This window comes from Halolamina rubra (assembly GCF_000739555.1).
GTDB classification, from domain to species: Archaea; Halobacteriota; Halobacteria; order Halobacteriales; family Haloferacaceae; genus Halolamina; species Halolamina rubra.
On the sequence record NZ_BBJN01000017.1, the window covers coordinates 1 to 46,989 of the forward strand.

Consider the following 46,989-nt stretch of genomic DNA (forward strand, 5'->3'; position numbering starts at 1 on the left):
CTTCATGTCCAGGCCGCGATAAATAAGCACATCAATATACTACCGATGATATGAGCTGTCGAATTTTATCAAAATCAACCCATCCATTCATATACTGTATTCTATCTCCAGATTTTGGCAGATTTCTTTGACTTTTTACTGAATTCCTCAGTTTGCGACTCCCCAACTAGTAAGAAATGGCTACATGGGTACCCAGAGTATGATGTTGCTCGTTCGGCAAACAGGTCTGATCCTTTGCGATACACAATTTGCCCAAGCTGAAGAACAACTACCCTATCTTCAGGTATATTTTGAAAAATGCCATTCAGAGTGCCGTCTTTATCATCTTCGATATTTGGATCGAATTTAGAATAGTCTACCCCTGTTGGTATAGATTCCATTTCTGAATTTACACTATACATTTTTTCAATATGTCTTTGTTGGTACTCTGACTTAGTAATGATAAAATCTGCATTACGAAGACTAAAACTGTTCAAAAATATAAGTATATTTTTTCCCACTTTATCTCTAACACCATCAAAATCGCCTTTAGAATTGGAAAATTGACCTATTGGCAATCCTCTAACGGATGCGACCCTCGGTGTAAAGGTCAGCAACGATAATATTCTTGCAGCAATTGCACTAAACGGATAATCAATCGAGTGAATAATGTCCACTCTGTGATTTTTAACTCTATATTTGAGATACACAAAAACCGCCATGAATATCCAAATGGGATACAAAAGAACCCGAGCGCGAGGTTGTAGTACAGGTTTTCTCTTTGGTGGTATATTGAGGACCTCTACATTCTCAGGGGGACATGGTTCATTACTAGCTATTGCATTTCGTGGTTTTATTAGAACTACTTCATCAACTTTGGTCGCAATCGCTTCTAGCCTTTCATTGAACGCATCAGGCCATCCGTTTAGCTTGATCCAACAAACCCGCAAGGTAATAGTGTATGTGACTTGCACATCTTAAAAGTGTATCGGTACCTCCTATCCTTACTTTAACTTTCGCATACAATGACTCTACAAATATTCATTGTTTCACTGCTTGCTGAAACGATATTCCTATTATGTTCCAATTATATACTTTACCCACAATGATGACTCAACACCTCCGAGATATATGCTCGAAATCAGACCGTGTCTTAGATCTTGGTAGCAAAGATGGTAAAGATGTTGACAGACTAGAGGCCGAGACTGTTGCAATCGATATTGATTTCCAGTCTTCTTTAGCTAACACAAATTATATTCTTGGAGATGGTAGGCGAATGCCATTTAGCTCGCACACTTTCGATTATGTTTTGTGTAATCAAGTATTCGAACATATCCCTGATATTTCAGAGTTTGTTGCGGAAATGGCGCGAGTACTTAAGCCTGGAGGTAAGGCCCTTATTACATTTCCAAACCGTGTGGCGCCTATTAAGCCACACATGACACCTTGGTGGTCTTCCTATTTACCTCGGCCAATTGGAAAAAGATTACTTCCATATTTATCTGATTCTAACATTGTGGATTATTATATAAATCATGAATTTATGTTAACTCCGTTAAAAGCCCGATATTTCCTCCACAAATATTTCAAAAAGATAGATTATGTCTCTTTTAGACTATTAGATGAGTATTCTGATCAGCGGCTGAAGAGGCTTGATGATCCGAGAGACCCAGGTTTGATACGAAAGGTTACCTATGGGAGTGCGCCATATATTGCGAAGTTAGAGAACTTTCCGATCCTTGGCTGGGGAATCGAGCTTTCATATCCAGGTGTGAGTTATATCGCCACTAAATAATTGTACTATAGGTTGAAATGATGGCTGGAGGGGAATCGAAGAGACTATATTCTATTGCGATAGTTAAATATCTATGTCAGGAAGAAATAGTATATGTTTTGTAGCATATAATCTTTATTCTTATTTTGCACCTGATTCTAGCCAATCAGCTGGGGGGTCTGAAAGACAACAGCATATTATAGCAACTGAGTTAGCTGATGGTGACTATGATGTGTCAGCTATTGTCGGTGATTTTGGCCAAGATCTGGAGGAATCGTTTGGCGATATATCTGTCTATCGGGCGTACAAGTCTGTAGGTCCTAAGGGATTTCAGTCTATGCGAGGGTCTATGAGAGTACCCATACAGCTATTTAAGTTCTTCAGAGCCATGGAAATATCTAATTCAGATATATATTACACTCGGTGTTCTCTTTACTATCCACTACTGTCTATGTATTCTCGTTTTAGAGATATTTCCTATATCTGTGGAATCTCACATGACCGGGACGTTGATCCTGAATTTATCAAATCACATAACAAATTAGTTAGTAGTGTATATATCTCTTCTTTAAAAAATGCTGATCTAGTCATCTCTCAGACGGATTATCAAAAAAGGGAGCTTAACAAACATTTTGATGTCGATTCTATTGTCATACCTAATTGCTATCGAATCCGAGACTCTTACAATTTAGGTGGGGAGTATTTCCTTTGGGTTGGTAGAGCAGATAAATCCTCTAAATCTCCAGAACAATATCTTCAGCTTGCAACTAATATATCTGATGAGAAGTTCCTAATGATTGTAGCACCTGGTGATAACAGATCTTATTATAATATATTAAAGAAAAAGGCGAAGAAAATCTCTAATGTTGAGTTCTTAGGGTATGTACCTCCAAATAGAATAGATAATTACTACCTGGATGCAAAGGCGTTAGTGAATACATCGAAATCTGAAGGTTTCCCTAATACTTACCTAGAATCTTGGAGTGCCGGCACGCCAGTAGTTGCGACAAATTGTGGATTAAATGGACTGGTCCAGGAGGGTGGTATGGGTCTGGTTTGCGGTAATGTTAATGGACTAGTTCGCGGTTGTAGATCAATCGCCGAAAATCCTGTCATTAGTAGAAAATTCGGAGAGAATGGGAGAAAATACGTAGAAAAAAATCATTCAGTGGATAATGTATTAAATAAATTTGAGAGAAAAGTTTTCTAACTACTTAAATATATCCGAGTTCACTCAATCTTTCTTCCACGGTAGTATCAGTAGTTGGTTGAGAATCAATTGATTTCTTTTCTGGACTTATTTTGGTTTCTTCTATTTCTGCCCAAGGAACGATACGAACATATGGATGTTCAAATCCATGACCATACATGTTGTATTCTCCAAGTGCCTCTCCATGATCTCCAATTATTACGGTACGGTCGAAATTAGTATTGTTAATTAAAATAGCTGCGGATTCCATAACCCGACGAAGATTTGAATCGTACAGTTCTAGTAATTCTTCTCTCGTTAGATCTCCAAATTTCGCCTTTTGCCAGATATGTGACGCTATTGCCCCTCCCTTTATATCTTCATCTATTTCTCCACTATAGGTATCCTTCTTTTTTCCAATATAGGGAGCATGAGGTTGGAAATAATGGACAACCATGTTCTTCTGCCGATTTTTCTCGTGAATATCTATCGCTTTATTTGTAACTGGTTCTGGGGGACAGACACCTAAATCCTCGTCCCAATCTGTGCGCCAGACTTCAACTATATTTTGTATATGCTCTTTTGGAACATACCCCCCATATTTTTCTTCTAATCGTTTTCCAGACGCGGCAACACCTCGTGTATTTGCTATATTATCGGTGTTAAAATCTAGATTGGTATTTGTTATCGGAGCTGCTGCTGTAATATATGGCATCTCGTAGTGGTCGGGCCAAATCTCTCCGACGTAGCGAAAAGTATCAACTGCTGCCGATTTATTTGGTTCTATATCTCCTCTGAAGAATTCCTCGAAGTACTGACTAAATCGGTCAAATCTACATGAGTCTAAAACGATTAATAACCAATTACCATCTGCTTCTCTTAAACACCTGATGTTTTCCTTTTGGTTTTTATATCTTTTACTAGTGGTTTTCGAATGAAGCTCAGCTATCGGGCGTGAGATCTTTGATTTGATATAAAAGGTTGATTTTTTAGGCTCCTTTAAGGCTCGTTTTGATAGAGTTATAATACTACGATTAGTCATAGATATTCTGAAATTGGGAAAGTAGTTGTGATAGGAGCACTTTGTCTTCCTCCTCAATGCCAAATAGGTATAGGAGAGTTAAAAATACTCCCATTCCCGTCATAGAACCGACTACTAACAAAACTGTGTGCGAAAGCACCGATTTTACTAAACCCATTATAATCGCAGAGATCAGACCACTGATTATCGGTTTACTCAATCTATGACTATATGGGGTTATCCCGATAAAGTGATATACTTGCAAGAGTCGGATACCATTTATAAGGGCGAGAGTGGTTGCAGTCGCAATCGCAGCTCCTATAACTCCGAACTCTAATATCAGTACAATATTCAATAATACATTCAAGATCCCTGACGATACCTGATTCACAAATGTTATATATTGGTGGTCTGCCATCATTAATAAATATCCACTAGGGCCGACAATACAATTCACTAGTTGCGAAGCTGAAAAAAGTATCAAGATCATCGATCCTTGTGTAAACTCTTCCCCGAATATATGCAGTACCTCCTGGGAGTACAATATTAGTATGATTGCAGGCACTATTGATATAGTCAATACCAATCTAGTTATTCTTTGATATAATACTGAAAGTTCTTCAATATTCTTATTATGATACAAACGCGATGCAATAGGTGGGAATAATTGATTAAATGCTGTTAATGGGAGAATCAATAGTCCCGCAACTGTTACTGCTATATTATATACTCCAATATCTTCTGCAGATAAAAACCAAGCGATCATGAATATATCTACGCGATTGTATAGAAAATTACCAACTTCATTAAATGTCATTGGAATTGAATAGTTATAGTATTTTTTCACCTCTCTTTTTTCTGGGACTTCGAAGTAAAGTATATCTGTCTTCACACGGAGAAGCCAAATCCCTATTATGAATACAATGATACTAGCAACGACTAGGCCGGCTGTAGCCCCAACTACCGAGAATCCAAGAATTACTGCACTTCCAACGAAAACCAGTCTAAATACTGGATCGAGTACACTAGATATTAAAATATTATATTCCATTCTTCCTATGCTCTGGAATATAGAAATCGTTATATTTGACAAAGTATAAGATGGGATAACAATCGCGATTATGCGTAACGTGTTGATAAAGATCTGGCTCTGTATTGTGTATGAGGCTATCATTGGCGATAATATATATATCAAGAGCGAAAATATTATACTTATAACTAAAGAAGTTCCATAAGCTAGGGTTATAATAGTTCCAGTATCCCGACCTTCGTCCCTGTATTCGGGTAAAAATCGTAATACAGACTGCTTAGACCCTAACTTACAAAATACCCTAACAACTGACAATAGTACCTTTAGATATGCATATACTCCATATAATGTTGCCCCGAGTATATTTGTGATGATGACGTTCGTACAAAGACTGACGGATTGCTTAATGACATGACCGCCTAAAAACCACCCAGCTCCTTCGGAAACGGATAAGATCTCATCATCATCATTATCCATGGACTGATTGATGTGTTATAGCGATTTAGTATTGTTCATACCTTCCTCTTTCGAATTCTCATGGTAAAAGGAGCCATACTCTCAAGATCACAATAGTTATTAGGTTTACCGATCTAGAACCCTCGATGACAATTGCGGCAGGTGTACCTGTATTCCAACGAACTAAGGCTCTTAAGAGATTTCTAGACAGTGTCCCTGCTAACATTGTAGATGAAGTAATCGTGGCTGACAATGGAAATATAGATGAACGATCTCAGTTGTATGAGAGAGGGTTTGATTACGATCTTCAAATACTAAATCTTGATTACGATGTCGGAATTGGCGCCAGTAGAAATGCGATTGCGAACGCGTGTGATCATGACTATCTTCTAGTGGCAGACAATGATATGGAGGTCCCCTGTAATATAGATATATTGGTAGAGATTATGAATAAATCAGATTTAGGTGGCATTAGTGGTATATTGTCTGAGCAGGGTTGTGTTAGATCTGGATGTAGAAACATATTCTTTGATGATTTATTATTCGATAATAAAGTCCTTACAATCGACATTAGGGCAGAACCGGACTCCAGATCTATTGCAGGTCACACTGTGAATATCTTTGACTATATTACAAACGCTTCTATTATACGAAAAGAGTGTTTTGAAGATTACGGTTGGGACGCTGAATTAGTCGACAATGAGCACCTTGATTTTTATACTGGACATTACGTCCATACTGATTGGGATTTTGCAGTTTGCTCAGAAGTCGTTTTTCCGCATCACAAATTCACGTCCACCAATTACCGGAGGTCCCACCGGAAGGATACTGATAAACAAAAGAACGCAAACGAAAAATTCAAAAGAAAGTGGCAGATTGATGAGATTATATGGGGGGCAAGACAAGAGTGGATTGACACACGAGCAGTCCCAGATCATTATATACGTTCAAAACTACGCACTATCAGTCCTACTAGCTTAGTATACCTCTACAATAATTATATTTAATATGGATCAATACCGCATTTTCTCCAAACTTTCGATTGTTATATCTCTTACTGCTATGTCTATTGGGATATATTTTATGAAGGCAGATATGAATCTTTATCCTGCGGTTTCCGCTTCTATTGCAGTAATATCAATAGTTATGCTGAGTTTATCCGTATATTACCAAATACGAAAGTTGTTAGTTTTCGTTTCAGGGATTAGTGTAGGCTGGACTTATCTAATGTTCCAATTCCCAGCCTCTTTGATCGGTATTGACCCTGATTGGTTTGCTTGGCAAATACTCAGAGTGGGTGAATCTGGAGGTATCGACGTAATTCAATCGGAGTTCTACAGCTCTGCCCCACTCTTTATTATCAAAGGAACAGTTTACTACCTTATTTCTGGTCTTGAAGTAGCACCTGGAATGATGATCTATCCGATTACACTTGGAATTACGATCCCGATTCTTACGTATGTGGTTGCTATGAGAGTATGGAGAGATAAACGGGTTTCACTTATTGCAGCAATTCTAATGATATCAGAGCCAACAACAATTAACTGGGCAATATACCCAATCGCCCAGAGTCTAGCGCTTATTTTTGTTATCCTCGCAATATTGTTTGTAGTGATATATGAGACAACAGGTGATCGAAGGATGTTCTTATTACTTTTACTGACTGTAGTCGCTATGGTATTCACACATAAATTACCGCTAGTTTATATTGTTACATTTTGCGGGTTGGCATTATTAATTTTGAACTCTAAAAGAGTATCTTACAAAAAAATGGTATCAAACTTACGTCCGGTTCGGCCTACTCGAGTTCTACTCGTTTTTTTCGCTGCTTTCGGTGATGTTGGCTTCTCAATACACCTTTCTCACAAATTATCTTTCCTTCATTATAGCAATTGATCCGGCTATTGTCGGATCTCCTGATGTTAGCTCTTGGGTATCTACTCAAACACCTAACCCTTCCAACTTTTTAGAATTCATATGGCATCTAAAATATGAGTATCTCTTCTATCCACTGGCATTTGTCGCTGGGCTATCGCCGTTTGTTAAATTTTATTTGAATCGTAGATACCCCCGACGATTAATACTCTTTATTGTAGCTTCTGGTAGTACAATGATTTTCTTCAGTATGAAGTTCATCCTACCCGGGTTATTACCAGGGGGCCACTCTCGCTGGGCTTTATTCGCAGCTCCATTCTGTGTTATCCTCATCGCTAGCCTTTACATTCAATATCCAAAGCAATCTTCCAGAGGGGTGCTCACATTGTTGCTATTCATTATGATAGCTGCACAAATATTTAGTCCGGTCGCCTTGGTAGACGGACCTACAAGACAAACTTATTATTTAGACTCCAGTGAGGTTCAGGGGAAGGAATTTACTACAATGTATGTTGAAGACCCAGTTTATACCGACTCTTTCCTAGCACAGGAAGCAGTCCCTAGCCAGATTCGGTTTGGTGAAAGCAATTATTATCCTTCTTATAATAAAAACTTGTTCAATAATAAAATCAATTCCAATACGTTCAAGTATTTATTATACCGGGTTGATCAACAGTATTATCGATCTGGATTTGGATCGGTACAGCTATCGTACGACCCAACACAAAAACTTAAAAGCAATACACAAACAAATTTGATATATTCTAATTCTGGAACGGAACTATACTACGTAAAACAGAACTAATTCAAAAAATACTAGCGTCTTTGTCTCTTGAATATCAAGACATGCTAGGATCACTAAAAGCAGTCAGTAAAAACCCTATCTTCTTGCCTCTGGCTATACATCACCGCTATCGTCGACTCTTCTCCACTGATGTTTGTGTGAAAGTTATGGAAGAGGATTGGGATAACTTAATTGTGTTAGATTCTTGCCGGTTTGATTTATTTAGGGACTCTTGGGATGGGCCTGGACAACTGTCTTCTGTCCTTTCCATGGGTTCTGACACTACTGAATGGTTAAACAGAAATTTCAATGATGAATATCCGGATACAGTATATGTCGCAGGAAACCCCCAATTACGTGCGAATGATTTGGAAGAACTTTTCTTCAAAGTAAATAACGTATGGGAAACAAATTGGAATGAACGATTCAATACGGTACTTCCCGAAGTAATGGCAAATAACACGATCGAGGCTCAAAAAAATCATTCAGACAAACGTATTATATCCCACTGGGTCCAGCCACATTACCCGTTTATTGGGGAGACCGGTGCTGAGATTGAACATCGTTCCTTATCGGGTGACGGTATTGTTGAAAATGATCAAAGAAACGTTTCTATTTGGGAAAAACTCAGTCAAGGATTGATTGATGAAGAAACTGTTCGCCAAGCTTATCAAGAGAATTTGGAAGTAGCATTACCAGAGGTACGGAGACTTATCAATGAATTAGATGGGAAGACGATTGTTACATCCGACCATGGGAATATTTTTGGGAAGTATGGCCTTTACGGCCACCCAGGAAACAAATTCATCCGTGAACTTCTTGAAGTTCCTTGGTTAACTGTAGAAGGGTCCCGCCGAAATATCACCATGGGCAAAACACTCCACGTGGCCGAAGAAAATGTTGATGTTAATGAAAGATTACAGGATCTAGGTTATAAGTGATTTCGATATTATGTACGCTTTGTTGAAGTGCTGTAAACAATCGACACATTAGACGAAGCGATTTATTCACAACAGACTTTTATCATACCTTCACTCATACAATTTTATGCATATTCTCGTAACAGGGGGCGCCGGCTTCATCGGTGGCTATCTCGCCGAAACCTTCGCAGCAGAAGGCCACAATGTCACAGTCCTCGACAACTACGAACCGTACTATGATCTCGGTATCAAGGAACACAACGTTGAAGCGGCCCGCACTGCCGCCAAAAACTCGGACGGCTCCTACGAAATCGTTGACGGCTCAGTAACCAACGAAGACCTCGTCGACGAACTCACAACTGACATCGACGCCATCTATCACCAGGCCGCCCAGGCAGGCGTGCGCAAGAGCGTCGAAGAACCGGTCAAAGTCAACGACTACAACGTTTCGGGCACGGTGAACATCCTCGATGCGGCGCGACGAAACGACGTCGACCGTGTCGTTTACGCGTCTTCTTCCAGTGTCTACGGCAACCCACAGTACCTCCCATACGACGAGGACCATCCAACCGAACCTGTCTCCCCGTACGGAGTCTCAAAACTCACCGGCGAACACTACGCCCGCGTGTACAACGAAGTGTATGGTCTCCCCACCGTCTCGCTTCGGTACTTCACGGTATACGGTCCGCGAATGCGTCCGAACATGGCCATTTCCAACTTCGTCTCTCGATGTATGCGTGGGAAACCACCAGTGATTTATGGCGATGGGGAACAGACTCGCGACTTCACATACATCGACGATGTCGTTGACGCCAACCAGACACTACTCACTGAGGACAGTGCGGAAGGCGAAGTGATGAACATTGGCTCGACAGACAACGTCGATATTCTCACGCTCGCGAAAGTCGCCCGTGACGAGATCGACCCGAGTCTCGACATCGAGTTCACCGAGGCACGTGAGGCCGATGCCGAACACACGCACGCCGATGTCTCGAAAGCCCGAGAGCTGATAGATTACGAACCGAGCCGCGACATCCGCGAGGGAGTCCGTGAGTTCATCGACTGGTACCGGGACAACCGCGACTGGTACGAACCCCTCGTCGTTCAATCCTGAAAGGAAGAACTCACGTCAAAAACCCGATCCGAGTTACGCCTCCACTTCCCGTCCCTTCAACCGCTCCTCCGCTTCCTCCTGATCCTCGGGATACCCAACGTCGATCCGCCAGCCTTCCAGCCCGATCGCGTCGATCGTCCGTCCACTCTGAATCAGCAGGTCGATCGCCTCGCTGATCTCGTACTCGCCCCGGTTCGATGGCTGAACCAAGTGGCACGCGTGGAAGATGGCCGGACTGAACGTGTAGAACCCGGTCATCACCAAGTTCGACGGCGGATCATCCGGCTTCTCCACGACATCGGTAACCTCGCCGTATTTGTTCGTGTCACAGACACCGTACCGACTCGCTTCGTCCCAGTCCACTTCTTCCACGAGGAACGCCGCGTCGGCGCGATCCTCCTGCTGCCGCCGAACGACGTCCTCCAGGTTCGCCTTGAAGATGTTGTCCCCGAGCATCAGCATGAAGTCGTCGTCGATGTGCTCCTCGACAGTCAACAACGCATGGGCCAGCCCCTTTTGCTCGCGCTGGTGGGTGTAGGTGATCGGTATCCCCTCGAACTCATCACCGTAGTGGTCGATGATGTTCTGCTTCATGTAGCCGACGACGACGACCAGTTCGTCGGCGCCCAACTCCACTAGTTGTTCGAAACAGTGCGTCAGGATGGGTTTCTCGTTGATTTCAACCATCCCCTTCGGCTTGTCTTCGGTAAGCGGACGCAGTCGCGTCCCCTCACCGGCAGCCAGAACGACGGCTTTCATAGCTATCCGATTGGTGGCAGTACTCCGGGTTATGTCTTTTCACTCAACCGATCGGTAGATTCTCAGGTGAACACAGTCAAGCCAAAATTCTGACTTGCTAACCAAACCCTGAATACCCGACCGACAAACCCCTACCTAATGCATCTCTCCGTTATCGGCAGCGGCTACGTCGGCACCACGATCGCCGCCTGCTTCGCCGACCCCGGCCACCAAGTCACTAACATCGATATCGACGAATCAATCGTCGACGCGATCAATGCCGGCGACGCCCCCATCCATGAGGACGGCCTCCCCGAGCTCATTGAGCAGCACGCTGGCGACGACGGCACGGGCCGCTTGCGAGCCACCACGAACTACGACACAGTTCTCGATACCGACGTTACCTTCCTCTGCCTCCCTACCCCCCAGAAAGAAGACGGCAGTATCGATCTCTCGATCATGGAGGCGGGCGCGAAACAGCTGGGTGCCACGCTCGCCGACAAGGACGACTGGCACACGGTTGTCGTGAAGAGTACCGTCGTCCCGGGCACCACCGAGGAGACCATCACTTCCATCCTCGAACGAGAAGCGAACAAGACTGTCGGCGAAAACTTCGGCGTCGGCATGAACCCCGAATTTCTCCGAGAAGGAACTGCAGTTAACGACTTCCGTAACCCAGACAAGGTCGTCCTCGGCGCCGACGATGAGCAGGCACTCGCGGACATGTACGACGTGTTTGATCCCCTTATCGACGACACCGACGCGCCAGTCGTCGAGACCGATACGCGCACGGCGGAAATGATCAAGTACGCCAACAACGGCTTCCTTGCGGCCAAGGTCTCCCTGATCAACGACATTGGGAACATCTGCAAGGAGTACGGCGTCGACGCCTACGAGGTCGCCGACGCGATCGGGCTGGACGACCGCATCAGCGAGCAGTTCCTCCGTAGCGGCATCGGCTGGGGCGGGAGCTGCTTCCCGAAGGACACGGCGGCGATCCGTGCGGCCGCACGTGACGAGGACTACGAACCCCTGATGCTGGACGCCGCGACTGAACTGAACGACCGACAACCTGAACGCCTGCTCTCCTTGATGGACGACCATGTCGACGTCGCGAACGAGCGCGTCGCCGTGCTCGGCCTCGCGTTCAAACCGGGCACCGACGACACGCGAAACTCCCGGGCGATCCCCGCCATCGAAGGACTCATAGAGCGAAACGCGAATATCGCCGCTTACGACCCCGTCGCGACCGAGAACATGCGCGACCACTTCCCCGATATCGAGTACGCCGACACGCCCAAAGCAGCCCTCGGCGGCGCCGTCGCCGCGCTCGTCGTCACCGACTGGCCGGAGATCGAGAATCTTCACGACGAGTTCGACGCGATGGCCACGCCGGTCGTCGTCGACGGCCGACGAGCGATTGATCGCCGAGATGGGATCGTTTACGAAGGACTGACCTGGTAACCCCCACACCCCACAACGAGTGAAGTGAGGACGGACACACCCCGTACCCAGTGAAAAGCAATGATCGTGCTGATACTCGCTACACGTTGAGTTCCTATCCAAACAAACGAGCCACTTTTCACTCGTTGCGGGGTGTGTCCCGCCTACCGACACCGACGACAGCCTAGGGCGAGACCATCAGCTCGAACCGGATGAATGGACCAAGAACCCGAACCACGGTCTCCCCGCGATCTCAACCTCTCAAAGCAATGTGCTCGCTTCGATCCACTACTCCACAGTAACGCTCTTCGCAAGGTTCCGCGGCTTATCGATCGCTCGTCCCTTCAGATCCGCGACGTGGTACGCCAGCAACTGCAGCGCCACGTTTGCAACTACAGGCTCCATCTCACCCATCTCGGGAACCTCGATCAACTCCTCACAGAACTCCGACTTCCCCGAATCACTCGACAATCCGATCACTGGCGCACCACGCGACTGCACCTCCTTCACGTTACTCATCGTCTCCGCAGCCTCAGTCCCCTCTGTCAACAAAGCAATCACCGGCGTCTGTTCAGTCACCAACGCCAGGGGCCCGTGCTTCAACTCACCAGCCGGGAACCCTTCGGCGTGCTCGTAGGAGATCTCTTTCAGCTTCAACGCACTCTCGAGCGCCACCGGATGGCCGTACGCCTTCCCGATGAAGAAGAACGACTCACTATCAGCGTACTTCTCGGCAATCCGCTCGATCACCGCCTCCGAGTTCAACACCTCCTGCACGGCACTCGGCAACTGGTTCACACTCTGCAGGAAACTCGCCGCCTTCGACGCCGAGATCGTCCCGCGTACCCGACCCGCATGGACAGCCACGAGCGCCAGCGTCGCGACCTGCGAGACGAACGTTTTCGTCGCCGCCACGCCGATCTCCGGCCCGGCGCGGATGTACACCGTGTCGTCGACCTCTCGCGTTACGGTACTCCCGACCGTGTTCGTCACGGCAAGCGTCGGCGTCCCGATCGACTTCGCCGTCCGAATCGCTGATAGCGTGTCCGCGGTCTCACCGGACTGGGTGATCGCGACCGCCAGCGTGTTCTCCGGATCATGCCCATCATGAACGCGGTACTCCGAGGCTCGCGACACCTCGACGGACAGCCCGCTGTACGTTTCGAACAGTCGCTTCGCGTAAAGTCCGGCGTGGTAGGACGTCCCGCAGGCGACGATGTGCACGCGATCGATCCCCTCCAACAACTCGTCGCCGAGATCCAACTCCAGATCCACCTTACCCGCAGTCTCGTCGACGCGCCCCGACAGCGTTTGGCGGAGTGCGTGGGGCTGCTCGTGGATCTCCTTGTGCATGTAGTGGTCGTGACCGGCCTTACTTGTATCTTCGGCGTCCCACTTGATCTCTTGGGGCTCCCGGTCCACGACCTCGCCGTCGTTGTACACCGTTGCACCGTCGACGCCGACATCGACGACGTCGCCGTCCTCGAGGTAGGAGACGAACTTCGTCTGCTCGATAAAGGCGGTCACGTCGCTCGCGAGGAAGGTCCCGTCCTCGCCGTGCCCAACCACCAGGGGGCTGTCCTGGCGGGCGCCGATGAGGCGCTCCGAGCCAGCCTGCCCGACCCCGATGGCGAAACTACCCTCCAGCCGATCCAGCACGCGCTGAACGGCTGGTAGCAGATCGACGCCATCGGCGAGTTCCTCCTCGATCAGGTGCGGGATGACCTCCGTGTCCGTGTCGCTCTCGAAGATGTGCCCGTCGAGGTCGGCCTTCAGCTCGTGGTAGTTGCTGATGATGCCGTTGTGAACGACCGCGATGTCACCCGTGCAGTCCGTATGGGGATGCGCATTGCGGTCGGACGGCGGTCCGTGCGTGGACCAGCGGGTGTGCCCGATGCCGTACGCGGTCGGTTCGCTGTCGGGGAGGGTGATTCCGTCGATGGTCCCTTCCTGTTTGTACACGTTGACATCATCGTCGACGACCGCGACACCGGCGGAGTCGTAACCCCGATACTCGAGGTTTTTCAGCCCCTGCGCTATCAGTTCGACACTATCGCCGTCGCCAAGATATCCCGTTATGCCACACATAATTTCTGGTCACGCCCAATGCTGTTGATACGGTGAAATTCTGCTAAGCGGACAAAAGCGTGTTGGAAATCTGGATGGTTTCAGGAAAACACGTGGTCACTACCGAATCGCGATTTTGCTGAGTCCGTTCTAGGCGACAAAGTGAACGATGTCGTAGCAACTGACCGGGTTATCAACGGCGTCGACGACTAACCGCGACGTACCATCGCGTCAAACTCTATCGAACCCTGGAGCGTCGACCCGTTCTGTACCGTCGTTCGGTTCCCAACGATCGTCCCCGGGTCGACAGTCACAGCGTCACCGAGTTCGACCGAATCACCGATCACCCCGCCGAACCGCACGTCGTGATACACACGCTCGTCCAGGGTGATGTCGGTGGTTCCACCACCGACCGTGACGTTCGCGCCGAGGGTTGCACCCTCACCGACGATGCAGTCCTCGAGTGTGGATCCGGGGCCGATATGGACATCGGGGAGGACCACGACGTTCGAAAGCACCGTGTTGGCGCCGATGCGCGCCCCCTTCCCGATCGCACAGTCACGCAGTAGCCGCCCGCCCGGGCCGATGTCCACGTTGGGGGCAACGGCGTTTGCCCCGCTGATCGTTGCCTGCTCGTGGATCGACGCCTGTTTGGACACCTGTGGACCGGTGATATCGAGCATCCCCGCGTTCACCGAGAGAAGGTCCCACGGCTCTGTCAGGTCCAACCACGGACCGTCGTACCTGACGGCGCTCACTGGGTGGCTCTCCAGCTGCTCGGCAAGCACGTCGGTGAGTCCAAGCTCTCCTCGTCGTTCCGTCTGGCGGATCCCCGCGAAGATTTCCGGCCCGAACGCGTAGACGCCGATGTTGGCCAGGCGGGAGGGGATATCGTACGCCGGGGGTTTCTCGACGATATCGGTCACGTTCCCGGAGTCGATCGAGACGACGCCGTAATTCGTCGCGTCGTCGACCCGTGTAACGGCGAGGCAAGCGTTGGTGGTCTCCCGTTGGCGATCTAGCAGTTCCCCGATCAGGGACGACTCGACGATGCGGTCGCCGTTGATGACGATGAACTCGCCCGAGACGAACGGTTCGGCTTGGAGGAGGGCGTCGCCGGTCCCGCGACGCGGTTCTTGGACGACGTAGTCGATATCGACGCCCCAGTCCGACCCGTTCCCGAAGTAGCTCTGGATGCTCTCCCTGTGGTGGCCGACGACGAGCACCACCTCGTCGATCCCCTGGTCCGCGAGACTCGACACAACGTGATCGAGCAGCGGCTTGTTCGCGACTGGCAACATCGGCTTTGGCCGATGTTCCGTGAGTGGGGAAAGCCGACTTCCCTCACCAGCAGCAAGGACGACGGCGACCTGGGCGCTCATTAGGAGGTTGTTAGGCAACGGCTTTGGTAGGTATTCCGGTCAGGCGAACCGACAAAACGGGTGTTACGAACCTGACTGTGGTCGACGAGCAGATACAGCTGTCCGTGAGGTCGACGGGTCTGGACGTACGGCACATTCGGCGACGGCATCAAGACGGTGATCGGGCCGTCTAGTATTAACCAACAATGTGGCGTATTCCGATCTATTTGTTGGTTAAGGCGATGGTTGCGCGCGATCAAGTGCGCAGTCGCCGAGGAAAGAAGTCATGCTCCCCTGCATCGACGTCGATCTCCAAACGGAGCCGTCTAACCGGAATCGTCTCGATCGAGAAGTCCCAGGGCCCCTACTCAGGTGCCGTCACATTGATCCACAGATGCAGCTCCCGGTACGCGTTCTCCGTTGTGGGGTCCGCAGGTGCCTCACCCTTGTACAGGAGGTACGTTAACCGGAGCCGCTCCCCAATCATCGTCGGTGTCACGTTGTGCTGGAGGTGCCACGTTTCGTTGTGCGCGACCTGGGTCTGGAAACGCCGCAACACCTGTTCCCGTTCGACCACGATCGAGATGTTCCCACTCGCCGTTGAGTCGTTCACCTGATTTGCGGAGTCCTTCTCGATCCGCACCTCCTGTAACGCGACCACCACCGAGTAGTTCGTCGGCTGGTGCTCGTGATTGCCGATCCCGACCACGAGCGACTGGCTTTCGCCCTGCGTGAAGTTCGTCGGGTAGTCATCGGCGACCAGCTCGCCGTCCTCGTTCTCCGTCAAGAGGTAGAACTCCGTGAACGCCTCGCCCTGTTGGGGCACAGCGACGGCGTAGCCCACACTCCCGACCGCCAACAGGATGCTCACGACCAACAGCACGTTCAGTACCGCATCCGTCCCCGATTCAGGCTCGAACAACTCCGCCCGCGCATCGGCGACCCAGACACGCCACGGCACCTCGAACCGATCCTCTGGATCGAGTTCCCATCGACGCCGGGCGGCGACGGCCGTCGACGCCAGCGTGAACAGGCTCACCGACACCATGATCGGCACGAGTTGGATCCCCCAGGGCGTAAAGTTCAGCACGAGGCCGATCAGCGGGACGACCGCGATCGAGAGCCCGAACGACAATGCCACGCGCTCGATCCCGTCGATACCCTCGCGATCGTCGACAGCGTCCTCTCTTGCCTCCTCACCATCCGCACTCGGCTCAAACGTCCCGGCTTCGGGGAACAGCGCCGCGATGAACGCATACCCCGGGACGAACAGCACGAACGGAAGGCCGAACACTACCCGGAGCGGCGTCTCGGAGACGACCGGGAGGAAGACGACGGCGGCGGTGATGCCGACCAGCGCGATGACGGCCGCGAGATCGGCGGGCAGTCGCCGGACTGGGGCCGGCAGTAACTGCCACCAGCGTGACCGGTCGGCCATACCCCAGTCAGGTTTGCGGGCGCGGAAAAACCAGTCGGTCCCGGGGCACGCTCACGATCTACGACGCCGACTCGTCGTCGTCACCGAGCAACGACGCCGCATCGGCAACCACATCGGCGGCATCCTGCGTCGCCACGCCGTCGGGGCTGTAGACCACTTGCTCGTAGGCCTCGGTCAGGCGCTCCAGCGCGCCGGCACGATCGGCCTGCAGCTGACCGCTCGCCGTCGCGTAGAACTCCCAGTGGGTTTGAGAATCCTCACCCGCGCTCAGTGAGCGCCGGACGGCACCGTAGAGCGCCTGGATCGCGGCTGCGGAATCCCCGTCGTCGAGCAGGGCGGTGGCCTTTGCGACCCGGTCGGTCCCGCCCTCATCAGTGCTGGAGGCCGATGGTGACACCGCAGGGCTCGAGGGCTGGTCGTCGACATCGGCCTCCCCACGCCGAACGAGCCAGCCGATGGCGAGCACCGAGAGGACGGCGATGCCGCCGCCACCGAGTAGTTCCACCGACAGCGGCCACGCGTCGTTCTCGATGCCGTTTCTGTCCGTCCCGGTACCCGTCTCACTGCGCAACTGGGTCAGATCGAGCTCTGTCCGGGCGGTCGCCCCCGCGAGGTTGCTAGACGGCGCGTCGTACAGAGCACGAACGGGCACGGTCCCCGTCAGCCCGGCCTGGGGCGTAACTGTCGCCGAAAACGTCCCGTCGGCTCGCGTCTCAACAGCGGCGACAGTCGTCCCCGCGATCCGGAGGTCGACCGTTTGGCCGGCGATTGGGGTTCCCTCGGAGGTGGCCAGCTGCCCAGTCAGCCGGACGCGCTCGGTACTCGTCCCCGTCACGTTCAGCGAGAGCGTCGTCGACGTTGTCTCGACCGTTAGGGGCGTCGACGCCACTCCCGACCCGACGGCGCTGTCGGTGGGGACGATCACTGCTTCCACCGACTGATCGCCACTCTCGACCGACGCGGGGAGAGAACTCGCCAATTCATACGTCCCGTTGGCGCCGGTTGTCACCGTTCCGAGCGTGACCCCGTCGACAGTCACTCGGACACGTGCCCCCACCACACCCGTGCCATCGACGTGAGCACGACCCGAAATCGTCACGTTGTCCCCGAAGCTGGCCGGTTCTGACTTGCTTTCGACTGTCAGGGTCGCCGTCGTCTGCACAATCGCCGTGTCGAGTGTCGCGTTCGACCCGAGATACGGCGATTCCGAGGCCGGCAGGTAGGCGACCGAGACGGCGTCCGTCCCGTTCTCGATAGTGACCGGCCGATACGTGACGGTGAACCGACCGTCGCTATCGGTTTCCACCGTCTCGATTTGCTCGCCTATCTGGATCCGTACCGTCTCGTTCCGTAGTGCCGATCCGTTCTCGAGCGTGAGCCGCCCCTCGACGGTCGCCGGGTCGGCAAACGACACCGTCTCTGCACTGGTTTGAACTGACAGGCGCGTCTCGACGAACGTCTCGGCCATGACTGTCTCGTGCTGCTCGGAAATCTCGCTTGAGACGTTCATCGCCTCCTGCTCGGCGTCCGCGAGATCGGCGCCCGTCGTGTTCTCGATCTGGGTGTAGGAATCCGCCAGCTGTCGGGCTGACTCGTTCGCGTCTGTTGCGAGTTGGTTCAATTCGCGCGCCAACTCGCGGGCACGGGCGTCGTTCCCGTTTGCTTTTGCTTCTTGGTACTCCTGGTAGGTCTCGTTGTACGTCTCTGCCGTCTCGGCCAACTCGCGTTGGCTTTCGGCGGCCTGCTCAAACGAGTCGGTACTGTCAGTCTCCCCGGCGACGTCGACGTACTTCTCCAACGTGCTGTCGTACTCGTCGCCGAGGATCGAGCGGCCCTGTTCGTACTCCGACTCGCTGATCCGGATCGCGCTGTCGCCTAACCGCTCGGCGAGCGACTGGGCGAGGTACGACTCCAGTGCCTCGGTGTCGCCCGACTCGTCGACGTCGTCCGGGTTCTCCTGCTGGACAGTCGTGTTGTTCGTCGGCGTCGGAGTCGTCTGGGCCAACTCGGTGGCCGATACCGTCGACGCCCCGGCGACGACGCCCGCCCCAGCGACGGCCTGCAGCACACACAGGAGGGCGACCGTCGCGATCAGGAGCCGATCCGGGGCAGAAGCGCGCACACCTGCGAGATATTCATGCCAGCATAAATGTGTGTTCCATCCCCGAGGGCGAGTTTGAGCCGCCATTGGCCGTAGCGGTCACCGCTGCCGGCGTGCCAGGAGGCCGAACCCGAGCAGTGCCCCAAGCGGGAGTAGGACCGAGAGGCTCCCGGTGGTCGTGGTCGGCGACGAGTCGTTTGGCGTGAGCACGTTCGCCGGTGTCGGTGTCTCCGAGGTCGTCGCCGTCGCCGTATCGGTGGCCGTCGGCTGGTCCGTCGACGTCGAAGTTGCCGTTGCCGTCGCCGTCACTGTCGCGGTCGTGTCGTTACTCGCTGTCGGCGTGACGGTCGCGCTGGCTGTCGGCGTCGCGGTCGCCGTTGCCGGGTCCTGTCCCCCACCGTCCCCGCCATCTCCGGGGGTGGACGTCGGCGTCGCGGTTGCCGTTGTCGTCGCCGTCTGCACCGTGATTTCGTTCGACTGACTCACGCCCACCAGTTCGTGCTCGCCATCGACGGTGTCCGACCCGCGTGCGTTCGCGTAGACGAGGTAGTCGCCGGTCTCGGAGAGCGTCGTCGTCGCGGTGTAGGTCCCGTCGCCTGTCTCGGTCGCTGTCAGCGTTTCCGCCTCGCCGTTGTTGCTCAGGACGATCTGCACGCCCTCGAGATCGGTTGGCGTCCCTTGGACGTTCTCGACGCTGACCGAGAGCTCGATCTCCTCCCCAGCCTCGGCGGTCGCGGGCGCGTCGATAGTGACGTCGTAGGAGCGAACCACGACCGGGTGGACTGTGATGAAGTTGCCGTCCGCGTAGATCGCCACCATGTACGACCCGGAGGGGTAGTCGCCATCGAACGTTTCCGATGTACCTGCGTCGTTGATCCGGTCTTCGCTCCGTCGATCATCGTTGTACAAATAGAGGTCGTACTCCGTGTTGGTGGGCGCCTCAACCGAGACCTGGATGGGCTCGCCCGGGTCGACGACGCCGATCGCGGAGACGGTGTACTCGTTGCCTTCGAGCGTGACGACCCGATCGGGTGTGTCGACGCTCCCGTCGATGGCGAGGTCGTAACTGCTGTCGGCGGCGGCGATGCCGCCGGCCATCAGCGCTGTGCAGCAGAGGAGGGCGACCACTCCAGCGGCGAGCCGACTCATTGTGTTGGTAGCTTACCCGACTGCATATATCGTTGGCGACCTCCTAACCTCGGAATTGTGACTTGACAGGGAATACTCTCTCAGGATGCGTGTAGGGTTGCCTTTCTGCACGAGGTGGCTGCTCCGGATGAATTAGCAGCGCTCCAGGTAATTCCTTCCTAACGCCCTTTGCTGAATTAGTAAAGTTAGCGTAACACTTTTGCACCAATGCTTCCCTTTTTAGCGCATAATGCACTCTCGCTTGGCTGAAACGTCTGTACTGGCAGTCGCCGCGCTGCTAGTGCTCTCCGCTACGGCACCTGGGGCTGTGGCGGGAGTCGGGGCCACTGCGGACGCGCAGAGCGCCTCGTTCAGTACGACTGATGCGGATTTCGTGACGGCTGACTCGTTCGTCAACACGTCAGAAAACGTGTCGGTGTGGGAGCGGGCGGCGCTTCCGCTCCGCGTCGACACGTCGACTGCGACGACAACAGTCGAAGGGCCGACGACTAACCTATACACGGACGAAACGGGTGAGGCGCCGATCAACAAGGACACTGTCGGCGTTTTCGAACCCGGCTCGAAGATCACCCTTGAGTTTGATCGGCGAGTCGGCGCTGGAACGGACCAGTTCGACGGCGAAAACGTCCAGCTCGTCGCCGCCCGCGTTTCCGACAACCCGGATACGTCGAACCTGAACACGTCGGCGACGATGGGGCTCACAGCCAACGAGGCGCTTGATCGACTCCTCGCCCAGAACCGGACCGCGTCGCAGGTGAACCGCAACTTCACCTTCTCGGTCGCCGATACCGGCACCATCGACAACGGTGCTGTCACCACGAGCTTCACGCCAAGCGAACCGGGTGCCTACGCGTTCATGCTCGTCGCGTCTGACTCGGGCCAGGCAGTCAGCGTCTCCAACGGCAACGCCTCGCTCAGCGAGGACGCCCGGATTCTGGGCGTCGACGCCGCGCCGGTGCAAGCCGACTCGGCAACCGCAACGCCGCAACAGGAGACGATCGACCCAGGCGAAAACGTCACGTTCGACGTGAACTCCAATCTCGCTGACGAGCGGACGAGCCACACGGTCGTCCTCGTCAACGAGTCCGTGCTCGCCGGCGAGGAGACGACGATCAACTACGACGGCGATCTCGACACGCTCACCGCGAACGGGTTCGACGTGAACAGCACGGCCGACAACGTCACGATCGAACACAGTATCGACGCCATCGACGGCGTCGCACGCGTCGACAGTGACTCCCAGGTCATGGGCGTCAATCTCGCCGATCGATCACGGAGCGGCACGGTCGGCCTCCCGGCACTGATCGAGTTCCTCGCGAGCGAATCGAACGTCAACGAACCCGCAACCAGTTCGACTGACGACACGGTGCTGAACGCCTCGATCACGTCCGTCGTCACCGAGAGCGGCTCGACGACGGTCGAGGTCGGCACGTCGAAGAACTGGACCAACGGCACGTACGAGTACGTCTACATCGCCTCGACGAACGACACCAACGAGTTCAGCACGGCGAAAGGGAACATCACCGTCGGGAACGTGACTGAGCCGGCGCCCGAGCCCCGCGAGGTCCAACTCGACCTCACGGCGAACCGGACGAACGTGGAGGTCCCGCAGGCGATCCGCTTCACGGTCCGTGGCGACGGGCAGCGGATCGAGAACGCCGAGATCACGCTCGGCAGCCAGACGGTCTCGACGAACGCCAACGGCCGCGCCACCATCCGACCGGGCGAGGTCGGGAACTTCACGGCGACCGTGACCAAGGCCGACACGGCCGAAGTGGAGTACCTCAGCGACACCGTCGACATCACCGTCACGGAAGCGCCCGGTGAGGGCGGCGGCGGCCCGCCTGCCGGCGGTGGTGGCGGCGGTGGCCAGGGCGGCGGTGACGAGGGTGGCGAGGCACGCGCCATCGCCACGAACACCGGCGCGACGGTCAACTTCCGAAGCACCCGTAGTGGGCAGCCCCTGAGCGTCGACGTACCCAACGTCGCCTCGGACAACGCAGCGGTGACCGGGCTTACACTCACGACGCGGTTCAGCGAGAGCAACTTCCGCGTCGAGTTCACGAAGCCCCAGGCCGGCCCGCCGTCGGGGACGCCCGAACTTGATCCCGCGCAGGGGACCGCCGTGAACTACTTCACCGCGGAGGCGATCGGCCTCAGTGACGAGCGGATCGGCAACGTCAAGTTCACCTTCACGCTCTCGGAGAGCGAGCTGGGTGACCGTTCGCCCGACGACGTCCGGCTGTTCCGCTACGTCGACGGTGAGTGGACGACGCTCAAGACGACCCACCTCGGCGGTGACGAGTACCGCGCCCGGTCGCCCGGGTTCACCGCCTACGCGATCGGCTTCGTGAGCCAGCAGGACGCAACTGACACGCCGACGGAGACGATGACGCCGACGCCGTCCGACGACGGAACGGCCACGCCGACCGACACCGCAACGGTCACGCCGACCGATACGCCGGGCGGTGACGGCGGTGGCGGGATCGGGGGGATCGTGATCGGGCTCCTCATCCTGCTCGTGATCGGCGCGGGGGCGTTCCTCTACTTCCGCGGCGACTTCGAGTTGGACGACTATCGCTAACTGACCACCCCCGCGACGCTTCCCCGCTGATCATGTTTGACTCTCGAGGCGACCCATGAGCCGTATCGACCCCGATGACGCTGCCCAGCAGCCCACCCCCGTCGTCAACGCTGTCGGCGTTGGCCGCACGTACAGGCGTGGCCAAGCCGGCCTGTTGGGCCGGAACAGCGACGCGACCGTCGTCACCGCTCTCGACGACGTATCGGCCGCGATCAACCGGGGCGAACTCGTCGGGATCGCGGGCCCGAGTGGGAGCGGCAAGTCGACGCTGCTCCACCTGCTCGCGGCACTCGACACGCCGACAACCGGGCGGATCGAGATCGGCGGGACGAACACGGCCGAGCTGAGCGAGCGGGCCCGAAGTCGACTCCGACGCGACCACATCGGCATCGTGTTTCAGCGGTTCCACCTCCTCCCCGCGCTGACGGCCCAACAGAACGTCGCGCTCCCGTTCATCGAGTGGGGCGTCGGCAAAAGCGAGCGCCGCGACCGGGCCGAACTCCTCCTCCACCGGGTCGGCCTGGGTGATCGACTGACCCACCGGCCTGCAGAACTGAGTGGTGGGGAACAGCAGCGAGTCGCCGTCGCCAGAGCGCTCGCCGGCGAGCCGGAACTGCTGATCGCGGACGAACCCACCGGCGAACTCGACTCCGAGGCGGGGGCGAACGTGCTCGACCTGCTGGCGGACGTGGCCGACGACCGCGCGGTCATCGTCGCCTCGCACGACCAGGCGGTGCTCGAACGCGTGGATCGAATCATCCGACTCCGTGATGGCCAGGTCGTGACCGATGCGTAGGCTGCTCGCCCTCTGCAAGCTCGGGGTGGTTCAGACGCTAGGCCGGTTCCGCACGGCCGAGGCGCGCCGACTCGTGATGACGACCCTCGGCGTCGCCCTCGCCGTGGCGCTCATGGTGAGCGTGACCAGCGTCGCCGTCGGCCTCGCCTCGGGGTCGACCGTGCAGGGTGACGACGTCGACTACTGGATCGTCCCCGAGGGCGGGTCGGCATCGACGATCGCTGTCTCCGTCGAGGGGCCACGGCTCGGTGAGGTCCACCAGACGACCGCGGAGATCGAGGCCGACGATCGCGTGACGTACGCGACGCCGGTGCAACTCCAAATACTGCAAGTCAGCGCTGGCAACACGTCCGAGTACGTCCTCGCAGCCGGGGTCGTCCCGCCCGCGGACGGCCAGCGCGTGCTCGGCCTGCCGACGGAGGCACTCGCGCCGGGCGATCCCCACTACGCCAACGGCACGTACAACGGCACGTGGACTGGCGACGCCGTCCTCAGCTCCGCGGCGGCGGAGGTGCTTGGTGTCGAGACTGGCGCCGAACTGAACGCCGCGGGCACTGACCGCCCGCTCCGCGCCGTCGACGTCGCGGACGCCGACGTGTCAACGGGGCTCGGTCCCGTGCCGGTGATGGTGGTCCACCTGAGCGAACTGCAGACAATCACCGGGACGTCGGCGGGCGATCAGGCGGACCAGATCCTCGTGAGCACGAACGACCCGTCGGTCGAGAGCGAACTGCGAGGGGTCTACCCCCGCACTGACGTGTTGACTCGATCGGGCGTCGGCGGCGCCAGCGTCTCCACGTCGAGCCTCCCGCTTGCGGTCGCCGTCGCCGCGTTCCTGACGGCGGTGAGCATCGGCGCGCTGTTCGTCGCGACGCTGACGGGGCTGGACGTCATCGCCAACCGGGCCACGATCGCTGCCCAGGGCGCGATGGGGTTCTCTCGCCGCTCGCAGACGATCCTCGTCCTGTCGCAGGTGGTGACGATCGCCGGCCTCGGCGGGATCGCCGGGACGCTGCTCGGGCTCGGGGGCGTCGTCGCCATCAACCGGATCAGCCAGGCGTACGTCGGCGTCCAGAACGTCGCCCAGTTCCACCCCGCGCTGCTCGCGTACGGGCCACTGGTCGCGATCGTCATCGGCCTGCTCGCCTCGCCCTACCCGGCGTGGCTGGCCCGCCGGACGAACATTGTGGAGGTGCTCGACCAGTGAGCGGGCGCCTCCGAAATGCGCTGACACGGGTCCGTGCGGTCGTGGGGATCGCGATCGCCCAACTGCGTCACGACCGAACCCGGACGGTGCTGTCGGTGCTGGGGATCACGCTGGCCGTGCTCGCGACCACCCTGCTTGGCGGCGTGGGCATCGGCGTCGTCGAGACCGGCGAGGAGCAGTTCGACGCCTCCGGGCGCGACCTCTGGGTCACTGGTGGCCCCATCACGCTCGCCCCCGGGACTGTGGGTGGGTTCGAGAATACCGTCGTCGACGCCCACGAGATCAGCGCCGCGATCGAGGCCCGGGAGGACGTGAACACAGCGGTGCCGATGGCGTTCCAGACGGTGTACGTCAGTACCGACGGGGAGGACTGGGAGACGCTCGTCGGCACCGGCGCGCCCGGCCGCGGCCCCAGCGTCCAGGTGAGCGAGGGCCAGGCGTTCCAGCATAAGGATATCCACTACGCCGACGGGAACTACTCCGGGCCGATGACCCACGAGGTGATCATCGACCAGCGGACGGCCGACATGTTCAACGTCTCGGTCGGGGACACGCTCCACATCGGCGGCACGATCTCGGACGCCCGCGCCAACGAGTTCACCGTCGTCGGCATCTCGCCGACGTTCTCGCGGTTCCTCGGGACGCCGACAGTCACGCTGCATCTGAGTGAACTCCAGGAGGTAACCGGCACCACCGCAACGGACCGCGCGTCGCTGATCACGGTCGACCTCAAGGACGGCGCCGACCCTGCGACCGTTGCGCAGGAAATCGAGCGCGAGCACCCCGAGTACGAGGTGCGCACCAACCGTGAACAGTTGGAGGCGACGCTGGAACGACAGGCAGTGGTGCTTGCCAGCGGCGGGAGTCTCGTCGTCCTCGCGGTGCTCGCGGGCATCACGCTCACGGCGAACCTGCTCGTGTCGGTGGTGTACCAGCAGCGCCGTGAACTCGCCGCGCTCAAAGCACTCGGCTCCCGGACGCGCACGCTCGTCGGGATCGTCGTCGTTCAGGCGCTTTTCCTCGGCCTCATCGGCGGCCTGCTCGGTGTCGCGGCGACGATCCCGCTCGGGATGGGGCTCGATGCGGTCGCCGCCTCCCTCGTCGGCTTCGAGAACGTCGTCCGGACGCCGCCGTGGGTGCTCGGCGCAGGCGTCGCGATCGCCGTGCCGATCAGCCTGATCGGCGCCGCCGTCGCTGGCTGGCAGGTCTCACGGCTCTCGCCCGTCGACGGACTGCGGTGATTGGAAGTCTGGACCGCAGCCTACACCCGCAGACGAGCATTCACGGCTGCCCCGAGGAGCCGGAGGTAGCAGAGCCAGCAACAGTCGCCCACACGGCCGTAGTAGCAGCCGTTCTGTTCGGCCGGGAAGTGTCTCGCCATGTGCCCTCTCCGCGCGCCACACCCATCGTTAGGCGGTGGATTAGGGCTTTACAGGCTGCTCCTGCCACCCCAACCGCTCCTTCACCAGTCGGAGCAGGTACCACAGGCCGGGCGCCCCATCGAGGACCCAGACCGCGCTCGCGATGGCGGTCAGCACCAACCCGATCAGGGTGCCGGTGGTGAGGTCGGTTGCGAGCAGGTACTCGACGATCGAGCGATCGACCTCCTCGTACGGACAGATGGCGAGTGGCCAGACGAGGTAGTTCACGCAGGTCGGCTGCCCGAGCAGGATCGTGTAGCCGTCAGCGAACACGTGGGCAAGCCAGCCGAACCCGAACGCGAAGACAGCCGTCCGCGTGCGCTCCGAGCGGCCACGACTCACTCGGTAGAGTAGGCCGGCGACGAGTCCAAGCACGAGCAGTGAGTGGGCGAGACTTCGCCCCGAGGGGAGGATCCCGACCGTCCAGGATAGCGGTTTGTCGACCAGGTCGGGGAACTGCGTGCCGATCGCGAGGGCGACCACGGCGATCCCTGTCGGCGGGCGTCGATGGCTGAGAAACGTGTACAGCCGGTAGGAGAGATAGCCAACCGCCGCGTGGCCCCACGGGAGCATTCGCGTGTCAGTCCCCCTAGCGAACGGATAGGGGTGTCGACTTGGGAGCGGCCAACCGGGTGGGACAGCTCCCAGTCCCCGTCTTCACTCCTCTGCGAGCTTCGGGATCTCTGTCGTGGAACTCCCGTTCAGGATGAGTTTCCGGTACTCGTCGGCGATGTACTTCCGCAGGATCCGTTCCGCGTGCTCGTCGATCTCGACCGGCTGGCCATGCTGTTGCTCCAGCTCGTTCAAGATGCGCTCGTAGGCATGTGCGGCGTCGCTGTCGAGGCTGACGCTGATCTCGCGGTGGTCGTTCATGCGAGGATATATTTTCTGTCAACGAAAAACCTTGCGGCAACATCCACCTCGATCTCGGGTTGGCGCCAGCAACGGCTGCAACCTCGACGAGCGTCGCTCGCAATCCGCAGCACTGGTGAAGGCGATACTCTCAAGACGAAGATGGTCCACAACCCGACAATGGCAACGGCTCGGCGCCAGCGGTTCGTCCGGGCGACCCTCGCGTGGTTGCTCGGCGCGACGCTCGTGCTCACGCTCCTGTCGAGCCTCAGCTACGAACTGGTGTTCGTCGTCTCGTTGATCGGGCTGCTCGTCGTCGTTGAGCTCACGGCCCCGTTCCGCGTGACGCCGACGTGGCGCTCGCGACTGAAGTGGCTGATCGCGGCGGGACTCGCCGTGTTCGGCTACATCGTGATCAGGCGCATCCTCGAAATCCTCCCGCCGGGGGTGCTCTGAATGGCCGACTGGCTCCCCGAGGGCTGGTCGGTTCCCCAGCTCCTCCTCGTCGCTCTGGCCCTCACGATCGCGATTACCGGCGTCGTCGCCGCGGGCACGTCACAGACCGCCTTCAGTACGTACAACGCCGCGTGGGACGGCGCCAGCGATCTCCGTGAGGCGGCGAGCGACCAAGGCGCCGACCCCGTCGTCGCACTCAACACGACCGAGTACACCGACGCGGACCCGAACGGGACGATCGCGGTCGTCCTGTCGCCCGACGAGCCTTACTCCCAACAGGATCGCGAGCGACTCGCAGCGTTCGTCGAAGAAGGCGGAACACTCGTCGTCGCCGAGGACTACGGCCCCCACAGCACGCCACTTCTCGAGGCCGTCGGTGCTGAGACGCGATTCGACGGCGCGCCGCTCCGTGACGAGCAGGAGTACTACCGCTCGCCGGCACTCCCGGTCGCGACGAACGTCTCCACCCATCCCGAGACCGAGAACGTCGACCAACTCACGCTGAACCACGGGACGAGCCTGGCAGTCAACGACTCCGGGACCAACACCACGGTGCTCGTCCGTTCGTCGGAGTTCGCCTACCTCGACACCGACCGCGACGGCGAACTCGACGACAACGAGACGCTCGCCAGCCGGCCCGTCGTAGTTCGAGAATCGGCCGGCGCGGGGACGGTGTACGTCGTCTCCGACCCGAGTATCTTCATCAACGCGATGCTTGAGCGGCCCGGGAACGCCCAGTTCGCGGCGAACCTCTTCGCCGATCACGAGGCGGCGATCCTCGACTACTCACACGTCACGGGCCAGCCCCCGCTTGCGGTCGCCCTGTTGACCCTCCAAAAGAGTCCGCTGTGGCAGGTTGTCGTCGCCAGTGTGGGCATCGGCGCGGTCGTTTGGGGGCGTCGCCTTCGACGACTCCAAGACACCGTCCTGGACCGGCTCGGTCATGAGCCACCGGAAGCCCGGCTCGCCCTCGCCGACGCCAGCCCCGACGAGGTCGTCGCGTACCTGCAGCGACGACATCCTGACTGGGACGAGCAGCGACTCCGCCGTGTGATGCGAGGTGTTATACGGACTGACGAATCAACAGAGAGCAATGACTGATCCGGCCGCGTTCCACGACGCCGTGCGGGATGAGGCCAGCGCGGTGTTGATCGGCAACGAGGAGATCCTCGAGGGGCTCTCGATCGCGGCGCTGACACGGGGACACGTCCTGTTGGAGGGCGTCCCCGGCGTCGCGAAGACGACCATCGCGAACCTGTTCGCGCGGGCCTCCGGCCTCGAGTACAACCGCATCCAGATGACGCCGGACATCCTTCCCGCGGACATCACGGGCACCCACATCTACCGGGAGCCCACCGGCGAGTTCGAACTCCAGCGCGGCCCCGTGTTCGCCAACGTCGTCGTCGCCGACGAGATCAACCGCGCGACGCCGAAAACCCAGAGCGCCCTGCTCGAAGCGATGCAGGAGGGGACCGTCACGATCGAGGGGGATACGCTTTCGCTGCCGACGCCGTTCATGGTGATCGCGACCCAGAACCCGATCGAGATGGAGGGGACGTTCGCGCTACCGGAGGCCCAGCGCGACCGCTTCCAGCTCAAACTCACCGTCGACCTGCCCGACCGGGAGATGGAACGCGACCTGTTCGACCGCTTCGACGACCAGCCGGATATCGGCCCGTCGAGCGTCAGCCAGGTCGTCTCTCCCGAGGATCTCGAGGCAGCCCGCGCGGCCGTCGCAGAGACCCACGTCGCCGACCCCGTGCGAGAGTACATCCTCGACCTCGTCCGGGCGACGCGGGACTCCCCGGACATCGAGTACGGTGCGTCACCACGGGCGACGATCGCCTTCCTGAACGCCGGCAAGGCGGCGGCGGCCATCGACGGCCGCTCGTACGTGATCCCGGACGACATCAAGCAACTCGCCCAACCAGTGCTTCGCCACCGACTCGTGCTTAGCACGGACGCCGAACTCGGTGGCGAGAGCGTTGACGACCTGATCTCGGAGCTACTCGACTCCGTCCCGGTTCCCGAGGAAGCAACTCGCGAAGGAGCAGTCGCCGACCAACCCGCGGACAGCTAGCTGTCGGGCTCCTCCCCGTCCGTCTCGACTGTGCCCGTCGCCGCTGTCTCGTCCGTTTCCTCCTCGCCCTCGTCCATGTCCCAGCGACAGGTCAGGACGAGGTCGTCGTCGCTGCGTGTCGTTTCGAGTCGAACCGGCTGGTCGAGCCCGTCTGCTAGCGCGACCGCGAGCAGCGACCCGAGCGGGTTGTCCACTGCCTCAGCATCAGCGTACACCGCACCGGTAAGCGCGACCGTCACGCGGCCGGCGTCGCCGTCGACCGCCACCTCGGCGGTCTCGGCGAGTTCGAACCCTTCGATCAGCGCGTCGGCGACCTGCTCGGCGATTGGTCTCGGAGCCGTCCCGAGCGAACCGGTCAGCGAACGCTCGAACTCGCGGAACAGCGTCCCGCCGGTCGGGACGAACGATGCCCCCCGTTCGGCATCGCGGTCGCCGACGACCAACGGTCGCTCGAGGGCCGCCTCGTCCGGAATCTCGTACTCGCTGTGCTGCGGGACGAACAACCTGGCCGGCGGCTCTCCCTCGACGGGGACGTACACCCACGTCGGTTCGAGGCCCAACTGCCCAGTGAGATCGCCGAGGCTGTCGGCCTGGGCGGCGTAGATCCGCTCGCCGGTTTCGGCGGCGACGAATCGCTCGGGCGTGAGGTAGCGGGTGAGGACGGCGCCGAAGACGCCGATGGCGCCCAGCACGAACAGCACCTCCCGCGCCGCGGGGAACACCAGCCCACCAGCGACGGCGACGGCGCCGACGGCGCCCAGGCCGAGTGCGGTCCGGCGATAGCTCGCCTGCCGGGCACGCGCGTACTCGTGGCGAAGCCGTTCGTTCTCGCTGCGGAGCAGGTCGACCTGGGCGCGGAGGTCCTCGATGCGCTCGGTCGCCTGTTCGTCGTCACCGTCCACTACCGCCTCCCGCGGCTGTGTCTCACTCATCGATCAGCCCCAGCGTGAGTAGTTCGTACCTGTGGATGCCGTACCCGACGAACGCCAGCCCGCCGATACTGACAGCGGCCACTGCCAGCAGCCCGTCGAGTGTCGCTCGGGCGACGACGAACGTCCCGACTGCGGCAGCGACGCTTGCCAGATAGATCCCGGCCGGCCGCGCGCCGTGTGACTCGTACGTGGCTGCGAGCGGGAAACTTGCGAGCACCAGTGCCGACGGCATCGGTGCCAGCCCGACGACGTCGCCAACGCCGAGCAGGCCGATGATCCCGGCGACGAACGCCAACACTGGCCCACCAAGGACGAGCCCGAGTGCCGGAACCACCGCGAGCGCTGCGGCGGTCGGCCCGCCCAGCAGCGCAAACCCGACTGCCGTAACACCGATCGCCGCCGATGTGGGGGAGTTCCCCAGCACCTCGCGACCGCGGGGCGCGACGACGAGCGGTGGTTCTCCCATTGGGCCAACTGTTCGGGTACATCCATTTGAAGATACTGAAACGACCACCCCTCACCGTTTCAGGACTGCCGAGCGCGTCGTCGCGCGGCCAGGAGGGCGTCGAGGCGGTCACCCGGCCCGACTTCGTACACTTCTGTCCGCGGGGTCCGGGCGACCGTGCGGCGGAACGACTCGAAGTCGGCGTAGCGGTCGTAGGCCGCGCTCACGTCGTCCATCGCGCCGGCGTCGAACAGCACCCGCGGGGTGAGAAACAGCGAGAGGTGGCCACCCTCGTTCGCGACCAGCGAGGCGATGTCCTGGAGGCGGTTCCGCCCCGTGTCCGCGGTCAGCAGCACGAGCCAGACGTCCCCGCTCGTCTCGGCGAGGAGTTGCCGAATCGCCCGGAACAGGGGATCCGAGTCGATGCGGTGGACGTACGCATCCGTGTCGGCGAGGAACGGAGCAACCGTCTGCGCGAACGCGGAGTCGTCGTTCGAAAGCGTACGGGCCGCCGACCACGTCGCATCGGGTCGGCTGAGTCGGTCGCTCGTGGCGTCGACGGCGCCACCCTCGGCCTGGGTGGGTGCCAGATCGTGGAGGGCGTTCCGGACGTGGCGATACCCGCGGGCGGAACTCGTCGGGCGGCGACGGACCGTGATCCCGCCGTCTCCGATCGCGTACAAGCCCAGCGGGTCGTCGAAGGATTCGGCGGCTCGCGCGTAACCAAGCCCCACCTCCCGCGCGTAGTCGAGCATCGTCTGGCCGTCTGGCCCGTAATCCATCGTGTGCCGATGGTCGACCGCGATGACGGTCTGCCGGCTGGTCTCGGTCTCGAACTCCCGGATGTGGGGAGCCTGCAGCCGGGCGGTTGCCTTCCAGTCGATCTGGTTCAGGGCGTCGCCCGTGACGTACTGGCGGATCTCTTCCGGGACCAACCCAGCGGCCCCACTCCCGGCCGGATGTTCGCCGTAGGCGTCGATCCGGTCGCCGCCCTGGCCGACGTGGAGGTTGCGCGGCCGGCGTGGGTCGATCCGGACGGACTGGTCGGGATCGTGTGGAACCGATTCGGTCACGGTGTCACGCCTGTTCGCAAGCGTGACTGTGGCCGGGGGGAACGCGAACTCGCCGGCCACGGGAAACGAACACGAGAACGTCGTCGACGCCGCGGTCTCGCCCGGTTCGAGTGTCAGTGTCGGGGACCCATCCCCGTACTCGGCGCCGGGCGGGAGATCGATCGCGACCTCGATGGCCGTGTCGACCGGCCCTGTGAGCGTGGCGTCGACGGTGACCGAGAGCGGTTCGTCGACGATCGCGGCGGTCCGGACCGGACTGACGTCGACGTCGAGCCGCTCGGTCGCTTGCTCGAACGATCGGAGGGCGGTGTACTGCTCCACGAGCAGCCAACAGCCCAGTACGATCCCGCCCAGCACCGCGACCGGGGCTTTGGCGAGGACTCCCACCCCCACGAGCACGGTGCCTGCCGTGCCGATCTGCAGGAATCGCGGGGTGGGACGCATACAACGAGCATGGACGATGCCGCAGTTCAACTTCTGGCTTGATTGAAACGCTCTATCGAAGATGAGCCGAACCACGATAGAACAATTTATGGTAGGTGGTACCAAACGCTCGTGTATCGCAAATGTCACGAGAAGGCCGAATCCTCATGGTCACGTTCGTGTTTCTGGCGATGCTGGGGCTCTCGACGTTCCTGCTGTTCCGGTTCGCGGGCTGAGCCCCCCACGAGCGTGCCACCCGCCGCGGACGCAGGATCGCCGTTCTCGCTAGCGACTGTTCGCCCGCTCCTCCAGCCCGCGCAGCACGTCCGGGCGCCCGATCGCGTACACCGAGTCGCCCGACTCGAGCACGCGCTCGCGATCCGGGAGCGCGTCGATGGCGCCCGTCCCGCGCCGCACCGCGACGACCGCCGACTCCAGGTCGCCGACGGTCGTTCCGACCAGCGGGCTCCCCGCCGGAACCTGCACCACGCCGAGCGTCTCGTCGACGCTCCGCAGCAGCGACGCGAACTCCTGGTCGGCCCGCGCGCTCACGGGCAGCGTCACCAGCCGGTAGCGCTCGTCGGGCGACAGCGCCGCGGCGTCGGTCTCGTCGACGACCAGCGTCACCGACTCGCCCGCGGTCGCGCGCAGCTCCGCGGTCGTCACGCGGCGCGGTGACGACGGCGCCTCTTCGGCATCGCCCTCGGTCGTGGCGGTCGCGTTCGGCGTTGTCCACACCTGCACGATGTCGCCCGGGCCGGCGTCGCTCGCGGGGTCGGCCTCGACGGCGATGGCGCAGGTGCCGGGCCCCAGCGTGGGGCCGATCCCCGCCAGCCGCGAGCCGAGCGCGAGATACGTCACCGTCCCGTCGGCGGCGAGTTCGGCGTCGACGTAGCCGACGCCGTAGTCCTCCTTCAGCCGGGTCACCAGCCGCTCGCGGAGCGTCTCGGGGTTCGAGCGGGGGAACAGTAGCGTCTTCCCGCCGAGCTCGGCTTTCACCTCCGCGGGGACGGGGTCGTGGCTCTGCATGTCCTCGATCGCGTCGGCGGCGGGAAGCTCCACGGCTGAGAGGCGGGCGACGCCCCGCAGCGCGCGCCCGACGCTGGCGTTGACCTCGCGGGCGCCCGTCGCGCTTGCCAGATCCGTCCGGAGCGCGTCGCCGAGCCGGCGGCCGGGGACGGTCGCGACGAACGCTACGAGCAGCGTGAGCAGGTCGACGCCGACCCCGGCCGCGTCGAAGGGGTCGGTCCCGGGCGTGCCGATAACCCGGCCCAGCAGCCCCACGGTGTTGAGGTAGAGCGCGACGGCCGCGACGCCGAACAGCGCGGCCAGCCCCCGCGGGATCGGCTCCCGGAAGTACCAGCGGTAGGCGAGCGCGGCCGTCCCCGACACCAGGAAAGCGAGCACGGAGAGCCCGAACAGCTGGCCCAGCGCCGGGAGGAGCTCGACCTCCCCGAGCAGCATCTGGAGGATCACGCCGCCACCTCCGCGAACGCGTCGAGGTCGGCTGGCGTGCCGACGACGAACAGCTCCTGGCCGGCCGCGGGGGCGTACTTGCTCCCGGGAACGAGCGTCCAGCCGTCGTCCCCGCGGGCCGCGAGGACGACGACGCCGTACTCGGAGTGGACGCCGACCTCGCCCAGCCCGTGGCCGTCGAGCGCGCCGCCCTCCCGGACGGTCACCCGGCGGAGCCGCTTGCCAGAGCGCCGCAGCAGCGCCAGCAGTTCGAACTCCCGGCGCTCGCCCCGGGAGCGCACGGTGAGCCCGGTCACCTCGCGTTCGAGCAGCGCCCCCGCGGCCTCGCGGCTCACGGCGACGGTCACGCGGTCACGCCCGCCCGCGGCGGTTTTGGCGGCGGGCGTCGACGGCGCCTCGGCCTCGGTGCCGCCGTCGGTGACGGCGGGCGTCGCGTCGCCGCCCGCCGTCGCCGGCCGGACGCTGACGACGGTCCCTTCGTACGTCGCGTCTCCCGTGCGGATCGTCACCTCGTCGCCGGCGGCGGTGCCGGTGGGCACCATCGTCGTCACCGACACCGCGCGCTCGCCGGCGGGGACGCGCTTCGAGAGGCCGGCGGTCGGCGGCGCGGCGGCGACGGTCGCGTGGCCGCGCTCGTCGATCCGGACCGAGGCGTCCGCGAGGTCGAACTCGCTGCGGAGGCGGTCCTCGGCGCGGTGTTCGAGCTCGGAGATGGGGAGGTCCGCGGGCAGCGCGATCGACGCCTCCCGGATCGCCCGGCGGAGTTCGCCGGGCAGCGGTGGGTACCCCTCCATATCCCCGACTTCGCCCGTGATCTGCAGGCTCACCTCGCCGCGGCCGCCGACGAGATCGACCACGTCGGCCGAGAGCGTGCGGTCGGCGAGCTTCTTCAGCGTGAGCCGCTTGGGCGTCGCCGCGCCCATCTGGTCGCCCTTCGCGTGGGCGTACATCGACAGCATCAGCACGACGACGATCGCGACGAGCACGGCGACGCCGTTGGCGCCGCCGACGATCGCCCGGTCGTTGAGCGCGAGCAGGCCGCCGTTGACGCCCGCGATCGCGAGCGCCAGCACCACAACCCCGAAGCCGGGGATGGAGACGTTGGTGAAGTACTTGAACGTGAAACCGAGCACCCACGCCACCAGCGCGGGCACGATCCCCGTCACCAGCCCGAGATACACCCCGAGCAGGATCTGGAGCGGGAACGCGGTCATACACGTGGGAGCGTCGGCGACTGTATAGACGTACCGGCGACCGGATCGGTCGGTCCTTTAAGCCCCCGGCGCATCTGCCCCCGTGTATGCAGTGGGACCGGGACTGGATCGGCGTCCGCGCCTCGATCTGGCTGACGTTCGCGGTCGCCGCGCTCTCGGTGGCGACGGGGATCATCAACATCTCCACCACTACCGTCGCCGGCCCGCTCGCGGCGTACGTCCCGCCGATGGTCCAACGGACGGTTGGGTTCACGGGCACGCTGACGGGGTTTCTCACCCTCGCCGGCGCGTTCATGCTCCGCAATCGCCTCCGTGCGGGCTGGTACCTCACGGTGGCGATGCTCCCGATCACGGCCGTCCAGGGGCTGTTGCAGGCCAGCAGCTACTCCTACCCGCTGGTGGTGCTGTCGCTGCTCGCCCTGCCCGTCGTCGCGCTCAACCGCCGGACGTTCGACCACGAACTCGACCTGACGACCACCCAACTCGCGGCGCTGGGGGCGCTCGTCGCCGCGCAGGTGTACGGCACCGTCGGCACCTTCGCGCTCCGGGACGGGTTCCAGGGCGTTAACAGCCTCATAGACGCGTTCTACTACACGCTCGTCACCGGGAGCACCGTTGGCTACGGCGACATCTACGCCCAGACGCAGCAGGCGCGGCTGTTCGCCATGTCGGCGATCCTGCTCTCGGTGGCCTCGTTCGCGATCGCGCTCGGGGTGGTGCTGACGCCGATGATCGAGGCCCGATTCTCCGCGGCACTCGGACGCATGACCGAACAACAACTCGACACGCTCGAGAACCACGTGCTGGTTCTCGGCTACGGCGACCTGACCGAACCGATCCTCGAAGAGCTCGAAGCCCAGACGACGTTCGTCGTCATCACGGAGGACGAGACGGTGACGCGGCGGCTCACCAACCGCGACGTGCACGTGTTGACGGCCAACCCCAGCGACGAGGAACCGCTGAAGAACGCCGGGATCGACCGCGCGCGGGCGGTGATCGCCGCCACCAACGACGACGCCGCCGACGCGCTCGCGATCCTCACCGCTCGGGAGCTCAACCCGGAGATCCACATCGCCGTCGGCGTCACCCAGCGGGAGAACGTGAGCAAGCTCAAACGCGCCGGCGCCGACACGGTGATCAGCCCCGCGGCGATCGGCGGCCACCTGCTCGTCGAGGCGGCGATGGGTCGGGGCGACAGCGAGCGGGAGGCCAGCGACCTGCTTGGCGAGGAGTAGTCACCGCCCGGCGTCGCCGCGATCCACGACCGCCACGTCGCAGTCCACGTCGCGGAGCTGGCGGAACGTCGGCGGCGAGATCAGCCGCGACGCCGTCGACCGGTCGCCGGAGGAGCCGATCATCACGAGGTCGTAGGCGTCCGCGTTCTCCTGGATGTAGTTCGTGATCTCGGCGCGGGCGACGCGGGTCTCCACGGGCGCGTCGAACGCCTCGACGACGTTGGCGAGCCGGTGTTCGGCCCCGCGCCGGGCGTTCTCGTCGCCGATACAGGTACAGACGCTCACGCGGCCGCGGTCGCCGGCGAGCCGGGTCGCGAAGTCGACCATCGCGTGGGCGGTGTCGCCGGGGCGAGCGACGGGCACCATCACGCGGCGCCAGTCGTTCGTCCCGGTCGAGCGGTGGGCCACGGCGTCGATGGGGCCGGAGAGCACCCGCCGGACGTACGGCGAGAGCGCGCCGTCCTCGGTCTCGTACGGCGTCACCACGAGGTCGCAGTTGGCCCGGTCGGCGGTGTCGAGGGTCGTCGGCGCGGGGTCGCCGCTGGCGACGATCACCTCGCAGGGGACGCCGGTCTGTTCTCGGAGCCGGGCTGCGGTCTCGTCCAGCCGCTCGGCGGCCTTCCGGACGCGCTCGGCGCCGGCCTCGTCGACGGCCGCGGGGTCGCCCTCGCCGCGGTGGGCCGCCAGCACGTCCGGGTCCAGCCCCTCCAGCACGTCGAGCAGCACGACCTTCCCGGCGTCGTGGGCGGCGGCGATCCGGGCGGCCATCGTCGCCGTCTCGACGCCGTCCTCGCCGCGCATCGGGACGAGCACGTGGTCGTCGCCGTGGGTGGTGCCGTAGAGGTACGTCGCCCGTCGCTCGTAGAACGTCTTGTCCCAGACGACGAAGGCGGCCGCGACCAGCGCCGTCGAGAGCAGCACGCTGAGGACGTACGCCGAGCGCGGCGAGAGCCGGATCACCAGCCCCGGGAGCGGGCGGAGCGTGATCGCCCCGGTACCCATCTCGACGACCAGCACCAGCAGCGCCGAGGAGAACGCCGACGGCTCCTCGAGGTCGAGCGCCCAGGTCACGATCGCGGTGAGCGCGATGGCGCCGGCGGCCGCCGCCGGCGGGACGGTGAACGTCGGCGCCGCCGGGAACAGGAGCTCGGCGGCGACGAACGCGACCCAGCCACAGAGCGCGCCCAGCGTGATGCCGCCGACGAAGCGCCGGGGCGAGGCGTAGCGGCTCTCCGGGCGGACGAACAGCGTGTACGCTCCCGACGCCAGCGGCGGGAAGAGGAGGTACGGCAGCGCCTCGACCGCGTTCGACAGCAGCGTCACCAGCGCGATCAGCAGCGGGACGAACACCATCGCCGAGAGGTGGACGAGGTTGTCGGTGTTCTCGACCCAGCGGAGGAACTCGCCCACTTCGCGGCGCTCGGCGGACCGCAGTCGGCGAAGCGCCGCGCGCAGTCGCTCCCGGCGCCGACCCATCCTAGAGCGCGGCGACGGCGTCGAGCGCGATACTGATCGCGCGCTCGACGTTGTCCTTCGCCTTCTCGGGCAGCTCCTCGCCCTCGGTCTCACCCTTCTGGGTCCCCTTCACGAGGTTGCCGTCGACGGTGCAGATGGCGCCCGCCTGCATCCCGCGGCGCCGAGCCAGCGAGAACACCGCGGCGGCCTCCATCTCGATACAGAGCAGGCCGGCGTCCTCCCAGTCGGCGACGAACTCGTCGCTCTCGTTGTAGAACGCGTCGTCGGAGACGATCGGGCCCACGTGGACGTCCTCGTCGTTCGCCTCGGCGGCGTCGACGAGCCGGGAGAGCACGTCGTAGTCCGGCACTGCGGGGTAGGTCGCGGACTCGTAGCGCTTGCTCGTCCCCTCCTCCTTCGCGGCGCCGGTGGCGACGACCATGTCGCCGATCTCGATCTCTTCCTGCAGCGCGCCGGTGGTGCCGACCCGGAGGACGGTCTCGACGCCGACGTTGTACAGCTCCTCGATCGCGATCGCGGCGGAGGGGCAGCCGATCCCCGTCGAGCAGATCGTGAGGTCGGTGCCCTCGTACTCGGCGTTGACGACCTTGTACTCGCGGTTCTCGGAGACCTCCTCGACGTTCTCACACTGCTTGGCGATGCGGTCGACGCGCCCGGGGTCGCCCGGGATGAGCGCGATCTCGTTCACGTCACCCTCGCCGACGAGCAGGTGGGGCTGTTTGGCCATACTCGCGGTTGCCGGCGGCGGCGTCAAAAACACCGCGGTCCGGCCGCTCCGGCCGGGCAAGCTTTCTTCCCCCAGGCCAACGTGCCCGGAGCCATGTCGGTTCGCGGCCCGCGTCGCTCCCGCGCGCTGCGGGCGTACTACCGCCCGCGCCTGCCCGACCGCCTCGAGCGCCTGCTGTTCGACTCGGGTCGGCCCGGCCGGCCCAGCCTCGGCGAGCGCCTGCTCGCCCGGCTCGACCGGCTCCTGATCGTCGCCGGCCTGCGGCTGCTCGCGATCGCGCTGTTCGTTGATCTGGTCACGGAGCAGTACCTCGCGCTCACCGCGTTCACCGTCGCGATCAGCCTCCCCGTGTTCGCGCTCGCGACCTACCAGTTCGTCGCCGCCTCGGGCCACGGGATGCTGGAGGGCTCGCTCCGGTCGCGCCTGCGACGCTGGCGACGCGACCGCGAGTGGTACAGCAAGCGCCGCAGGGGCCGGCGCTAACCCATAATCGAGAACAGCAGCAGATTGTGCGCGCCGGGGCCGAGCCCGACGGCGGCGACGAACGCGAGCAGGAGCCGGCCCTGGCGGGGCGCCTCCCGGACGGACTCGGCCAGTAGCGCCGTGATCCCGGCGCCGAGTGCGAGTTTCACGAGCACGAACAGCCACGCGCTCCCCAGCAGCTCCGCGGTCGGCAGCGTCGCGCCGAACTCGATCACCGCTCGGGAGAGCGGCGTGCGCTCGGTCGCGCCGAGCAGGTCGATCCCGATCGCCGTCGAGATGCCGTCGAGGCTGTGGGCGACGACCGCCAGCGCGCCCGCGGCGCCGGCGTCGCCGACGCCCGGGTACGCGCGCCGCAGGCCGAGCCAGACCGCGATCCCGACGGCGACGCCGAGGACGGCCGCGACGGCCGGCCAAGCGGGTGCGAACGTCCCCTCGGCCAGCCCCCACTGGACGCCGACGGCGAGCACCAGCGCCGCGACGACCGCGCCGACGGCGGCGAACGCCCGCTCGGTCGCGACCGCGCCGGCGTCGACGGCCAGCCAGACGGCGCCCGCGAGGATCGCGGTCGTGAGGTAGGCCGCTGGCGTCCCGAGCAGCGGGTCGATCGCCCCGGGCGCGGCGCCGACGACGTGGAGGACGTGGAGCCACGCGCCCGCGAGCATCCACAGGACGAGCGCGAGCACGAGGCGGTCCGAGACGGCCGGGTCGCGGCGCCACAGCGCGACGGCGAGGGCGCCGCCGGCGACGACCAGCGCGAGCAGGTACGGCAGCGGCGGCAGCGCGAAGCCGGCGGGGAGTACCATGCTTCCCGGGGGGAGCGGGCGGGCGGAAAGCGTTTCGGAGCGCGGAGCGGCGGTGTTTTTCACCTCGGCGGGCCCAGAGGCGGGCATGGACCGCGACGAACTCGCCCCCAAGATCGACCACACCGTCCTCGGCCCGGAGACGACCTGGGTCGACACGCAGCGCGTGCTCGACGAGGCCGCCGAGCACGGGATGAACGCCTGCATCCCGCCGTGCTACGTGAGCGACGCTGCCGAATACGCGCCGGAGGTGACGCTGGCGACGGTGATCGGCTTCCCCCACGGCCAGCACGCCGCGGCGGCGAAGCGCGAGGAGGCGGTCGTCGCCGACGCCGACGGCGCCGACGAGCTCGACGTGGTGCTCAACGTCGGCCGGCTCAAGGCGGGCGAGACCGACGCCGTCCAGGAGGAGCTCGCGGGCGTCGTCGCCGCCACGCCGCTGCCGGTGAAGGTGATCATCGAGACCGCGCTGCTCACCCACGACGAAAAACACGCCGCCTGCGAGGCCGCAGAGGCGCGGGCGCCGACATGGTGAAGACCTCGACGGGCTTTGCCGACGGCGGCGCCGCGGTGGCGGACGTGGAGCTGATGAGCGAGTACCTCCCGGTCAAAGCCTCCGGCGGCGTCGGCAGCTACGAGGACGCGATGGCGATGCTCGACGCCGGCGCCGAGCGCATCGGCGCGAGTTCCGGCGTCGAGATCCTCTCGGGCGCCCCCGAGTAGCTACTCCAGCGCGAGCAGGCGCTCCTCCCCGCTGCCCGGGTCGGTCACGCAGGCGAACACCGCGCCGTCGGCCGGCGTCACCCCCATCGCCGCGGCGTCCTCGCCGATACCGTACCGGAACCGCGTCGCGTTCACGCGGCTCCCGCCGACGCCGACCCCGCCCGAGAGCGGCCGGGCGACCACCGCGCCCTCGGCGCCGACGTACAGCGTGTCGCCGGCCGCCGCGAGGGAGTACGTGTCGTCGCCGAGCTCCCAGCCGTGACTCCCGTCGTCGGCGTCGAGCCGGTCGACGCCCGCGAGGTCGCCGCCGAACACGGCGCCGTCGGCCAGCACGAGCGCGCCGTCGGCGACCGGCCCGCGCTCGGCGTGCCAGGCGGTTCGCCCCGCGTGGGCCGCCGTCCGGAGTTTGAGGACGCCGCCGCCGAACGTGGCCACGAACAGGTCGTTGCCGGACTCTCCGGCGATCGCGGTCACCTTCCCCGGGACTTTCTTGCGCCAGAGCCCGCGGCCCTGGTACAGCGTGAACACCTCGCCGCCGCTGGTCGCGCCGGTGACGCCGGCGACGTTCGGCGTCACCAGATGGGTCACCTCGCCGTAGACGGTCGCTCGCCACTCGACCTCGCCGTCGGCCCGGAGCTGGAGCACCTCACCGTGGTCGGTCGCGGCGTAGATCGGCTCCCAGTCGTGGCCGGGCGCCGGCGACGCGGTGACGTTGCCGTCGGTCTCGACGCGCCAGCTCTCCTCGCCGCTCTCGGCGTCGACGGCGACCAGCCCCGCTTCCGTGCCGGCGTAGACGACGCCGTCGTTCGCTGCGGGCGGCGGGTAGTAGCTGGCGCCCCCGTCGTCCTCGGCCCGGTAGGTCCACAGCTTCTCGCCGCTCTCGGCGTCGACCGCCTCGATCCCGGCCCAGGTGGACTGGAACACGCGGCCGCCGGCGACGATCGGCCGCCCGCGCGGCGTGCCGTCGAGCGCCGTCTCGAAGCGCAGTTCGGGCGCCGAGCGCGGGGCCGCGGCGTCGGGCACGAACGCGCTCCCGTAGCGGTCGTAGTTTCGCATCGGCCACTCGGTCGAGTCGTCGGTGCCGGGCGAGGGGGCGGCGCCGGCGGCGCCGTCGAGACAGCCGGCGACGCCGACAGCGGTACCGCTCGCGACTGCAGCCAAGTACGCGCGTCTGGAGGGCATCGCGCCCATTTTCTCGCGACGCGCCCAAGAAACTGCCCCCGGACTACCGCGACCGCGGGTCCAGCCACGCGCTCGCGAGGTCGCAGACGATGCTGCCGCCGATGCCGACCGCCACGAGCACCATCGTCGTCCCGAGGATCAGCGGGATGTCGTTCTCCTGGGTGGCCTCGTAGGTGAGCCAGCCGATCCCCTCGATCCCGATCAGCGACTCCAGCACGACGACCGAGAGCACGAGCACGGAGAACAGCTCCGCGGCGGTCATCGACAGCACGGGGACGAGCACGTTCCGGAACACGCGGCGGTCGATGCCGCGGTCGGTCAGCCCCTTCGCGCGGAGGTAGCGCACGTAGTCGGCGTCGAACTCGTCGACGCTGCGCGAACGCGTGAGGCTCACCTGGCCGGCCAACAGCGCCGCGGCGACGGCGCCGCCGGGGACGATCACGGTGCGGGCGAGCGGGCCGCCGCCGTCGAGGGCGACGAGCGCGACGGCGGCCAGCCAGAACCCCGGCAGCCCGAACAGGGCGTACGTCGCCAGCCGGCCGAGCCGGTCGAACCGACTCCCGCGCTCGCGGGCCGACCGGATGCCGACGGCGATCCCGGTGATCCAGGCCGTCACCGCGCCGGGGACGAGATACTTCGCCGTCTCGAGGGTGGCGCCGCCGACGACCTGGGTCACGGGCTCGCCCATGCTCGCGGAGAGCCCCCAGCGGAACAGGGTGATGTTGACGACCCAGTCGAGGTAGCGCCGGTACAGCGGCCGGTCGCGACCGCGGGCCGCGATGTACGTCTCGCGCATCTGCTCCATCTCGGCGGGCGAGGCGCCGGACCACAGCGCAGTGCCGAGCATCCCGCGGAGGTTAGTGTCCGGCGTGAGCACGACGACGAGGAACGTCAGCGTGATCACGAGGTACACCGCGACGACGGCGAAGCCGAACCGGGCGAGCAACCGCGACCGGAGACTCATGGGTCGCGAACCGGGTGGAGGGGCGACTGGGGTACGGGCACGCCTGGGGCGTAGGGGGACTAGCTGTTAAACGTTACCGACCGTGAAGGTTTATCACGCCCGAACCGGACTACACGTACCGTACATGTCCCCGTCGCTGGACTGGCGGCGTCGCCGGGTCCCGCTCTCCATCGTGGTGCTGGCCGTCGTCGCCGCCCTCGCCCTCTACGACACGCAGGTGAACGACGGCTACACCGTCGGCACCTGGCTCATGTCGCCGCTGGACTGGCTGTTCGTCCTCGCGAACGTCGTGTTGCTGTTCTACGGGGTGCTCCCGATCCTCGCCGACCGCGAGCGCGCGGCGACGCTGTGGCAGCGCTTCCGCGAGAAGCCCGAGGCCATCGCCGGCGCGGCGTGGCTAGCGGCGGTGTACCTGCTCGGCACGGTCGGGCTCGCGCTCGTCCCGGCGCCGAAACTGGACTTCCTCCACGGGAACCAGCCGCCGATCTGGGGGTCGATCCCGACCGATCAGCTCCCGCACAACTGCGCCGGCCCGGTCGCCGACGGCATGTGCCACGGGAGCTGGCAGTACCCGCTCGGCACCGACATCAACGGGTACGCGATGGAGATCCTGCTGCTCCAGGGGCTCCACGTCACGCTGTACGTCGCCGTGATCGCGCTGGCGCTGATCGTGCCCCTGGCGCTGATCGTCGGCACCGTCGCCGGCTACCACGGCGGGCTGATCGACAACGCGTCGATGCGCGCCGTCGAGGTGCAGGACGCGGTGCCGCCGCTGGTGATGTACCTGCTGCTCATCTGGATCACCGGCGAGTCGCTGCTGGTGATCATCCTCCTCTTCGGCTTCCTCGGGTGGGGCGGCGCCGCCCGGGTCGTCCGGAGCGAGGCCCGCCGGCTGCGCGAGACCGAGTTCGTGCAGGCGGCGAAAGTGCTCGGCGGCGACGACCGCCACGTCCTGCGGAAGCACGTCCTCCCCGCGGTGTCGGTCGTGGCGATCCCGACCGCGACCCAGCAGGCGCCCGTGCTGCTGCTGACGGAGGCGGGGCTGGCGTTCCTGGGGCTGGAGGCGTTCGACCTGCAGTCGCTGGGCAACGTGATCGCCCGCGGGCTCGGCGGCGAGGTGCCGATGACGACGAAGTGGTGGGTGTCGGTGTTCCCCGCGGCGGCGCTGGCGGCGACGGTGGTGTCGTTCAAGCTCGTCGGCGACGCGCTGGTCGAGGCGCTGGACCCGCGACTGGGGTAGCCACAGCCCGGAACGGCGGGTGGAACCGTCGCCCTTTTGCGCGACGCTCGCCCAGTTCCGACAGGCATGGCCCGATACCACATCGAGACGTACGGCTGTACGTCGAACCGGGGTGAGAGTCGGTCGATCGAGAGCGCCCTGCGCGACGCCGGCCACTACCGGGTGGACGGGCCCAAAGCGGCGGACGTGTCGATCCTAAACTCCTGTACGGTCGTCGAGAAGACCGAGCGCAACATGCTGCGCCGCGCCGAGGAGCTCGACGAGCAGACCGCCGACCTGATCGTCACGGGCTGCATGGCGCTGGCCCAGAGCGAGGAGTTCCAGCAGGCCGACATCGACGCCCAAGTGCTCCACTGGGACGACGTGCCCGAGGCCGTCACCAACGGCGAGTGCCCCACGCCCGGGCCGGGCACCGAGCCCGTCCTCGACGGCGTCGTCGGCATCCTCCCCATCGCCCGGGGCTGTATGAGCAACTGCTCGTACTGCATCACCAAGCAGGCCACGGGCCGCATCGACTCCCCGAGCGTCGAGGAGAACGTCGAGAAGGCCCGCGCGCTGGTCCACGCCGGCGCGAAGGAGCTCCGCGTCACCGGCCAGGACACCGGCGTCTACGGCTGGGACGAGGGCGAGCGCAAGCTGCCCGAACTGCTCGACCGCATCTGCGACATCGACGGCGAGTTCCGGGTCCGCGTCGGGATGGCCAACCCCGGCGGCGTCCACGGGATCCGCGAGGAGCTGGCCGACGTGTTCGCCCGCAACGAGAAGCTGTACGACTTCCTCCACGCGCCGGTGCAGTCCGGCAGCGACGAGGTGCTCGAGGAGATGCGCCGCCAGCATCGCGTCGACAAGTTCCTCGACATCGTCGAGACGTTCGACGACACGCTCGACCACTGGACGCTCTCGACGGACTTCATCGTCGGCTTCCCCACCGAGACGGAGGCCGACCACGAGCAGTCGATGGCGCTGTTCCGCGAGGTTCGCCCGGAGAAGGTCAACGTCACGCGCTTCTCCAAGCGGCCCGGGACCGACGCCGCCGAAATGAAGGGGCTGGGCGGGCAGACCAAGAAGGACCGCTCCAAGGCGATGAGTGAGCTCAAGCGGGAGGTCGTCGCCGAGGCGTACGAGGAACTGATCGGCACCACCCGCGAGGTGCTGGTCGTCGAGGAGGGCACCGGCGACTCGGTGAAGTGCCGGGACTCCGCCTACCGCCAGATCGTCGTCCAGAACGCCGACGAGCACGGCCTCGAACCCGGCGACTTCGCCGAGGTCGAGGTGACGAGCCACCAGACGGTGTACGCCTTCGGCACGCCGGTCTGATCCCTCGGCGCTTCCGACGCCGCCTTCGCCCTCCCACAAGGCTTGTTACGGTCGCGCCACCGATTTTCGGGTGATGCCCTCCACCAGACGACAGTTCCTGACGAGTAGCCTCGGCGTCGCCGCCGCGCTGGCGACCGCCGGCTGTATCGGCGACTCGCCGGGCGACGACGAATCGCCGACCGACTCCCCCGAACCACCCAACGGGTCCCCGTCCGAGACCGAGGTCCCGCCGCCGGCGTCGTCCGAGCGGACGGTCGGCGGCGACGCCGTCGCAGTGTTCGACATCGTCGCCGAGAAGGCCGTCACCTACGAGTCGATCATGGGCTCCGGCGGCGTCGTTGCCCCCGCGGGGCGGCAGTTCGTCGTCGCCTCGGTCCGCAGCGACGCCGAGCTCGAGGCGGACGCGTTCAGCCTCCGCGCGGGCGGCGAGACGTGGGCCGCCGTCGACCCCGGCGACGAGGGCGCCCAGAACTACGCCGTCGCCGGCCACGAGGGCGGGATCGTCGGCAGCCCCGAACTCGTCGGCGACGACGAACCGCGCTACGTCGCGTTCGAACTCGACTCGCCGCTCGACGCCGAGGATCCCCGGATCGTCCTCGAACGCGGCGGCGAGTCCGGGGAGTGGTCCCTCCCCGAGGACGCCCGCGAGACGCTCGCCGCCTCGGCACCGTCGTTCGAACTCGACTCGCTGGACGCCCCCGACAGCGTCGACCGCGGCGAGACGCTGGACGTGGAGCTCACCGCGACCAACACCACCGAGACCGCGGGCCGGTTCCTCGCCGCGGTGTACTGGCCGACGACCATCGCCGACGACGACGAGTCCCACCTGATCGAGCGAGAGGTCGACGCCGGCGGGACGGTGACCGCCTCGCTCTCGCTCGACACCGAGCACACCGAGGCCGACGACGGGACGGCGACACTCCGGGTCGCCGGCCACGTCGACGCCGAGAGGGAGGTCACCGTCGTCGGCGGGACGACGGCGACCTGATCAGTCCCGGAAGTACTCCCCGTGGAAGCCGAAGGGGACCGCGTGGGGGAGCGGCGCCCGCGCGAGCTCCTCCAGCTCGCCGTCGAGCACCACCAGCAGCGACCGCTCGGCGTCGACGTCGAGACAGAGCGAGAGCACGACGCCGTCGGCCTCCGCGTCGCCGTCGGGGTGCGGGACGAACACCGGTTCGCCTGAGTAGACGCCCGGCTCCTCCCAGCGCCGGGTGATCCCCGCGCCGTCGCCCACGTCGACCCGGACGAGCGCGTTGCCGTCGTCCATGTCGGTCGACTGCGCGAACGCGTGCTCGTACTCGCGGGTGTGGACGTCGGGCGAGAACCGCGGCATCTCCACGTCGTCGGCGAGGTGCTCGAACCCCGGGTCGCCGCCGTCGAGCGGGAGCCGGTAGCGCCGGAGCTCGCCCGAGGGGAAGCCGGCGTCGCCGCCCCGCAGCGCCGC

Annotated in this window: 41 protein-coding genes and 1 pseudogene; 20 read left to right on the forward strand and 22 right to left on the reverse strand. The window is 62.1% G+C overall.

Going from position 1 to position 46,989, the window contains the following annotated elements; genetic code table 11:
* Nucleotides 1-101: 101 nt before the first annotated feature.
* A complete protein-coding gene (locus ACP95_RS15165) occupies nucleotides 102-953 on the reverse strand; it encodes a glycosyltransferase (RefSeq protein WP_082224562.1) in 852 nt (283 codons plus the stop codon).
* A gap of 131 nt (nucleotides 954-1,084) precedes the next feature.
* Between ACP95_RS15165 and ACP95_RS15170 the strand changes: the two genes are divergently transcribed.
* The gene (locus tag ACP95_RS15170; RefSeq protein ID WP_161782047.1) at nucleotides 1,085-1,774 is read left to right on the forward strand and encodes a class I SAM-dependent methyltransferase; all 690 of its coding nucleotides are present in this window, start codon (nucleotides 1,085-1,087) and stop codon (nucleotides 1,772-1,774) included.
* 73 nt (nucleotides 1,775-1,847) lie between these two features.
* Complete coding sequence (locus tag ACP95_RS15175) at nucleotides 1,848-2,963, forward strand: glycosyltransferase family 4 protein (RefSeq protein ID WP_082224570.1); 1,116 nt, start codon at nucleotides 1,848-1,850, stop codon at nucleotides 2,961-2,963.
* Between the two features lie 4 nt (nucleotides 2,964-2,967).
* Here ACP95_RS15175 and ACP95_RS15565 read toward each other — a convergent pair whose 3' ends face one another.
* Together ACP95_RS15565 and ACP95_RS15180 are read right to left on the reverse strand one after the other, a co-directional pair.
* Nucleotides 2,968-3,984 (reverse strand): hypothetical protein, encoded by a 1,017-nt coding sequence (locus ACP95_RS15565; RefSeq protein ID WP_154018440.1) that lies wholly within the window; start codon nucleotides 3,982-3,984, stop codon nucleotides 2,968-2,970.
* Nucleotides 3,977-5,470: an oligosaccharide flippase family protein gene (locus ACP95_RS15180; protein ID WP_082224571.1), complete on the reverse strand. Its 1,494-nt coding sequence runs from the start codon at nucleotides 5,468-5,470 to the stop codon at nucleotides 3,977-3,979. Before ACP95_RS15180 ends, ACP95_RS15565 begins: the two co-directional genes overlap by 8 nt.
* Before the next feature lie 125 nt (nucleotides 5,471-5,595).
* On the opposite strand from ACP95_RS15180, the gene ACP95_RS15185 reads away from it, so the two are divergent.
* The 4 genes from ACP95_RS15185 (at nucleotide 5,596) to ACP95_RS04835 (ending at nucleotide 10,142) form a co-directional block, all read left to right on the forward strand.
* On the forward strand, nucleotides 5,596-6,456 hold the full coding sequence (locus ACP95_RS15185) for a glycosyltransferase family 2 protein (protein ID WP_082224564.1): 861 nt from the start codon (nucleotides 5,596-5,598) through the stop codon (nucleotides 6,454-6,456).
* Between the two features lies 1 nt (nucleotide 6,457).
* Complete coding sequence (locus tag ACP95_RS15190) at nucleotides 6,458-7,345, forward strand: phospholipid carrier-dependent glycosyltransferase (RefSeq protein WP_082224565.1); 888 nt, start codon at nucleotides 6,458-6,460, stop codon at nucleotides 7,343-7,345.
* A 930-nt stretch (nucleotides 7,346-8,275) separates the two neighbouring features.
* Nucleotides 8,276-9,049: a hypothetical protein gene (locus tag ACP95_RS15570; RefSeq protein ID WP_161782048.1), complete on the forward strand. Its 774-nt coding sequence runs from the start codon at nucleotides 8,276-8,278 to the stop codon at nucleotides 9,047-9,049.
* Nucleotides 9,050-9,155: 106 nt separating this feature from the next.
* A complete protein-coding gene (locus ACP95_RS04835; protein WP_049980122.1) occupies nucleotides 9,156-10,142 on the forward strand; it encodes a GDP-mannose 4,6-dehydratase in 987 nt (328 codons plus the stop codon).
* Nucleotides 10,143-10,175: 33 nt separating this feature from the next.
* Here ACP95_RS04835 and aglF read toward each other — a convergent pair whose 3' ends face one another.
* Entirely contained in the window at nucleotides 10,176-10,901 is a 726-nt protein-coding gene (gene aglF / locus ACP95_RS04840) for a UTP--glucose-1-phosphate uridylyltransferase AglF (protein WP_049980123.1), read from the reverse strand.
* Nucleotides 10,902-11,039: 138 nt separating this feature from the next.
* Here aglF and aglM point away from each other — a divergent pair, with 138 nt between their 5' ends.
* On the forward strand, nucleotides 11,040-12,344 hold the full coding sequence (gene aglM, locus ACP95_RS04845) for a UDP-glucose 6-dehydrogenase AglM (RefSeq protein WP_049980124.1): 1,305 nt from the start codon (nucleotides 11,040-11,042) through the stop codon (nucleotides 12,342-12,344).
* Between the two features lie 267 nt (nucleotides 12,345-12,611).
* Here aglM and glmS read toward each other — a convergent pair whose 3' ends face one another.
* The 5 genes from glmS to ACP95_RS04870 form a co-directional block, all read right to left on the reverse strand.
* Entirely contained in the window at nucleotides 12,612-14,411 is a 1,800-nt protein-coding gene (gene glmS, locus ACP95_RS04850; protein ID WP_049980125.1) for a glutamine--fructose-6-phosphate transaminase (isomerizing), read from the reverse strand.
* A 188-nt stretch (nucleotides 14,412-14,599) separates the two neighbouring features.
* A complete protein-coding gene (locus ACP95_RS04855) occupies nucleotides 14,600-15,772 on the reverse strand; it encodes a sugar phosphate nucleotidyltransferase (protein ID WP_082224566.1) in 1,173 nt (390 codons plus the stop codon).
* Between the two features lie 343 nt (nucleotides 15,773-16,115).
* Nucleotides 16,116-17,189 (reverse strand): DUF1616 domain-containing protein, encoded by a 1,074-nt coding sequence (locus tag ACP95_RS04860; RefSeq protein ID WP_049980127.1) that lies wholly within the window; start codon nucleotides 17,187-17,189, stop codon nucleotides 16,116-16,118.
* A 58-nt stretch (nucleotides 17,190-17,247) separates the two neighbouring features.
* Nucleotides 17,248-19,257 (reverse strand): DUF4129 domain-containing protein, encoded by a 2,010-nt coding sequence (locus ACP95_RS04865; RefSeq protein WP_154018442.1) that lies wholly within the window; start codon nucleotides 19,255-19,257, stop codon nucleotides 17,248-17,250.
* A 132-nt stretch (nucleotides 19,258-19,389) separates the two neighbouring features.
* Nucleotides 19,390-20,439, reverse strand: a complete 1,050-nt coding sequence (locus ACP95_RS04870; protein WP_049980129.1) for a hypothetical protein — start codon at nucleotides 20,437-20,439, stop codon at nucleotides 19,390-19,392.
* Between the two features lie 691 nt (nucleotides 20,440-21,130).
* On the opposite strand from ACP95_RS04870, the gene ACP95_RS04875 reads away from it, so the two are divergent.
* From ACP95_RS04875 to ACP95_RS04890, 4 genes are read left to right on the forward strand one after another with little or no spacing between them, the layout of a single operon-like run.
* The gene (locus tag ACP95_RS04875; RefSeq protein WP_154018443.1) at nucleotides 21,131-23,023 is read left to right on the forward strand and encodes a hypothetical protein; all 1,893 of its coding nucleotides are present in this window, start codon (nucleotides 21,131-21,133) and stop codon (nucleotides 23,021-23,023) included.
* Nucleotides 23,024-23,078: 55 nt separating this feature from the next.
* Nucleotides 23,079-23,819 (forward strand): ABC transporter ATP-binding protein, encoded by a 741-nt coding sequence (locus tag ACP95_RS04880; protein ID WP_049980131.1) that lies wholly within the window; start codon nucleotides 23,079-23,081, stop codon nucleotides 23,817-23,819.
* Nucleotides 23,812-25,026: an ABC transporter permease gene (locus tag ACP95_RS04885; protein ID WP_082224567.1), complete on the forward strand. Its 1,215-nt coding sequence runs from the start codon at nucleotides 23,812-23,814 to the stop codon at nucleotides 25,024-25,026. The genes ACP95_RS04880 and ACP95_RS04885 overlap by 8 nt, the downstream gene beginning before the upstream one ends.
* Nucleotides 25,023-26,267 (forward strand): ABC transporter permease, encoded by a 1,245-nt coding sequence (locus tag ACP95_RS04890; protein WP_049980133.1) that lies wholly within the window; start codon nucleotides 25,023-25,025, stop codon nucleotides 26,265-26,267. The genes ACP95_RS04885 and ACP95_RS04890 overlap by 4 nt, the downstream gene beginning before the upstream one ends.
* 180 nt (nucleotides 26,268-26,447) lie before the next feature.
* Here the strand turns inward: ACP95_RS04890 and ACP95_RS04895 are convergent, their stop codons facing one another.
* Both ACP95_RS04895 and ACP95_RS04900 read right to left on the reverse strand, forming a co-directional pair.
* Complete coding sequence (locus tag ACP95_RS04895; protein WP_049980134.1) at nucleotides 26,448-27,020, reverse strand: metal-dependent hydrolase; 573 nt, start codon at nucleotides 27,018-27,020, stop codon at nucleotides 26,448-26,450.
* 84 nt (nucleotides 27,021-27,104) lie between these two features.
* Nucleotides 27,105-27,320: a hypothetical protein gene (locus ACP95_RS04900; RefSeq protein ID WP_049980135.1), complete on the reverse strand. Its 216-nt coding sequence runs from the start codon at nucleotides 27,318-27,320 to the stop codon at nucleotides 27,105-27,107.
* A 159-nt stretch (nucleotides 27,321-27,479) separates the two neighbouring features.
* Between ACP95_RS04900 and ACP95_RS04905 the strand changes: the two genes are divergently transcribed.
* The 3 genes from ACP95_RS04905 to ACP95_RS04915 are packed head-to-tail and all read left to right on the forward strand — an operon-like array spanning nucleotide 27,480 to nucleotide 29,835.
* Nucleotides 27,480-27,755, forward strand: coding sequence for a hypothetical protein (locus ACP95_RS04905; protein ID WP_049980136.1), 276 nt, complete (start codon nucleotides 27,480-27,482; stop codon nucleotides 27,753-27,755).
* Nucleotides 27,756-28,856, forward strand: coding sequence for a DUF4350 domain-containing protein (locus ACP95_RS04910; protein ID WP_049980137.1), 1,101 nt, complete (start codon nucleotides 27,756-27,758; stop codon nucleotides 28,854-28,856).
* Complete coding sequence (locus tag ACP95_RS04915; RefSeq protein ID WP_049980138.1) at nucleotides 28,849-29,835, forward strand: AAA family ATPase; 987 nt, start codon at nucleotides 28,849-28,851, stop codon at nucleotides 29,833-29,835. Before ACP95_RS04910 ends, ACP95_RS04915 begins: the two co-directional genes overlap by 8 nt.
* Here the strand turns inward: ACP95_RS04915 and ACP95_RS04920 are convergent.
* From ACP95_RS04920 to ACP95_RS04940, 5 genes are all read right to left on the reverse strand, one after another.
* A complete protein-coding gene (locus ACP95_RS04920; protein ID WP_049980139.1) occupies nucleotides 29,832-30,767 on the reverse strand; it encodes a hypothetical protein in 936 nt (311 codons plus the stop codon). The genes ACP95_RS04915 and ACP95_RS04920 overlap by 4 nt on opposite strands.
* Entirely contained in the window at nucleotides 30,760-31,191 is a 432-nt protein-coding gene (locus tag ACP95_RS04925; protein WP_161782049.1) for a hypothetical protein, read from the reverse strand. The genes ACP95_RS04920 and ACP95_RS04925 overlap by 8 nt, the downstream gene beginning before the upstream one ends.
* A 101-nt stretch (nucleotides 31,192-31,292) precedes the next feature.
* Nucleotides 31,293-32,729, reverse strand: a complete 1,437-nt coding sequence (locus tag ACP95_RS04930) for a DUF58 domain-containing protein (RefSeq protein WP_082224568.1) — start codon at nucleotides 32,727-32,729, stop codon at nucleotides 31,293-31,295.
* Nucleotides 32,730-32,993: 264 nt separating this feature from the next.
* Nucleotides 32,994-34,184 (reverse strand): cation:proton antiporter regulatory subunit, encoded by a 1,191-nt coding sequence (locus tag ACP95_RS04935; protein ID WP_154018444.1) that lies wholly within the window; start codon nucleotides 34,182-34,184, stop codon nucleotides 32,994-32,996.
* Entirely contained in the window at nucleotides 34,181-35,398 is a 1,218-nt protein-coding gene (locus ACP95_RS04940; RefSeq protein WP_049980143.1) for a potassium channel family protein, read from the reverse strand. The genes ACP95_RS04935 and ACP95_RS04940 overlap by 4 nt, the downstream gene beginning before the upstream one ends.
* An 86-nt stretch (nucleotides 35,399-35,484) precedes the next feature.
* Between ACP95_RS04940 and ACP95_RS04945 the strand changes: the two genes are divergently transcribed.
* Entirely contained in the window at nucleotides 35,485-36,633 is a 1,149-nt protein-coding gene (locus ACP95_RS04945) for an NAD-binding protein (RefSeq protein WP_049980144.1), read from the forward strand.
* Here ACP95_RS04945 and ACP95_RS04950 read toward each other — a convergent pair whose 3' ends face one another.
* Nucleotides 36,634-38,109: a universal stress protein gene (locus ACP95_RS04950; RefSeq protein ID WP_049980145.1), complete on the reverse strand. Its 1,476-nt coding sequence runs from the start codon at nucleotides 38,107-38,109 to the stop codon at nucleotides 36,634-36,636.
* A gap of 1 nt (nucleotide 38,110) precedes the next feature.
* Nucleotides 38,111-38,836, reverse strand: a complete 726-nt coding sequence (locus tag ACP95_RS04955) for a nucleoside phosphorylase (protein ID WP_049980146.1) — start codon at nucleotides 38,834-38,836, stop codon at nucleotides 38,111-38,113.
* 93 nt (nucleotides 38,837-38,929) lie between these two features.
* Here ACP95_RS04955 and ACP95_RS15575 point away from each other — a divergent pair, with 93 nt between their 5' ends.
* The gene (locus ACP95_RS15575) at nucleotides 38,930-39,319 is read left to right on the forward strand and encodes a hypothetical protein (protein WP_049980147.1); all 390 of its coding nucleotides are present in this window, start codon (nucleotides 38,930-38,932) and stop codon (nucleotides 39,317-39,319) included.
* On the opposite strand, the gene ACP95_RS04965 is transcribed toward ACP95_RS15575, so the two are convergent.
* Nucleotides 39,316-40,122 carry a DUF63 family protein gene (locus ACP95_RS04965; RefSeq protein WP_049980148.1) on the reverse strand — a complete coding sequence of 269 codons (807 nt, stop codon included), beginning with the start codon at nucleotides 40,120-40,122 and terminating at the stop codon, nucleotides 39,316-39,318. The two genes, ACP95_RS15575 and ACP95_RS04965, sit on opposite strands and share 4 nt — an antisense overlap.
* Before the next feature lie 85 nt (nucleotides 40,123-40,207).
* On the opposite strand from ACP95_RS04965, the pseudogene deoC reads away from it, so the two are divergent.
* Nucleotides 40,208-40,842, forward strand: a pseudogene (gene deoC, locus ACP95_RS04970) (deoxyribose-phosphate aldolase).
* Here deoC and ACP95_RS04975 read toward each other — a convergent pair.
* Together ACP95_RS04975 and ACP95_RS04980 are read right to left on the reverse strand one after the other, a co-directional pair.
* Nucleotides 40,843-42,024, reverse strand: coding sequence for an outer membrane protein assembly factor BamB family protein (locus tag ACP95_RS04975; RefSeq protein WP_161782050.1), 1,182 nt, complete (start codon nucleotides 42,022-42,024; stop codon nucleotides 40,843-40,845). It abuts the pseudogene before it with no gap.
* A gap of 43 nt (nucleotides 42,025-42,067) precedes the next feature.
* On the reverse strand, nucleotides 42,068-42,988 hold the full coding sequence (locus ACP95_RS04980) for an ABC transporter permease (protein ID WP_049980150.1): 921 nt from the start codon (nucleotides 42,986-42,988) through the stop codon (nucleotides 42,068-42,070).
* Nucleotides 42,989-43,112: 124 nt separating this feature from the next.
* Here ACP95_RS04980 and ACP95_RS04985 point away from each other — a divergent pair, with 124 nt between their 5' ends.
* From ACP95_RS04985 to ACP95_RS16290, 3 genes are all read left to right on the forward strand, one after another.
* Nucleotides 43,113-44,228 carry an ABC transporter permease gene (locus ACP95_RS04985; RefSeq protein WP_049980151.1) on the forward strand — a complete coding sequence of 372 codons (1,116 nt, stop codon included), beginning with the start codon at nucleotides 43,113-43,115 and terminating at the stop codon, nucleotides 44,226-44,228.
* Nucleotides 44,229-44,294: 66 nt separating this feature from the next.
* Nucleotides 44,295-45,545, forward strand: coding sequence for a tRNA (N(6)-L-threonylcarbamoyladenosine(37)-C(2))-methylthiotransferase (locus ACP95_RS04990; RefSeq protein ID WP_049980152.1), 1,251 nt, complete (start codon nucleotides 44,295-44,297; stop codon nucleotides 45,543-45,545).
* Nucleotides 45,546-45,618: 73 nt separating this feature from the next.
* Nucleotides 45,619-46,533 carry a twin-arginine translocation signal domain-containing protein gene (locus tag ACP95_RS16290; RefSeq protein WP_154018445.1) on the forward strand — a complete coding sequence of 305 codons (915 nt, stop codon included), beginning with the start codon at nucleotides 45,619-45,621 and terminating at the stop codon, nucleotides 46,531-46,533.
* Here the strand turns inward: ACP95_RS16290 and ACP95_RS05000 are convergent.
* The coding region (locus ACP95_RS05000; protein ID WP_161782051.1) for a carotenoid oxygenase family protein at nucleotides 46,534-46,989 on the reverse strand (456 nt) is incomplete at its 5' end.

Coding starts and splice junctions, on each gene's coding strand:
- ACP95_RS15170 (WP_161782047.1), top strand. CDS start 1,085: ATGATGACTCAACACCTCCGAGATATATGCTCGAAATCAGACCGTGTC.
- ACP95_RS15175 (WP_082224570.1), top strand. CDS start 1,848: ATGTCAGGAAGAAATAGTATATGTTTTGTAGCATATAATCTTTATTCT.
- ACP95_RS15565 (WP_154018440.1), bottom strand. CDS start 3,984: ATGACTAATCGTAGTATTATAACTCTATCAAAACGAGCCTTAAAGGAG.
- ACP95_RS15180 (WP_082224571.1), bottom strand. CDS start 5,470: ATGGATAATGATGATGATGAGATCTTATCCGTTTCCGAAGGAGCTGGG.
- ACP95_RS15185 (WP_082224564.1), top strand. CDS start 5,596: ATGACAATTGCGGCAGGTGTACCTGTATTCCAACGAACTAAGGCTCTT.
- ACP95_RS15190 (WP_082224565.1), top strand. CDS start 6,458: ATGGATCAATACCGCATTTTCTCCAAACTTTCGATTGTTATATCTCTT.
- ACP95_RS15570 (WP_161782048.1), top strand. CDS start 8,276: ATGGAAGAGGATTGGGATAACTTAATTGTGTTAGATTCTTGCCGGTTT.
- ACP95_RS04835 (WP_049980122.1), top strand. CDS start 9,156: ATGCATATTCTCGTAACAGGGGGCGCCGGCTTCATCGGTGGCTATCTC.
- aglF (WP_049980123.1), bottom strand. CDS start 10,901: ATGAAAGCCGTCGTTCTGGCTGCCGGTGAGGGGACGCGACTGCGTCCG.
- aglM (WP_049980124.1), top strand. CDS start 11,040: ATGCATCTCTCCGTTATCGGCAGCGGCTACGTCGGCACCACGATCGCC.
- glmS (WP_049980125.1), bottom strand. CDS start 14,411: ATGTGTGGCATAACGGGATATCTTGGCGACGGCGATAGTGTCGAACTG.
- ACP95_RS04855 (WP_082224566.1), bottom strand. CDS start 15,772: ATGAGCGCCCAGGTCGCCGTCGTCCTTGCTGCTGGTGAGGGAAGTCGG.
- ACP95_RS04860 (WP_049980127.1), bottom strand. CDS start 17,189: ATGGCCGACCGGTCACGCTGGTGGCAGTTACTGCCGGCCCCAGTCCGG.
- ACP95_RS04870 (WP_049980129.1), bottom strand. CDS start 20,439: ATGAGTCGGCTCGCCGCTGGAGTGGTCGCCCTCCTCTGCTGCACAGCG.
- ACP95_RS04875 (WP_154018443.1), top strand. CDS start 21,131: ATGGGGCTCACAGCCAACGAGGCGCTTGATCGACTCCTCGCCCAGAAC.
- ACP95_RS04880 (WP_049980131.1), top strand. CDS start 23,079: ATGAGCCGTATCGACCCCGATGACGCTGCCCAGCAGCCCACCCCCGTC.
- ACP95_RS04885 (WP_082224567.1), top strand. CDS start 23,812: ATGCGTAGGCTGCTCGCCCTCTGCAAGCTCGGGGTGGTTCAGACGCTA.
- ACP95_RS04895 (WP_049980134.1), bottom strand. CDS start 27,020: ATGCTCCCGTGGGGCCACGCGGCGGTTGGCTATCTCTCCTACCGGCTG.
- ACP95_RS04900 (WP_049980135.1), bottom strand. CDS start 27,320: ATGAACGACCACCGCGAGATCAGCGTCAGCCTCGACAGCGACGCCGCA.
- ACP95_RS04905 (WP_049980136.1), top strand. CDS start 27,480: ATGGCAACGGCTCGGCGCCAGCGGTTCGTCCGGGCGACCCTCGCGTGG.
- ACP95_RS04910 (WP_049980137.1), top strand. CDS start 27,756: ATGGCCGACTGGCTCCCCGAGGGCTGGTCGGTTCCCCAGCTCCTCCTC.
- ACP95_RS04915 (WP_049980138.1), top strand. CDS start 28,849: ATGACTGATCCGGCCGCGTTCCACGACGCCGTGCGGGATGAGGCCAGC.
- ACP95_RS04920 (WP_049980139.1), bottom strand. CDS start 30,767: ATGAGTGAGACACAGCCGCGGGAGGCGGTAGTGGACGGTGACGACGAA.
- ACP95_RS04930 (WP_082224568.1), bottom strand. CDS start 32,729: ATGCGTCCCACCCCGCGATTCCTGCAGATCGGCACGGCAGGCACCGTG.
- ACP95_RS04940 (WP_049980143.1), bottom strand. CDS start 35,398: ATGACCGCGTTCCCGCTCCAGATCCTGCTCGGGGTGTATCTCGGGCTG.
- ACP95_RS04945 (WP_049980144.1), top strand. CDS start 35,485: ATGCAGTGGGACCGGGACTGGATCGGCGTCCGCGCCTCGATCTGGCTG.
- ACP95_RS04950 (WP_049980145.1), bottom strand. CDS start 38,109: ATGGGTCGGCGCCGGGAGCGACTGCGCGCGGCGCTTCGCCGACTGCGG.
- ACP95_RS04955 (WP_049980146.1), bottom strand. CDS start 38,836: ATGGCCAAACAGCCCCACCTGCTCGTCGGCGAGGGTGACGTGAACGAG.
- ACP95_RS15575 (WP_049980147.1), top strand. CDS start 38,930: ATGTCGGTTCGCGGCCCGCGTCGCTCCCGCGCGCTGCGGGCGTACTAC.
- ACP95_RS04965 (WP_049980148.1), bottom strand. CDS start 40,122: ATGGTACTCCCCGCCGGCTTCGCGCTGCCGCCGCTGCCGTACCTGCTC.
- ACP95_RS04975 (WP_161782050.1), bottom strand. CDS start 42,024: ATGCCCTCCAGACGCGCGTACTTGGCTGCAGTCGCGAGCGGTACCGCT.
- ACP95_RS04980 (WP_049980150.1), bottom strand. CDS start 42,988: ATGAGTCTCCGGTCGCGGTTGCTCGCCCGGTTCGGCTTCGCCGTCGTC.
- ACP95_RS04985 (WP_049980151.1), top strand. CDS start 43,113: ATGTCCCCGTCGCTGGACTGGCGGCGTCGCCGGGTCCCGCTCTCCATC.
- ACP95_RS04990 (WP_049980152.1), top strand. CDS start 44,295: ATGGCCCGATACCACATCGAGACGTACGGCTGTACGTCGAACCGGGGT.
- ACP95_RS16290 (WP_154018445.1), top strand. CDS start 45,619: ATGCCCTCCACCAGACGACAGTTCCTGACGAGTAGCCTCGGCGTCGCC.